Source organism: Blautia sp. An46 (assembly GCF_002161645.1).
GTDB classification, from domain to species: Bacteria; Bacillota; Clostridia; order Lachnospirales; family Lachnospiraceae; genus Blautia; species Blautia ornithocaccae.
The window spans coordinates 230,687-288,230 of sequence record NZ_NFIF01000002.1 but is presented as its reverse complement, the minus strand read 5'-3'; the positions used below and the strand labels follow the sequence as shown (position 1 = coordinate 288,230).

Annotated in this window: 57 protein-coding genes and 1 pseudogene (2 of these 58 cut by a window edge); 50 read left to right on the top strand and 8 right to left on the bottom strand. The window is 45.2% G+C overall.

The annotated features are described in order from the left end of the window. From B5G00_RS03280 to B5G00_RS03255, 6 genes are all read left to right on the top strand, one after another. Positions 1-78: the end of a hypothetical protein gene (locus B5G00_RS03280; RefSeq protein WP_087268412.1), read on the top strand. 453 nt of this gene lie to the left of the window's left edge; only the last 78 of its 531 coding nucleotides appear in the window; its start codon lies beyond the left edge, outside the window; the stop codon is at positions 76-78. Further along, entirely contained in the window at positions 78-839 is a 762-nt protein-coding gene (locus B5G00_RS03275) for a hypothetical protein (protein ID WP_087268409.1), read from the top strand. The genes B5G00_RS03280 and B5G00_RS03275 overlap by 1 nt, the downstream gene beginning before the upstream one ends. A 13-nt stretch (positions 840-852) precedes the next feature. Further along, a complete protein-coding gene (locus B5G00_RS03270; RefSeq protein WP_087268406.1) occupies positions 853-1,647 on the top strand; it encodes a sortase B protein-sorting domain-containing protein in 795 nt (264 codons plus the stop codon). Continuing rightward, a complete protein-coding gene (locus tag B5G00_RS03265) occupies positions 1,644-2,783 on the top strand; it encodes a MucBP domain-containing protein (RefSeq protein WP_087268403.1) in 1,140 nt (379 codons plus the stop codon). The genes B5G00_RS03270 and B5G00_RS03265 overlap by 4 nt, the downstream gene beginning before the upstream one ends. Before the next feature lie 66 nt (positions 2,784-2,849). Beyond that, positions 2,850-3,362, top strand: coding sequence for a signal peptidase I (locus tag B5G00_RS03260; protein WP_242971259.1), 513 nt, complete (start codon positions 2,850-2,852; stop codon positions 3,360-3,362). Positions 3,363-3,462: 100 nt separating this feature from the next. After that, positions 3,463-5,982, top strand: coding sequence for an ATP-binding protein (locus B5G00_RS03255; RefSeq protein ID WP_087268396.1), 2,520 nt, complete (start codon positions 3,463-3,465; stop codon positions 5,980-5,982). Here the strand turns inward: B5G00_RS03255 and B5G00_RS03250 are convergent, their stop codons facing one another. Next, positions 5,983-8,091, bottom strand: a complete 2,109-nt coding sequence (locus B5G00_RS03250; RefSeq protein WP_087268393.1) for a putative bifunctional diguanylate cyclase/phosphodiesterase — start codon at positions 8,089-8,091, stop codon at positions 5,983-5,985. It abuts the gene before it with no gap. 143 nt (positions 8,092-8,234) lie between these two features. Between B5G00_RS03250 and B5G00_RS03245 the strand changes: the two genes are divergently transcribed. The 17 genes from B5G00_RS03245 (at position 8,235) to B5G00_RS03165 (ending at position 24,282) form a co-directional block, all read left to right on the top strand. Next, entirely contained in the window at positions 8,235-10,487 is a 2,253-nt protein-coding gene (locus tag B5G00_RS03245) for a bifunctional diguanylate cyclase/phosphodiesterase (protein WP_087268390.1), read from the top strand. Between the two features lies 1 nt (position 10,488). Continuing rightward, on the top strand, positions 10,489-11,448 hold the full coding sequence (locus B5G00_RS03240; protein WP_162613475.1) for a GGDEF domain-containing protein: 960 nt from the start codon (positions 10,489-10,491) through the stop codon (positions 11,446-11,448). Then, on the top strand, positions 11,448-12,503 hold the full coding sequence (locus tag B5G00_RS03235; RefSeq protein WP_087268385.1) for an HD-GYP domain-containing protein: 1,056 nt from the start codon (positions 11,448-11,450) through the stop codon (positions 12,501-12,503). Before B5G00_RS03240 ends, B5G00_RS03235 begins: the two co-directional genes overlap by 1 nt. A gap of 5 nt (positions 12,504-12,508) precedes the next feature. After that, positions 12,509-12,868 carry an Hpt domain-containing protein gene (locus tag B5G00_RS03230; RefSeq protein WP_087268383.1) on the top strand — a complete coding sequence of 120 codons (360 nt, stop codon included), beginning with the start codon at positions 12,509-12,511 and terminating at the stop codon, positions 12,866-12,868. Positions 12,869-12,913: 45 nt separating this feature from the next. Continuing rightward, positions 12,914-14,563, top strand: coding sequence for a DUF362 domain-containing protein (locus B5G00_RS03225; RefSeq protein ID WP_242971258.1), 1,650 nt, complete (start codon positions 12,914-12,916; stop codon positions 14,561-14,563). A gap of 131 nt (positions 14,564-14,694) precedes the next feature. Next, complete coding sequence (locus tag B5G00_RS03220; protein ID WP_087268380.1) at positions 14,695-17,151, top strand: cation-translocating P-type ATPase; 2,457 nt, start codon at positions 14,695-14,697, stop codon at positions 17,149-17,151. 27 nt (positions 17,152-17,178) lie between these two features. Further along, positions 17,179-17,520: a cyclic nucleotide-binding domain-containing protein gene (locus tag B5G00_RS03215; protein WP_206423770.1), complete on the top strand. Its 342-nt coding sequence runs from the start codon at positions 17,179-17,181 to the stop codon at positions 17,518-17,520. A gap of 290 nt (positions 17,521-17,810) precedes the next feature. Beyond that, positions 17,811-18,698 (top strand): ribokinase, encoded by an 888-nt coding sequence (locus B5G00_RS03210; protein WP_087268377.1) that lies wholly within the window; start codon positions 17,811-17,813, stop codon positions 18,696-18,698. Positions 18,699-18,714: 16 nt separating this feature from the next. Then, positions 18,715-19,317: an ECF transporter S component gene (locus tag B5G00_RS03205; protein ID WP_087268374.1), complete on the top strand. Its 603-nt coding sequence runs from the start codon at positions 18,715-18,717 to the stop codon at positions 19,315-19,317. Continuing rightward, entirely contained in the window at positions 19,318-20,055 is a 738-nt protein-coding gene (locus B5G00_RS03200) for an energy-coupling factor transporter transmembrane component T (RefSeq protein WP_087268371.1), read from the top strand. It abuts the gene before it with no gap. Further along, a complete protein-coding gene (locus B5G00_RS03195; RefSeq protein ID WP_087268368.1) occupies positions 20,055-20,903 on the top strand; it encodes an energy-coupling factor ABC transporter ATP-binding protein in 849 nt (282 codons plus the stop codon). Before B5G00_RS03200 ends, B5G00_RS03195 begins: the two co-directional genes overlap by 1 nt. Then, complete coding sequence (locus B5G00_RS03190) at positions 20,903-21,697, top strand: energy-coupling factor ABC transporter ATP-binding protein (protein WP_087268366.1); 795 nt, start codon at positions 20,903-20,905, stop codon at positions 21,695-21,697. Before B5G00_RS03195 ends, B5G00_RS03190 begins: the two co-directional genes overlap by 1 nt. Next, positions 21,694-22,632 (top strand): nucleoside hydrolase, encoded by a 939-nt coding sequence (locus tag B5G00_RS03185; protein ID WP_087268364.1) that lies wholly within the window; start codon positions 21,694-21,696, stop codon positions 22,630-22,632. Before B5G00_RS03190 ends, B5G00_RS03185 begins: the two co-directional genes overlap by 4 nt. A 210-nt stretch (positions 22,633-22,842) precedes the next feature. Continuing rightward, positions 22,843-23,013 (top strand): hypothetical protein, encoded by a 171-nt coding sequence (locus B5G00_RS18855; RefSeq protein ID WP_162613474.1) that lies wholly within the window; start codon positions 22,843-22,845, stop codon positions 23,011-23,013. A gap of 81 nt (positions 23,014-23,094) precedes the next feature. Further along, entirely contained in the window at positions 23,095-23,763 is a 669-nt protein-coding gene (locus B5G00_RS03175; RefSeq protein WP_087268357.1) for a DUF1638 domain-containing protein, read from the top strand. 49 nt (positions 23,764-23,812) lie between these two features. After that, positions 23,813-24,028, top strand: a complete 216-nt coding sequence (locus B5G00_RS03170) for a hypothetical protein (protein WP_087268355.1) — start codon at positions 23,813-23,815, stop codon at positions 24,026-24,028. Positions 24,029-24,030: 2 nt separating this feature from the next. Continuing rightward, a complete protein-coding gene (locus B5G00_RS03165) occupies positions 24,031-24,282 on the top strand; it encodes a type II toxin-antitoxin system RelE family toxin (protein WP_087268352.1) in 252 nt (83 codons plus the stop codon). 28 nt (positions 24,283-24,310) lie between these two features. On the opposite strand, the gene B5G00_RS03160 is transcribed toward B5G00_RS03165, so the two are convergent. Beyond that, on the bottom strand, positions 24,311-25,195 hold the full coding sequence (locus B5G00_RS03160; protein ID WP_162613473.1) for a LysR family transcriptional regulator: 885 nt from the start codon (positions 25,193-25,195) through the stop codon (positions 24,311-24,313). A gap of 169 nt (positions 25,196-25,364) precedes the next feature. On the opposite strand from B5G00_RS03160, the gene B5G00_RS03155 reads away from it, so the two are divergent. The 10 genes from B5G00_RS03155 (at position 25,365) to iolE (ending at position 39,459) form a co-directional block, all read left to right on the top strand. Beyond that, positions 25,365-26,813: an alanine/glycine:cation symporter family protein gene (locus B5G00_RS03155; protein ID WP_087268346.1), complete on the top strand. Its 1,449-nt coding sequence runs from the start codon at positions 25,365-25,367 to the stop codon at positions 26,811-26,813. 143 nt (positions 26,814-26,956) lie between these two features. After that, complete coding sequence (locus tag B5G00_RS03150; protein WP_087268343.1) at positions 26,957-29,635, top strand: hypothetical protein; 2,679 nt, start codon at positions 26,957-26,959, stop codon at positions 29,633-29,635. Positions 29,636-29,738: 103 nt separating this feature from the next. Continuing rightward, positions 29,739-30,764 (top strand): LacI family DNA-binding transcriptional regulator, encoded by a 1,026-nt coding sequence (locus B5G00_RS03145; protein ID WP_087268338.1) that lies wholly within the window; start codon positions 29,739-29,741, stop codon positions 30,762-30,764. A 236-nt stretch (positions 30,765-31,000) separates the two neighbouring features. Next, a complete protein-coding gene (locus B5G00_RS03140) occupies positions 31,001-32,512 on the top strand; it encodes a CoA-acylating methylmalonate-semialdehyde dehydrogenase (protein ID WP_087268335.1) in 1,512 nt (503 codons plus the stop codon). A gap of 43 nt (positions 32,513-32,555) precedes the next feature. Then, positions 32,556-33,590, top strand: a complete 1,035-nt coding sequence (gene iolC / locus B5G00_RS03135; RefSeq protein WP_087268332.1) for a 5-dehydro-2-deoxygluconokinase — start codon at positions 32,556-32,558, stop codon at positions 33,588-33,590. Between the two features lie 25 nt (positions 33,591-33,615). Next, positions 33,616-35,547: a 3D-(3,5/4)-trihydroxycyclohexane-1,2-dione acylhydrolase (decyclizing) gene (gene iolD / locus B5G00_RS03130; RefSeq protein ID WP_087268329.1), complete on the top strand. Its 1,932-nt coding sequence runs from the start codon at positions 33,616-33,618 to the stop codon at positions 35,545-35,547. A gap of 13 nt (positions 35,548-35,560) precedes the next feature. Beyond that, complete coding sequence (locus tag B5G00_RS03125; RefSeq protein ID WP_087268325.1) at positions 35,561-36,346, top strand: 5-deoxy-glucuronate isomerase; 786 nt, start codon at positions 35,561-35,563, stop codon at positions 36,344-36,346. 18 nt (positions 36,347-36,364) lie between these two features. Then, the gene (locus tag B5G00_RS03120; protein WP_087268322.1) at positions 36,365-37,516 is read left to right on the top strand and encodes an iron-containing alcohol dehydrogenase; all 1,152 of its coding nucleotides are present in this window, start codon (positions 36,365-36,367) and stop codon (positions 37,514-37,516) included. Positions 37,517-37,530: 14 nt separating this feature from the next. Beyond that, positions 37,531-38,547, top strand: a complete 1,017-nt coding sequence (gene iolG, locus B5G00_RS03115; RefSeq protein ID WP_087268320.1) for an inositol 2-dehydrogenase — start codon at positions 37,531-37,533, stop codon at positions 38,545-38,547. Between the two features lie 12 nt (positions 38,548-38,559). Then, entirely contained in the window at positions 38,560-39,459 is a 900-nt protein-coding gene (iolE, locus tag B5G00_RS03110) for a myo-inosose-2 dehydratase (protein ID WP_087268317.1), read from the top strand. A 122-nt stretch (positions 39,460-39,581) separates the two neighbouring features. Here the strand turns inward: iolE and B5G00_RS19760 are convergent, their stop codons facing one another. Continuing rightward, positions 39,582-39,794, bottom strand: a complete 213-nt coding sequence (locus tag B5G00_RS19760; protein ID WP_242971268.1) for a helix-turn-helix domain-containing protein — start codon at positions 39,792-39,794, stop codon at positions 39,582-39,584. Here B5G00_RS19760 and B5G00_RS19755 point away from each other — a divergent pair. Then, positions 39,747-39,896, top strand: coding sequence for a GH32 C-terminal domain-containing protein (locus tag B5G00_RS19755; RefSeq protein ID WP_242971267.1), 150 nt, complete (start codon positions 39,747-39,749; stop codon positions 39,894-39,896). The genes B5G00_RS19760 and B5G00_RS19755 overlap by 48 nt on opposite strands. 85 nt (positions 39,897-39,981) lie before the next feature. Here B5G00_RS19755 and B5G00_RS03100 read toward each other — a convergent pair whose 3' ends face one another. From B5G00_RS03100 to B5G00_RS03090, 3 genes are read right to left on the bottom strand one after another with little or no spacing between them, the layout of a single operon-like run. Continuing rightward, positions 39,982-40,620, bottom strand: coding sequence for an ABC-2 transporter permease (locus B5G00_RS03100; RefSeq protein WP_087268314.1), 639 nt, complete (start codon positions 40,618-40,620; stop codon positions 39,982-39,984). Next, positions 40,601-41,479, bottom strand: a complete 879-nt coding sequence (locus B5G00_RS03095; RefSeq protein WP_087268311.1) for an ABC transporter ATP-binding protein — start codon at positions 41,477-41,479, stop codon at positions 40,601-40,603. The genes B5G00_RS03100 and B5G00_RS03095 overlap by 20 nt, the downstream gene beginning before the upstream one ends. A gap of 4 nt (positions 41,480-41,483) precedes the next feature. Continuing rightward, the gene (locus B5G00_RS03090) at positions 41,484-41,858 is read right to left on the bottom strand and encodes a GntR family transcriptional regulator (protein WP_087268308.1); all 375 of its coding nucleotides are present in this window, start codon (positions 41,856-41,858) and stop codon (positions 41,484-41,486) included. Between the two features lie 159 nt (positions 41,859-42,017). Here B5G00_RS03090 and B5G00_RS03085 point away from each other — a divergent pair, with 159 nt between their 5' ends. The 3 genes from B5G00_RS03085 (at position 42,018) to B5G00_RS03075 (ending at position 45,053) form a co-directional block, all read left to right on the top strand. Next, entirely contained in the window at positions 42,018-43,046 is a 1,029-nt protein-coding gene (locus B5G00_RS03085) for an NUDIX domain-containing protein (RefSeq protein ID WP_087268524.1), read from the top strand. After that, positions 43,037-44,065 (top strand): LacI family DNA-binding transcriptional regulator, encoded by a 1,029-nt coding sequence (locus B5G00_RS03080; protein ID WP_087268305.1) that lies wholly within the window; start codon positions 43,037-43,039, stop codon positions 44,063-44,065. The genes B5G00_RS03085 and B5G00_RS03080 overlap by 10 nt, the downstream gene beginning before the upstream one ends. A 154-nt stretch (positions 44,066-44,219) precedes the next feature. Beyond that, complete coding sequence (locus tag B5G00_RS03075) at positions 44,220-45,053, top strand: sugar phosphate isomerase/epimerase family protein (RefSeq protein WP_087268302.1); 834 nt, start codon at positions 44,220-44,222, stop codon at positions 45,051-45,053. A 2-nt stretch (positions 45,054-45,055) separates the two neighbouring features. Here the strand turns inward: B5G00_RS03075 and B5G00_RS03070 are convergent, their stop codons facing one another. Beyond that, a complete protein-coding gene (locus B5G00_RS03070) occupies positions 45,056-46,009 on the bottom strand; it encodes a J domain-containing protein (protein ID WP_087268300.1) in 954 nt (317 codons plus the stop codon). A gap of 181 nt (positions 46,010-46,190) precedes the next feature. Here B5G00_RS03070 and B5G00_RS03065 point away from each other — a divergent pair, with 181 nt between their 5' ends. From B5G00_RS03065 to B5G00_RS03015, 12 genes and pseudogenes are all read left to right on the top strand, one after another. Next, positions 46,191-47,714 carry a Y-family DNA polymerase gene (locus B5G00_RS03065; protein ID WP_087268297.1) on the top strand — a complete coding sequence of 508 codons (1,524 nt, stop codon included), beginning with the start codon at positions 46,191-46,193 and terminating at the stop codon, positions 47,712-47,714. Then, positions 47,711-48,136, top strand: coding sequence for a hypothetical protein (locus B5G00_RS03060; protein ID WP_087268294.1), 426 nt, complete (start codon positions 47,711-47,713; stop codon positions 48,134-48,136). The genes B5G00_RS03065 and B5G00_RS03060 overlap by 4 nt, the downstream gene beginning before the upstream one ends. Positions 48,137-48,313: 177 nt before the next feature. Next, positions 48,314-49,042 (top strand): annotated as a pseudogene (locus B5G00_RS19750) (ABC transporter ATP-binding protein); the annotation flags it as partial. 96 nt (positions 49,043-49,138) lie between these two features. Further along, complete coding sequence (locus B5G00_RS19215) at positions 49,139-49,666, top strand: DUF4405 domain-containing protein (RefSeq protein ID WP_275532358.1); 528 nt, start codon at positions 49,139-49,141, stop codon at positions 49,664-49,666. 28 nt (positions 49,667-49,694) lie between these two features. Continuing rightward, the gene (locus B5G00_RS03050; protein ID WP_087268290.1) at positions 49,695-50,615 is read left to right on the top strand and encodes a DUF362 domain-containing protein; all 921 of its coding nucleotides are present in this window, start codon (positions 49,695-49,697) and stop codon (positions 50,613-50,615) included. Further along, a complete protein-coding gene (locus B5G00_RS03045; protein ID WP_330396304.1) occupies positions 50,582-50,944 on the top strand; it encodes an NAD(P)H-dependent oxidoreductase in 363 nt (120 codons plus the stop codon). Before B5G00_RS03050 ends, B5G00_RS03045 begins: the two co-directional genes overlap by 34 nt. A gap of 125 nt (positions 50,945-51,069) precedes the next feature. Further along, positions 51,070-51,360, top strand: a complete 291-nt coding sequence (locus B5G00_RS03040; RefSeq protein ID WP_087268284.1) for a MerR family transcriptional regulator — start codon at positions 51,070-51,072, stop codon at positions 51,358-51,360. Positions 51,361-51,648: 288 nt separating this feature from the next. Then, a complete protein-coding gene (gene rsxC / locus B5G00_RS03035) occupies positions 51,649-53,610 on the top strand; it encodes an electron transport complex subunit RsxC (RefSeq protein WP_087268281.1) in 1,962 nt (653 codons plus the stop codon). 1 nt (position 53,611) lies between these two features. Next, positions 53,612-54,229, top strand: coding sequence for a methylenetetrahydrofolate reductase C-terminal domain-containing protein (locus tag B5G00_RS03030; RefSeq protein ID WP_087268278.1), 618 nt, complete (start codon positions 53,612-53,614; stop codon positions 54,227-54,229). Between the two features lie 41 nt (positions 54,230-54,270). Next, on the top strand, positions 54,271-55,149 hold the full coding sequence (locus tag B5G00_RS03025; protein ID WP_087268274.1) for a methylenetetrahydrofolate reductase: 879 nt from the start codon (positions 54,271-54,273) through the stop codon (positions 55,147-55,149). A gap of 354 nt (positions 55,150-55,503) precedes the next feature. After that, positions 55,504-55,926 (top strand): hypothetical protein, encoded by a 423-nt coding sequence (locus B5G00_RS03020; RefSeq protein WP_087268272.1) that lies wholly within the window; start codon positions 55,504-55,506, stop codon positions 55,924-55,926. A 13-nt stretch (positions 55,927-55,939) separates the two neighbouring features. After that, complete coding sequence (locus tag B5G00_RS03015; RefSeq protein ID WP_087268269.1) at positions 55,940-56,299, top strand: YccF domain-containing protein; 360 nt, start codon at positions 55,940-55,942, stop codon at positions 56,297-56,299. Between the two features lie 78 nt (positions 56,300-56,377). Here B5G00_RS03015 and B5G00_RS03010 read toward each other — a convergent pair whose 3' ends face one another. Beyond that, positions 56,378-57,313: a D-2-hydroxyacid dehydrogenase gene (locus tag B5G00_RS03010; protein WP_087268265.1), complete on the bottom strand. Its 936-nt coding sequence runs from the start codon at positions 57,311-57,313 to the stop codon at positions 56,378-56,380. 226 nt (positions 57,314-57,539) lie between these two features. Between B5G00_RS03010 and B5G00_RS03005 the strand changes: the two genes are divergently transcribed. After that, on the top strand, positions 57,540-57,544 hold the 5' end (the start) of the coding sequence (locus tag B5G00_RS03005) for a histidinol-phosphatase HisJ family protein (RefSeq protein ID WP_087268262.1). The gene runs 823 nt beyond the window's last position; only the first 5 of its 828 coding nucleotides appear in the window; it begins with the start codon at positions 57,540-57,542; its stop codon lies beyond the right edge, outside the window.

Genomic DNA, 57,544 nt, shown 5'->3' with positions numbered 1-57,544 from the left:
AATCCAACAGGAGACTGGGACCATATCCTGGACTCCGGGGAAAGTGTTTATGACGGAAACGAGGAGGTGGGTGCATAATGAAGAAGAAAATACCGGTTCTGCCCACAGTCCTTCTGTCAGCGGCGGCCCTGCTCCTGGCAGGCAGCACCATAGGGAGCACCCGGGCAGCCCTCACCTACTTCAGTGAAAACTATTCCGCTTCTGTAAATATCTCCCAGATCGGCGTCAGCATCGAGGAGAACGGAGAGACTGTCAGCAGCCGGGATTACGCAGGAAACGACCAGTGGAATGAGACCAGCACCAGCCTGTTTTCAAATCTTCTGGATACGGAGAATGGCGAGAAACTGGCCTTAGGCAAGAAATATGATGATTCCATTACAGTGACGAACAGTGGCTCTATCGATACCTTTGTACGAGTGATCGTTACCAAGAGCTGGCAGGACAGGGAAGGGAACAAGGATACCTCTTTAGATCCTGACTTTATCCAGTTAAACTTCCTTACGGAAAACGGCTGGCAGATCGATGAGAGCGCTTCCACCCCGGAACGTACGGTTCTCTATTATACAAACCTCCTGGCGCCGGGAGAGAGCACCCCGGAGCTTTTAGGACAGGACGCCCTTTCCATTGATAACGCTGTGGGAGCTAAGGTGACCCAGACCGAGACCAAGACAGACGAAGGCACGGTGATCACTACTGAGTATGCCTATGACGGATACAGCTTCCACGTAGAAGTGGAGGCAGACGCAGTCCAGACCCATAACGCAGCAGACGCCATCAAGAGCGCCTGGGGCGTAGACGTGAATGTTTCCGAAGACGGGAACAGCATCAGCTTACGATAGGAGGTACAAAAGGATGAGAAAGAAAATTTTGTGCCTTGTCATGGCCGGGGCAGTCATGGCCGGGACCATGACCGTAGGCACAGGGACCACAGTTTATGCAGAAGATTTTACCAGTCAGGGAGACTGGTCCGTGACTTTCGACGGGGAAGGGATGGAGAGCAGCTTCAGTTCCCAGGAGATGGCCGATGAGATCTACGGGATCCTTCCCGGGGACAGCATTGAATTAAAGGTAAATGTCCAGAATGACAGCCAGGAAGATACCGACTGGTATATGTCCAATGAAGTGATCAAAAGCCTGGAGGAAGGAAGCACCGCCCAGGGCGGCGCATACGGATATACTCTGCGGTATGTAAATGCTGCGGGAAAGGAGACCGTGCTTTTCGACAGCGATACCATTGGAGGAGACGAAGGGGAGGAAGCCCTCCAGGAAGTCACCGGATCATTGGAAGATTACTTCTACCTGGACCGGCTGGGCAGCGACCAGGGGGGAACGGTGTATCTTACCGTAGCCCTTGACGGAGAGACCCAGGGAAATGATTACCAGAATACCCTGGCACAGCTCCAGATGAACTTCGCCACAGAGATTGCAGAGCCGGATACGGTACAGGGGGAAGATAAAGTTATCAACCGGACCGTGAAGGAAGCAGACAAGACCGTCTACCGGACCCAGAGAGTAAAGACCGGAGATGAGAGCCAGACGCTTCTCTACAGTGCTATCGCTCTGGTCAGCGGGTTGGTATTATTAGGTCTGGGGATTGTGGCTTTGAAAAAGAAAAAGAACCGTGAGGAAGGAGAGTTGAGATCATGAGAAAGCTGAAAAAAATGCTGGCAGCTGTTGTTACCGCATCCATGGTCTCCAGCTTTTCCCTGCTGAACGTGGCAGCTGCGGAGAATTATACGTATACAGTGACTTTTTATGCAGGGAATCAGGGAAGCTTTGCCGATCTTAGCGGGTTGAGAGTTGCCGGAAAAGAAAATCCACAGATTTCTATAGAAGAAGACAGAGTTTTGATTACCGGACTTACCCAGGGAGACGAGGTTACTTTTGATGTGAACCAGGGAGGGATAAGTCTTCAGGAGGACAGTAAATATTATATCCAGGGTCTGCGGTTAAGCGGCCGGGACAATGACGAACAGATGGCAGCGTCTTCCTTTCGTGTAACTGAGGACCAGGATTATGTAGTGGCCTATGGGATCCGGGGAGATATGACCAGCTACACGGTCAACTATGTAGATGAAGAAGGAAACCAGCTGGCACCCAGCCGCACATACTACGGAAATGTAGGAGACAAGCCGGTGGTGGCTTACCTGTATATGGACGGCTACATGCCTCAGGCACTGACCCTTACCCAGACCCTCAGCGCCAACCAGGCAGACAATGTGTTCACCTTTGAATACAGTCCCAATCCGGTAGAGGTAGTCCCGGGAGAAACAGTTACAGTTACTACCGTAGAGCCGGGGACCACCAATGTGATCACCCAGCAGGTACCTGTGGCAGGAACAGGGGTTACAGGAACAACGGGAACCACTGGTACAGGAACGTCCGGAACCACTGGCACAGGTACCGGAACTGCAGGAACTACCGGTGATACAGGAACAGCCGGAACTGGAACCGCCGGAACTACAGATGACGGAAATACAGGGGTGATCGGCGGTGACAACCAGACCGGAACAGCCAATGCCGGAGAAGATACCCAGGCAGGTCAGGCCGGAGAAGAAGGCCAGACAGGAGATGGAACCGAGGAAATCCAGGATGAGGAGACCCCATTAGGTCAGATAGACCTGGATGAAGGAGAAGAGGAAGCAGGAGATGCCCAAGCAGAACCGGAAAGCCGTGACAGCAGCCAGGGAAGCGCCTTTCCCATAGCAGTAGGCGTAGCCGGAGTAGCTGCGGCAGCTATTGTAGTGGGCGGTATTATCCTGCTGAGAATGAGAAGAAAATAAAAAATAAAAAGATAGAAACTTGACATCATAAGAACAGACAGAAAAATGACAGAAAGGATTTCCGTCATGAACAGGAAAGAGAGAAAAAGCCCAGTGGCTGTGTTATGCAGTGCACTGGGCACTGTTTTATTAATTTTACTGGTGGCTCTGTGCCTGCCGCTTACCCTGCCCAGGGTCATGGGATATGACATTTATACAGTAGTCAGCGGCAGTATGGAGCCGTCTATCCCAACGGGAAGTCTTGTATACATTGAAGACGCCCAGCCGGAGGACATAGAAGAAGGAGATGTGATCGCCTTTTACGGAGCCAGAGATTCAGCAGCGGTGATCACCCACCGGGTAGTGGAGAATAATACCCTTATGGGACAGTTTACCACCAAGGGTGATGCTAATGAGAAAGCAGACGTAAATCCGGTAGATTATGAGGATTTTATTGGAAAAGCGGCCATGTCTATCCCATGGCTGGGAAAATCCGCTCAGCTGTTTACCAGTATCCAGGGAAAAGCTGCTGCCGGAGCCGTGATTATAGCAGCTATGCTCTTTCATTTGATCGGTAACCTCCTAGAAGGAAAAAAATAAAGAAAAATCAGGAATCCCTGCCATAGATATTGAGTTCTGAAAGAGAATAGAATATAGTTATAGATAAGACATAAAAGGCTTATCTATAGGAGAAGACAAAATGAATAAGAAGAGAAAAGACTGGAAAAAGTATGGATTCCTGCTGCTGATCATGCTGATCGTACTGGGGCTGTTTCCATTCAGTGTAAAGTTTATGAATGAGGCGCTTCTGAACAACGCTCAGCGAATGGGAGACGAGATTGCCAGAAGATTTGCAATTAATGAGGAAACTTATCTGAATCAGTATGAAACGGTTTTACGTACAGTAGAATACCAGATCCAGAATAGTGCTGATGGCGCAGATCTTTCAGACATGCTGGAAAAATACAAAGGCTATACAGAAGAGACCATGGAGCTTAACAATATAGAACTTTATGGATATATTGACGGCAAAATGGAGGCTGCTACTTACTGGGAGGGAGATGAAACCTTTGATCCGGGAACTGCTCAGTGGTATCAGGAGGCTTTGGCATCCAAAGGCGAGGTCATATACACAAGTGTTTATACCGATGTCCGCCTCCAAAGACAGGTAGTCACCATTGCAAAAGAGCTTGGAAATTCCCAGGATGTGATTGCTTTGGATGTCTATCTGGATGGAATTGCACTGCCTGAAAATGTAGTGGATCTGCCTCAGGGATGCAACTATTTTCTCTGCGATCAGGATGGGATGCTGATCGATAATTATCTAAGTTCTGGAAGCGGAGAAAATCTCCAGGAGAGATTTCTGCGTATTTTTCAGGAAATCCAGGAAGGAAAGCATGACAGATACGACTCCTACATCATAGGAACAGAAGGGGAAAAGAGAGGCGTCTATTACTATGCGCTGGATTCCGGATGGTACACGGTGATCACCATGCCTTATGATGAACTTCTCAGCGCTACAGATAATATATGGCTGGTATTCGGACCCATAGCAGCCGGATTTGTGATCCTGTCCGGAGTTTATCTGATCCTGGATCACCGGAGCAATAAGAAAGCAAGACTTTATAATGACGTGGTAGGGGTTCTGGGAAATTCCTATTATGCACTATATATGATCAATCTGAAAGAGGAAACATATTCCATGCTCAAAGGATCAGATTATGTCCGCTCAGAACTTCCCCCCAGAGGCGAATACAGAGATTTGCTGAAAGTTATGTCTGAGGTGATCCATGAAGACGTGTATGAGGAATATATCCAGACCTTTTCCATTGAAAACATGAGAGAACTGACCAAGAGGAGAGTGCGGGATTTCGGAGGAGATTTTAAAAGGCTTTTCAATAACGAATACCGCTGGGTTCATGTCCAGATGCTCTATGATGAGTCTCTGAAGCAAGGATCTGTGGTCCTTTGCTTTAGGGATGTAAACGATAAGAAGGAAGAGGATTTATCCAGACTGAAATTCCTGAAGCAGTCTCTGGAAAATGTGGATAAAATTGCAAAATCCAAGAATATGTTCTTTTCTCTTATGTCTCATGATATGCGTACGCCTTTAAACGGGATTATAGGACTGACGGAGATCATTTCAAGAAATATAGAAGACTCAGAAAAAGTCAGAGAGTCTGTGAAAAAGATAGAATCTCTTGGAAACCAGCTCCTGGGCCTGATCAATGATATCCTGGAGATGTCCAAGATGGAACAGGGAAAACTGGAGATTAAAAACAGTAACTTCCATTTGAAAAGGAATCTGGAGGAACTGGCTTCTATTTTTCAGATTCAGGCAGATAATTCGGGAAAACAATTTATCTGCTCCATTCAGATTGAACATGGAGAAGTGGAAGGAGACTGGGGCAGGATACAGCAGATTCTTAATAACCTGCTTTCCAATGCTTTTAAGTTTACTGGAGAAGATGGCCGGATTGAATTCCATGTGGAGGAGATTCGGGACAGCAGGAACAATTACAGAAAATATCATTTTACAGTAAGTGACAACGGATTTGGTATGAGTCAAGAGTTCCTTAAAAAAATTTTTGTGCCTTTTGAGAGAGAAACCAGGTTCGGCGCCGCCAATGTAGCTGGAACAGGACTGGGAATGCCCATTGTCTATGAATTGGTCCGGAAAATGGAGGGAAGTATTGAAGTGGCTAGCGAGCTGGGAAAAGGTTCTGTATTCCAAGTGATCCTTCCTCTGGAGCTTCATGAGGGAGAGGCTCTTCAGAAGGAAGAAATCTCTGCTCAGGCCGCCAGCAGCGCCGGGGAGGAAATGGATCTGGCAGGCATGCGCGTGCTGCTTACAGAGGATAATGAGATCAATATGGAAATCGCAGCAGAAATCCTGGCGGCCTGCGGCCTGAAGATTACCCAGGCATGGAACGGCAGGGAAGCATTGGAACTTTATCTGGAACATGAACCTTTCTATTTTGATTTTATCCTGATGGATATGCAGATGCCAGTAATGGACGGCTGCCAGGCGGCGGAACGTATCCGGAATTCCGGCAGAGCCGACGCCCGGAAGATCCCGATCATAGCGGTTACAGCCAATGCCTTTGCCGAGGACATTGCTTTGACCAGAAAGGCAGGTATGAACGCCCATATTTCCAAGCCTATTGACTTCAGTATTTTGAAAAAGGCCATGGCTGGCCTAAAAAGGAATGGAACATAACTACCGGGACATGCTGATCTGCCTGCGGAATTCCTCTGACTCCAGGGGAGGATTAAAATAAAATCCCTGCATCAGCGGCACGCCCATTTCCAGCATTTTCTGGTAGGTTTCTTCAGTTTCTACACCTTCGGCACAGATCTTTACACCAAGATTGCTGCCCAGGTCGTAGAGACATTTCAGGAAAAGCTGATTATAGGAATCTTTGCTTATTTGATGGATATATTCCCGGTCAATTTTAATCTGGGAGATCGTCAGTTTTTTCAGGTAGGTAAAACTGGAGTAGCCGGTGCCGAAATCATCCAAGGCTACTCCGGCTCCCATTTCCCTCAGATCCCGGCAGAACTGGTCGGCAATCTCAAAGTTGTTGATTAGAGAGGTCTCTGTCAGTTCAAAAACAAGCCATTTAGGCTCCAGGTCAGCGTCCTGGCAGCATTTACGGATATAGGAAATCAAATCCTTATCTGATACCTGCTGGGCGGAAATATTGATGTTCATATAGAGGTCGAAGCCCATCTTATGCCAGTTTTTACATTCTCTTATAGACTGCTTTACCACCCATCTTCCTACGTTAAGAATCAGACCGGAGTATTCCAGGGTCTCAATCAGCTCTTCCTGAGAGATACCTTCTAGATCAGGAGTCTGATACCGGAGAAGGGCTTCAGCCCCATGGTATTTTGCGGTCTTATTTTCCACTTCGATAACCGGCTGGAATACCAGGTGAAAATTTTTCATACCATCAGCAACATCCTGGCGGAGCACTCTTTCCAGAATATATTTTTTGTTCAGGCTGTCCAGATTTTCGCTGCGGAAGAAGACAGTCTGGTGAGAATTAGATTTAGAACGCATCAGCAGAGCCATGTTTGCATTTTGTATCAGTTCTTCGCTGGTTCTGCCGTTCTGGGGATACATAGCCACACCTATATTGGCTCGTATGAAGATCACATGGCCTTCCAAAGTCCGCTCCCGGCTTAAATACATTTGGAAAGGAATCAGTTTTTCCAGAATCTGTTCCTGGGTATTTTCTCTGATATGGACCAGGAACTCATCGCCTTCCAGACGATAAACGCCCAGATTGTCACTGATGTACAGGTTGATGATGCGGGTAAATTCTATTAAAATCTTGTTGGCAAAATCCCTGCCGAAAATCTCATTGAAAATTTTGAAGTTATGGATATCGATGCATAAAACGCTTCCGGTGGCAGAAGGATCCTCCAGATGTTTTTTCATATCCTTCTCAAAACAGTTCCGGTTTTTCAGACCTGTGAGTATGTCATAATAGAGAATATTTTTCAGCCTTTCTTCATAGGCTTTCTGTTCTGTGATATCTATCAGAGATCCGGCGATCATCAGCGGATTTCCGTTTTCATCGTGTATTCCTTTTCCCTGGCAGCGTATCCAGATGACGGTATCAAACTTGGTCTTTACCCGGTATTCTGCCCTGTGATATTTGCTTTTGCCGCTTAAAAAGGGGGCGAAAGAGTCCAGAAATACGCTGCGGTCTTCAGGAATGATAAAGCCCAGGAGCCGGTCCATGGCATTTGAAAAGGTATTGCTTTCAAGAGGCAGCACATCTACGGCTTTGGGAGAGAAGGTGCACACATTGTTGACCAGGTCAAGCTGATAGATATAATCGGTACTTCCCTCCAGAATCAGCTGATTGACAGTTTCTGCCTGCCGCAGCTGCCGGATGGTTTCTTCCAGCTGCAGATTATGCTCATGGGTAAGGTCAAAATTCAGATGGACGATGCCCAGGATAAAACCGGGAGTCTCCAGGGGCAGCATGACGATCAGGATGTTGGCGATGGTTCCATCTTTGATAATATCCAGATGACTGTCTGTCTTAGACTGCTTTCTTTTCTTCAGAAGTGCCAGATCATGGAGAAATACGCTGCGGCTGGCAGCGGTAAAATAATTCAGCAGTTCGTCCAGGGAGATATGTCCCTTGCGGCCATGGTCTGTGTCTGTGAAAACTTCCGCCATGCTCCTGCTCATCAGCAGGGTGTTTTTTTCATAATCCAGCAGAAAAGCTTCTGAAAACAGTTCGTCCGGAATATTGGAAATCTGGAGCTTTTCCGTCAGGTCTTTAATATTAAAGTATTCGTTGTTCATTTTTTTCCCTCGACAAAATTCGACATAATATTTCCTGTATTATATAACAGAACAGAAGATTTTTCTACCCTGTTCTGAGTCTCGGCCAGCTTGACACTCCCGCGATTTCTATTATATACTGAACACAAATAAGGAGTAATATAATGAGCGAATCGATAATCGAAAAACACCTGAAAAAACTGACGATATTTGTGGCTGTGCTCAGTCTTGCTATTTTGACGGCAGGAGGCATTGTCACCTTTTCTTTGAACCGTGTACAGCAGGATGCCATTGACAGCAGAATACAGAGAGAAGTAGAGAAGTACAGTGACGATCTGCATCAGAAACTGCAGGTAGACTTTCAGACCATATATACACTGTCAGCTTTTCTGGAATTTAATGAGGGTTTGGAAAAAGAGAGCTTTTCCAGAGGTCTGCTGGGAGCGAATAATCATAATGGATTTGTGCAGATGGGATATTTTGGACGCAATGGCACAGGAGTACGGGTAACCAGAGGCAAAAGCATAGAAATGGACAAGAAACTGGAAGAGGTTACTCCGGAAATGCAGGAGATCATTCGGAAGGCCTGGGAGGGCGAGGATGGATTTTCAGGTGTCATTTATGATGTGGAACTGGAGAAACAGGTGCTGGGATACGCGGTACCGGTATATCGGGGTGAAGAGATCATCGGGGCGCTTGTAGCTACGGGAGAGGCAGATTCTCTGAAAGAAATTTTGACCAATGATGTGTTGTTTGACGGTAACGGACATATCCAGCTTATCAATAGCCAGGGAGAGTATGTGCTTCCCTATGAGACAGAGGATATCTTTTCCGGAGATTATTTTTCCCAAAAAGAAGAAGAGCGGATAACTGACGTTCTGGATTCCCAGGAGAGCTGTTTTGCTTCTCTGGAGTACAAAGAACATAGGTACAGGCTTTATATAGAGCCGGTGGGAATAAAGGACTGGAGTCTTTTCGGTATAGAAGCGGTAAATGAATCTAATAAATTCCTGACACAGATGATTCTGATCACAAGAGTCACTTTTTCTGTAATACTGGCGGCTGTGATCGTGTTCATTTTTTATGGTTACAGGCTGATGAAAAAGAAAAACTGGGAATTGATCCAGTATGCTTATTATGATTCTCTGACGGGAGCGTTCAATTCGGAAAAATTCCAGCAGGAGCTGGCTAAGGTCATGAAAAAGCAGGAGACCTATGCCCTTGCAGGACTGAATATCCGCCAGTTTAAATTTATCAATGAAATTTTCGGAAGAAATCAGGCGGACAGTCTCCTCTGTCATGTAAAAGATGTATTGGAGGAAACCACGGGAGAAGGGGAGTATTTCTGCAGAAACTCTGCAGATATGTTCCTGGTACTGCTGAAGGGAGAAGAGCGTAAAGAAATCCAGAGAAGGATACAGGATATCATGGAAAAGATCGCGGCTTTTTCCGCAAATTTGAATCATGATTATGATATCCAGATGTACTGCGGTATTTCTCTTATTCCTCAAGGGATAAAAACGGACACTGCGACTATGCAGACGACCCATACTATGTTTGCTCTGGAAAAGGCCAGAAGCCTTCCCAGAAATAGTATTTGGTTTTATGATCTGAACCTGCACCAGGAAGAAATCCTTCAGAATTATGTGGAGTCTCATATGAACCAGGCCCTGGAAAACGGAGAATTTAAAATGTATCTCCAACCTAAGTTTGACCTGAGGACCGGCAGACTGTCCGGAGCAGAGGCACTGGTCAGATGGATACGCGGGGACGGAAAAGTGATCTATCCGGGACAGTTTATCCCTATATTTGAGAGCAATGGTTTTTGCACTGTGCTGGATATGTATATGACCGAACAGGTCTGCCGCCTTATCCGGAAATGGATCGACCAGGGAATACGGCCAATACCGGTGTCTGTAAATCATTCAAAGATTCTTTTCTATGAGACTGATTATGTGGGGAGGATGGAAAAGCTCATCGAAAAATACGAGACGCCGGCCAGATGGATCACTCTGGAAATTCTGGAAGGGCTTGCAATGGAAAATATAGATAAGCTTAATCAGGTTATCGCAAGTCTGAAAGAAATCGGATTCCGGATTTCCATGGATGATTTCGGCAGCGGCTATTCTTCTTTGAATACTCTTGGAAAACTGGATATTGACGAGCTGAAACTGGACAAAGGATTTATGGAAGGAATAGACGGGACAGACCAACAGAAGCAGAAAATTATCCTTGAACATATTATTATGATCAGCAGGAGCCTGGAGATTTCTACTGTGGCAGAAGGAATCGAGACAAAAGAAAATGAACAGATGATCCAGGAGCTGGGCTGTGATTTTGGCCAGGGATATTATTACTGCAGGCCGATTCCTGCAGAAGAATTTCATGAGAAATATATGCAAAAGGGGAAAAAATAATTTGGCAGAGAAAAGTTTTGTTTACGAGACGTTACTCCGCTTTTTGGAGGGATATTTTTTAAAACGTGACAGAGAGTCCATACTGGAAATGACTACGGAAGATGTTTACTGCATAGGGCTTCAGGGACAGGCTCCGGCATTTAACAGAGAGGATTTTGGAAAGCTGCTGGAGTCCCATATAGCAGTAGATTCTGCATCTGCTGCTTATAGAATAAACGCTTATCAGGAAAAGGCTATTGGAGAGGGAAATTGGATCTGCTACTGTGAACTGGAGACCTACATGGATATGGATGGAGAGAAGCTGAATCTTTCTTGGTGGGGAATTACTGTGGGAGTCCAGAAAGAGGGCGGAAGCTATAAACTCGGCCTTATCCATCTGTCGGAGATGAAGAACTGGGCAGAGAGGGGGGAAGCCCTGCGGAAACTGTATCCAGATACTTCAAGTCCATTTATTGAGTCACTGTACAGACATCTGGAGGAATCTTCCAGGGATTCGCTTACCGGGTTATATAACCGAAAGGCCGGGGAAGTTCTGATCAGCCAGGCCCTGGATAATGGAGGGGAATATATTTTCCTTTTGATGGACATTGACAATTTTAAAGCGGTCAATGATGTATATGGTCATCTGAAAGGAGATATGGTCTTAAAATATGTGGCAGATAAGATCCGCAGATCATTCAGAGATACAGATGTGGTCTTCCGGCTGGGAGGGGACGAGATCGTTACTTTTATCTATCCCTGTAAAAACCGCCAGGCAATTGAAGAGAAACTGAAAAAAATTATCGAGGACTATAACAAAAATATGCAGGAAAATTTTTCCCGTATTTCTTCCTCTCTGTCCTGGGGAGGAATTTTCAGCAGCAGGAAGAGAACATTTACGGAACTTTATCAGACAGCAGATAAGATCATGTATAAAGTAAAGCGCAGAGGAGGAAAAGGATATCTGATCCAGGAGGACTAATGGAGAAAAAAGACATTTTAATTGTAGACGACATGGAGATCAACCGAGCAATCCTAAGCCAGATATTTGCTGACAGAAATAAGACGTTGGAAGCGGAAAACGGGCTGGAAGCTATACAGATTCTTGAAAGACAGAGAAATAACATAGCAGCAGTGCTTCTGGATATTGTGATGCCAGTAATGGACGGGTTTCAGGTAATGGAGAAGATGGCTGAGATGGGGCTGATGGATAAGATCCCGGTATTTCTTATTACAGCAAATACCTCGGAAGAGAGTATGAGCTGGGGATACCAGCTGGGAGCCATGGACATTATAGAAAAACCTATTGTTCCTTATTTTGTAAGGCGAAGGGTAGAAAGTGTTATGGAACTCTTTTCTGCAAGAGAAAGACTCAGCCATGTGGTGGAACTTCAGGGACAGAAACTCCGCAGACAGGAGCAGGAGATTGCAAATCTGAACTATTCTATTATCGAGAGTCTTTCCACTGCAATTGAATTCAGGAGTGGAGAGTCTGGGGAGCATGTAAAGAGAATCCGCCATTTGACGGAACTTCTTCTTGATGAACTGAGAAAGACAGGGAAAGAGGAATACGATTTTTCGGACAGAGAGATTCAGGAGATATCTCAGGCATCTATCCTTCATGATGTAGGAAAGATTGCTATCAGCGACTTGATTTTGAACAAACCAGGGAGACTGACTTCCGAAGAATTTGAAACCATGAAGACTCATACGATCATGGGATGCCAGGTGCTGGAACAGATCCCGCAGCATAAAAACAACCGGCTGTACCAGTATGCCTACGATATCTGCCGTCATCATCATGAAAGGTGGGACGGAGGTGGATATCCTGACGGACTGAAAGGCAGCCAGATCACAGTATGGTCTCAGGTAGTGTCTGTTGCAGATGTTTTTGATGCACTGACAAATAAGAGAGTCTATAAGCCGGCAATCCCTGCTGCGGAGGCTCTGGAAATGATATTTAAAGGTGAATGCGGTGCTTTTAACCCGGAAGTGCTGGATTCCCTGGAGAGGGTTTTAAATCAGCAGAAAGTGTGAATAAAATGGAAAATAATATGAGACAGCGTCTTATGGACGCTGGGATCAATGTAGATACCGGCATCAGCCGGTTTATGGGAAATGAAGGACTTTTCCTGAAATTCCTGGGGAAATTTCTCCAGGATACAAATTTTGCCGGTCTGGCAGAGGCTGTAAAAAAGCAAGATGTGGAAGAAGCCTTTCGTTGTGCCCATACTTTGAAGGGGGTCTGTGGAAATCTTTCCATGGACGAACTGTATAAACTTGTGTCTGTGCAGACGGAATTTTTCCGGGAAGGAAATATTCAGGAAGGAGCAGACATGATGGAGAAAGTATCAGCTGTTTATGGCAGAGTAAAGGAAGCGATAGAAGAGACACTGCCCTGAGCTGCGGACAGCGGAATATAAGAAAGAAAAGGAGAACAGTGGGAGATGAGTGATCTTACGGTAGTGGTTCGCAGGATGGATGAGGGAATTTCTCTTAGAGAAGATTATGTATCTCTGCCAAAAGACTATGGAAAGAAAAGCTATTTTCAGCGTCCGGACATACAGGCAATCCGGAATATGGTGTTTGAAACCCTGGATGCCCTGGAAGAAAAAACAGGTTTTCGTCAAAAGATGGAAAAGAGCAGACGAGTGGTCATCAAGCCGAACCTGGTGTCTGTATATCATAAGAGCGGAATGTATGAGGATGATTATCCGGAGTCTACAGATCCGAGAGTGATGGATGCGGTAGTGGAATGGGTACAGAAATACCATAAGGACATCCTGATTGCAGAATCTTCCGGAAAGCCTATGCCTACAGCCACCAGTTTTCGGATAAGCGGCATGGACAGGATTGCCCGTTTCAGAAAGACAGGTCTGGTCACTTTGGAGACTTGTCCGGTGCGCAGATATCTTCTTCCTAAGGCAAAGGTTATGAAGGAGATCATGATTCCTTTTCCTTTTGTGGGAGTGGTAGAAGGAAAGGATTTTTATATCTCTGTGCCAAAGCTGAAAACCAATCTCTATACAAGAGTGACTCTTGGGTTTAAGAATGCTATGGGGGTGATACCCTATGCACTCAGAGAGCGGAACCATAGCTATCGGATTGACGAGAAGCTTGCAGATATGCTGTATATTTTGAAACCGGATTTGACACTGATCGATGGTTTGGTAGGGGGTGAGGGAAATACTCCGGCCCCGGTGGATCCAGTGGACTGCCGTCTGCTCATTGCAGGAAAGGACCCTGTGGCCACGGATAGGGTAGGATGCAGGATTATGGGCTTTGACCCAGATGAGATTCCCCTTTTCCAGGAGGTAGAAAAAAGAGGGTTTTCTCATGGTGAAGCTCAAGTGGATGGAGAGGTGCCAGTCTTTCATTTCCGGCCTGCGGATGCCAGCCTGTTGGGAGATACATTCCATAAGCATTTTCCTAATGTCCTTGTTCTGGCAGGTCATGACCTGCCTCAGGCGCCAAAGATTCAGGACCCATATAAAGTAACCCCTGAGATAGCCAGGAAACTGGAAGGAGCCTGCCGGGGCGGATGCCTGGCTGCGGTACGCTCAGGATTTGAATACATTGTTTACTCCACAAAGAAGAACAGGGAAAGGGCCATTGCTGTGCTCATTGGTTCTGGCGTTCCCATAGGAGAACAGAAGTGGTGGTTTGACCGAGAGGGAAAGCCTTATACGGAAGAGAAAGTGCGAGAACTGGATATGCCCATCCTTACCGTAGGAAATTGCGGGGAAGTGCTGAAAGATGTGGCTTCTTACAGAAGTCCCGGCTGCTGCAGCCCTTCTGCCTGTATGCTGGCAGCTACAGCAGCTATGAAAGTGCCTTTTCCGCTGCTGTCTGTAAAAAACCACTACTTTCTAACTTTTGGCCTGGATGCTGTAGGAATGGTCTTAAAAAGGACAGCTTTATGCCTTCAGGGAATCTGGATCGACTGTCCCAGCCGCCATGTAGATGAGATTTATCCTGTGCCGAAAGCGGCGGAAAAATATAAGAATAAAGACTTCATTCCCTGGCCCCTTCCAAAGATGAGCTGGAAGATGAGAAAGAAGATGGCAGGGGATCAGCTGAAGATTTTAAAACTTTAATAAAAAAAATATTAAAAGAAATGAAATTATTGTGTACACAATTGAGACCCTTCTTTTTTTGTGTTATCATTAAACTATGTTTTGCCTTGAAAGGCATAAGCGCAGAGAAAGAAAGGTGAAATACAGCGTACATGATAAGACGACAGAAGCCGGAGAAGAATCCGCCTGATGAGAAGAAGATTAAATTTCCCATAGAGCCTGTAAAGGCGGATTATTTATACGGACTCACAAGAGAGCAGGCAGAAGAACGGGCGGCAGCAGGCTGGAGCAACGAAGAGGTCGGCAGTGTCAGTTTAAGTACAAAAGATATTGTAAAGAAGAATGTATTTACCTATTTCAACCTGATATTTGCAGTTTTGGGAGTGCTGGTCTGTCTATCAGGTTCTTTCCGGGATTTGACCTTTTTGCCAGTAGTTATTCTGAACACAGTGATCGGTATTTTTCAGGAGATTCGGGCGAAGAATGTCTTGGAAAAGATGAACATGCTGAATGCGCCTAAGACCGATGTGGTCCGGGAGGGAAAGATCCGTTCCATAGATTCTGCTCTTCTGGTACGGGATGACATTGTAATCTTTAAGACCGGAAATCAGATATGTGCAGATGCTGTAGTATGTTCTGGAGAAGTTCGGGTAAATGAATCTCTTCTTACGGGAGAATCTGAGGAAATTCTAAAAAAAGAGGGAGATTCCCTGATGTCAGGAAGCTTTATTGTTTCCGGTAAATGCTATGCCCGGCTGGAGAAAGTGGGAGATGAATCCTATATTTCCAAACTGACTTTAAAGGCAAAGGCCATGAAAGACGAGGAACAGTCAGAAATGATCCGTTCCCTGGACAAACTGGTGAAAGGGGTGGGTATTGCCCTGATCCCTATTGGAATCATTCTTTTTATCCAGGGATTCTTTATCAGCCATGAAGGATTTCAGGGAAGTATTATTTCCATGGTAGCTGCAGTGATCGGTATGATACCGGAAGGTCTGTACCTGCTGACAACAGTGGCACTGGCTGTAAGCAGTATCCGTCTGGCTATGAATAAGGTGCTGCTTCATGATATGAAAAGTATTGAGACTCTTGCCCGAGTAAATGTTCTTTGTGTGGACAAGACCGGAACCATCACAGAGAATGCTATGAGCGTCCAGAATATTGTGCTTCTGGATGAAGAGCAGGATATGGACAATGTGAAGGGGCTTCTCTCAGACTTTGTTCAGGCTATGGGAGAGGACAACAGCACCATGGCAGCGCTGAAACAGTATTTTACGGAATACAGAGGGGAAAAACCTCTGAAGATCGTATCCTTTTCTTCTGCCAATAAATACAGCGGCGTTGTATTTGAATCTGGTAATTTTGTATTGGGCGCCCCGGAATTTGTTCTGGGAAATTCCTATGAGAATTACAGGGAAAAGATTGAAGAATATTCTTCAAAAGGATACAGAGCTCTGATTTTTGGAAAATATGAAGAAGAGCTGAATGGAAAGAAGCTGCAGGGGGAAGTGGAGCCCTGGGCTCTGATTCTTCTGATGAACCGGATCCGGGAGGAGGCGCCGGAGACTTTTGCATATTTCAACCGCCAGGGAGTGGAGGTCAAGGTAATTTCCGGAGACAACCCGCTGACGGTATCGGAAACTGCCAGACAGGCGGGCATAGCTGGAGCAGAACGATATGTGGATGCCCGGACTCTGAAGACAAAAGAAGAGCTGGAAGAGGCTGCTCTGAATTATACAGTATTTGGAAGAGTGCTTCCTGAGCAGAAGAGACAGCTGGTCCGTGCCCTTCAGAGAAAGGGGAAGACTGTGGCTATGACCGGGGACGGCGTAAACGACGTTCTGGCTTTAAAAGATGCGGACTGCAGCGTAGCCATGGCATCAGGAAGTGAAGCTGCTATGCAGGCTGCCCAGGTAGTTCTTCTGGAATCAGATTTTTCCAAGATGCCAGAAGTGGTGGCCGAAGGAAGAAGAGTGGTAAACAACATACAGCAGTCTGCCAGTCTGTTCCTGGTAAAGAATATTTTCTCTTTCCTGCTGTCGCTGGTTTCTATCATATTCGTGTTTACTTATCCTCTGGGACCTTCCCAGATTTCCCTGATCAGTATGTTTACTATTGGCATACCGGGATTTTTCCTGTCTCTCCAGCCAAACAAGAATGTGATCAAGGGGCGGTTTTTACAAAATGTGCTGCTAAAGGCTCTGCCTGCAGGACTGACCGATGTGTTGGTAGTAGCGGCCCTTGCTATTTTTAGCCGGACGTTCGGTGTGGGAGGCGAAGACCTGTCTACAGCGGCTACTATGCTTTTGGCAATCGTAGGCTTTATGATCCTGTTTAAGATATGCAAGCCTCTGAATTCCCTGCGTCTGGCAATCTGCATCGGATGCATTGTCGGATTTCTGGCAAGCTGTATTCTGTTCCCGGGACTTTTTGGCATTTCTTCTATGTCTACCAAATGTGTAATGCTTTTTGTGGTATTCTCTATTGCCACAGAGCCTATTCTCCGGTATCTGACAAAGTTTAATGAGTTTATCCAGAGACTGTACGGAGACAGGGAGCAGTATAAGAAGAAACTCAAGTCTGTAAAAGATGTATTGCAGAGAGAATAGTAATGGAGATTGTAAAGAGGTGGCGTAATGTCTTTGCAGAAATTATGGGAGAAGTACCGGCAGGAGACAGTGTTTAATTATTCAGTTCTTCCGAAAGAACTGAGAAAAAAAGGAGAATGCCTGGAATTGGATGCCAGATGTATGATTGTTTCCAGAGGAGAATTTCCCCATTGGATATATTTTATCCTGGAGGGTACAGTAACAGGAATCAGGGAGTATGCGGACGGCAATGAATACAGCTATTTCCAACTGGACAAACAGAACGGGAGCATAGGACTGCTGGAAATTCTGGCCAGGAAAGACAGATATATTGCCACGATTGTAAGCACTACAAAAGTGAAGCTGCTGCGTATAGAGGCAGAAGTGTAAGCGTAAGAACAGTAGGACGAAATCTGCAGAAACTCAAAGAGAGTGGAGAAATCGGCTCCAGTAAGAAAAAGATCATAGTATCCGATATCCAGTATCACCAGATGCTGGACAGTCTTTATCTATAATGTTGAAAAAACAGGGCGAAGCCAAGGGCTTTAGCCCTGTTTTTTGTGCGAAATATGCAAAAAAAGAGAAAAGGACAGGTGACCTTTGGAAAGCAGAGGATCCTTTGTATAATACAGTCAAAACTAATAAAAAAAATAAAGAGGAAGGAGAGAAATACATACAATATGACAAAAAGAAAAGTGCTGGTTTATGGATCATTAAACCTGGATTACGTTTATCAGGTAAAACATTTTCCCGGACCGGGAGAGACTGCAGCGGCAGAAACGCTCCATATATCCAGCGGAGGAAAGGGCCTGAATCAGGCCGTGGCCTTTGCAAAGGCAGGGGCAGAGACGTATCTGGCAGGGAAAATCGGGACAGACGGTCAGTCTCTCAGAGATGCCTGTGAAAAATACGGGATAGACACCAGATACTTGATGAAAGAGGACAGTCCGGGAGGCCATGCTGTTATACAGGTGGACGAAAAAGGACAGAATTCCATCCTGGTATTCGGCGGAACGAATAAGATGCATAGGGAAGAGGAGATGGATCAGGTACTGAAAGACTTTCAAGAGGGGGACTATCTGATCCTTCAAAATGAGATCAATGGCCTCTCCTATCTCATTGACGCAGCGTGGAAGAAGAACATGGAAATCGTGCTGAATCCCTCTCCCTATGAACCGTCCCTTATGGAGTGTGGACTGCAGAAACTATCCTGGATGATTTTGAATGAAGTAGAAGCCTGTCAGATTACAGGAGAAAATCAGCCTGAGAAAGTATTGGAATATTTTAAAGAAAAATATCCTGACCTTAAAGTGGTGTTGACTTTAGGGGAAGAAGGGGCCATGTGCACGACGGGGGAAACCTACTGCAAAGTGCCCTGCTATAAAACAGAGACGGTAGATACTACTGGGGCGGGAGACACTTTTACCGGATATTATTTTGCAGAGATCATCAGGGGAAGATCTCCAAAAGAGGCCTTAGATACAGCTTCTAAGGCGGCTGCAGTGACTGTATCCAGAAAAGGGGCTGCTGATGCCATTCCTTTTCTGAAAGAAATCCTGGACAAATAAAGAGAGGAAAAAAATTATGAAAAGAGGAATAAAATATGATTTTTCACTGTTGGCGCTTTTGCTGATTCCTGTGGGAGTTTCTCTCAGCGTAGTCGGGTATCAGCTGTCAACAATTTTGAAACTGCCGATCTTTGTAGACCAGATAGGGACTATGCTGGTTTCTATGATCGCAGGTCCCTGGGTAGGGCTGGTTACAGGCCTTCTGGGAAATGTAGTAAATGGAATGCTGAACCCGGTTTCCTTTGGATTTGCTTTTGTTTCCATGGTATTGGGCCTTTTCTGCGGATTCATGTCTAAATGGAAATGGTTCACGAATATTATCGGCATTGTAGTGGGATGTGCCATTATCAACGTAGCTACGGCCATGGCTTCCGGAGTGGTATCTACTTTTCTCTTCGGAGGAGTGACGGGGGCAGGTACCGATCTGGTTACAGCGGCCTTTCTGGCCACCGGACAGGCTCTTTGGACTGCGGTTATCTCCACAAATCTGATTTCCGGAACCTTTAACACGATCATAAACTTTGCAGTCAGCTATATCATTGTCAGAAGGATTCCGGACAGGTTCCTTGTAAAGCTGAACTACGGTATGCCTTATATTAAAAAGAAGGGGGTAAAATAAATGAACAGCAGCATCGGTAAATTATATCCTTCCACTAAATTTGAAGTAATGCTTCTGCTGGTGATTTTCAGCATTTTTACACCGGGTTATGTAATGCAGTATCTGATCTTCCCTCTTGTGGTCCTGATCAGTTTATGCGCCGGCACCGGAAAGCAGTTTCTTGGAACATTTTTTAAATCCATTTTTATCATTATTCTTTTTATTTTTGCTATTCAGGTATTCATTATAAGCAATGAAGATGCCCAGCCAATTTGGGGGTTCCTGCATTTTTCTCAGACAGGGCTTAATGACAGCCTGAGCATGACATCTAAAATTGTGGCGATCAGTTCTCTGGTCATCTGCTTTTTTCAGGTAACGAATATCAAGGATATTACTTATGCCTTGGAAAGATCTGGTGTACCTAAAAAAGTGACTTTTTTGATCTCTTCAACAATCCAGCTGATTCCTCAGATGTCTGCCCTTTCAAAGACGATTACAGATGCCCAGAAGTCCAGGGGCATAGAAACGGAAGGAAATATGCTGATCAGAGCAAAAGCTTTCGTGCCTATGCTGGGACCTTTGGTGCTTTCTTCTATACAGCAGACCGAGGAGAGAGTGCTGGCACTGGAATCCAGGGCATTTTCTACAAGAACGAAAAAAACTTCGATTTATGAAATGAAAAAGAAAACAGCAGATTACATTCTGGACATTTTGTGTATTGCAGGATTTATCGCTTATATCCTATGGAGGGTTATGTAATGGCAGTGATTTCATTAAAAAATGTGAGTTACCGGTATCCTCTGGAAGAAAACCAGGTCATAAAAAATGTATCCTTTGAGATTGAAAAGGGACAGGTATGGGGGCTTATAGGAGCCAATGAGTCAGGGAAAACAAGTATCTGCAATATTATCCGGGGCTTTATTCCTGAAATATACAGAGGAGAACTGGAAGGCGAAGTAGAAATAAAGGGGAAAAAGATCGAATCCTATGGTGACGGCGAACTGGCTTCTGTTGTGGGGTATTCTTTTCAGAATCCCTTTACACAGATATCGGGAGTAAAGGAAACCGTTTATGAAGAACTGGCCTACGGAATGGAGAACATAGGCGTTCCAAGGGATGAGATGATCGATAGAGTGGAGAAACTCATCCAAATCTTTCACCTGGAGAAGCTGAAAGATAAGAATCCTTTTCAGCTTTCAGGAGGACAGAAGCAAAGAGTGGCTCTGGCCTCAATGATCGCCCTGGATCCGGAGATCGTGATCTTAGATGAGCCTACCTCTCAGCTGGATCCTCAAAGTACAGAAGAGATTTTTGAAATTATACAGCTTTTGAAAGAGCAGGGCAAGACAATTATCCTGGTAGAACATAAGATTGATCTGATCGCAGAATACTGCGACCATATACTCTTGATAAGCGGCGGTGAGATCGGGATGATAGGAGAGACAGAAGAGGTCCTTACCGACCCTAAAGTCCTGACCTATGGAGGCCAGCTTCCTCAGGTAGTGCTGTATTTCCTGGAAAGAAGAAAGAAAACAGGAGAAAAAGGGAAGATTCCTCTCACTGTAGAACAGGCTTATAAGATATTGAAGAAGGGAGGCCGGAACTGATGGCATATCTGGAACTGAAGAATGTAAGCTATGTATATCCCAACGGATATACAGCGGTAGAAGACGTAAGCATGGCATTTAAGGAAGGGGAAGCGGCAGCGATCATTGGTCAGAACGGAGCTGGAAAAACTACAACTGTGAAGCTGATGAACGGCCTTCTGCGTCCGTCAAAGGGAGAAATCCTGGTGGAAGGAGAGTCAACAGAAAATAAGACCACTGCTTCCATTGCAAGAAAAGTAGGATATGTGTTTCAGAATCCTGATGACCAGATCTTCCAGGAATCCATTTACAAAGAAATCGCATATGGATTGGTAAAACAAAAAATGAGCCATGAAGAAGTAAAGAGAAGGGATCTGGAGGCTGCCAGACTGTGCGGCCTTGAGGAAGACTTGGAGGAACATCCTTATAACCTTCCCTATTCCAAAAGAAAATTTATCACAATCGCAGCTATCGTGGCTATGGATCCCAAGGTGGTGATCCTGGACGAACCTACTGCAGGACAGGACCGGGCCTCTATACAGCTTCTGGGAGATATCGTCCATAAGCTGGCAGAAAAGAATAAAATTGTTATTACCATTACTCATGATATGGAGTTTGTAGTGAAGTATTTTAAGAGAGTCATCGTTATGGCAGAGAAAAAGGTAAGAAGAGACGGAGGCCCCAGAGAAATTTTCTGGGACGAGGAACTGCTCAGATTCAGCAGCTTAAAACAGCCATACCTGTGTCAGCTTGCAAATCTTCTGGGATACAGGGATATCCTGACCATCGACGAATTGCTGGAGGTGGATCTATGAAATATCTTTTGATCGACTGTGATCCTGGACATGACGATGCCCTTGCCATCTTAACAGCCTGTGCCCATAAAGAAGAACTGAAAATTTTGGGAATTACTACCGTGGGAGGAAACCAGACCCTTGAGAAAGTGACGAAAAACGCAGGAAATATCCTGAATTTTATCCATGAGGAAATTCCTTTGGCCCCAGGACAGGAGGGGCCTTTGGTGAAAACCCTGTCACCGGCCCCTGAGGCTCATGGGGATAGTGGTATGGACGGTCCGTATTTTAAAAAGAAAGAATATCCTCTTGCCTCTGACAATGGAGTGACATTTCTGTATGAGAAGATCATGGAAAGCCCGGAAAAAGTGACGATTGCAGCTTTGGCTCCTCTTACGAATATTGCCCTGCTGCTGAAAACCTTTCCTCAGGTAAAGGAAAAGATTTCCTGTATCAGTATGATGGGAGGAGGAATCCACCACGGAAATCGTACAGCCCTGGCAGAGTTTAATATTTACGCAGACCCGGAAGCCGCACAGATCGTATTTGCCTCTGGACTGCCTGTTGTTATGGCAGGTCTGGATGTGACAGAAAAGGCTACTGTGTCTGTAGAACAGATAGAAAGTCTGAAGGAGAAAGGAAGAGTCAGCCGGCTTGCCTATGAATTGCTCAGTTTTTACCATGAAACAGGAAAACAATTTGGATTTACGGAAAGCCCCATTCATGATCTCTGTGCTGTTGCCTATCTTCTGGAACCGGACATGTTTTCCGGCACATATGAACATATCAATGTAATAACAGAAGAAGGCAGAGCCAGAGGACTGACCTATGCAGACAGGCGTCTGACCTGCGGGGAAAAGAAAAACGTGCTGGTCCTTGATCAGGTTGACCGGCAGAGATTTGCAGAACTGCTGTTTGCAGCTCTGGAACAGCTGGACCATAAAGAGGTCTGTTAAGGGGGAAGAAGATATAGAAAAAGAGAAACTGCAATAGCAAGTTCTCTTTTTTTATGCTAAAATACAAACAAAGCATTATATTTCTTGCATTTTTCTATAGACAAAACAGTAACCGAATGCATAGAAGAAGGGATTCTCGCAGATTTTCTGAGAAAGAATCGAGCAGAGGTGATAAAAGTGAGCTTGTACGAGTATGATCAGGAACAGCATATGAAATGGCTGAGAGAAGAAGGCTACGAACAAGGGCAAGAGGATAATTTGGTGACAAATATCAAAATGTTGATGAAAAATATGAACATATCAGTACAACAGGCCATGGAGGTGCTGGAAGTTCCAAAAGAAAAATATACAATGTACGAAGAAAAAGTCAGTGAAACCTAAAGAGAAAAAGTCAGTGAAATCTCGAAATCTCCAAAGGAATTGCTTCGCTTCAGTAGTATATGCAGAAAAGGGGAGGAAAACATGGAAAGAAAAATCATTTTATCGTGCCCCACATTGAAAAAAGAACTTGAAAAGGCGGTGGAGGAAGCAGGTTTTGCCGGTGAAGTCTGTTTTATCCCCCAGAGTCTCCACAGCAGTCCAAAAGAGCTGCGAAAGTATCTGCAGGACATGATCGACCGTATGGAAGGTATGGAAGAAATCTTCCTGTGCGTATCCGGCTGCGGAGGGGCCACTGCAGGCCTTCGGGCAGCAGGAGCTTCGCTGATCGTGCCGAAGACCAGAGACTGTGCGGATATTCTTCTGTCCGGAGATAGTTTGAAAGAGCTGAAAAGACCAAAAGACGGCTTTTTTCTCAGCTATGGGTGGATGGAATATATGAAAAATTCCCGTCTGGACCTGAACCGGATCCTGAAGGAAAAGGGCCCGGAGGCCACAAAAGAATATATGTGCTCCATGTTTCGGGGCTTTGAGAACTTTTATATCATTGACACCGGAATCTATCCACTGAAAGAAATAGAAGATTATATACAGCCTCTGGCAGACATGATCGGAGGAAAGGTCTCCAAAATTCGGGGAGGATATGGAATTCTGAAGAAATTGGCGGCAGGAAAGAAAGATGGGGATTTCCTGGTAGTTCAGAAAGGAGAAACTGTCAGAGAAGCTCTGAAAAGAGAGGCCAATATTTTTTGACCATAATGATGAACCTATGCTATAATGGTGCTATAAAAGGAGTGATCTTATGAGTAATAAAGAAAAAATCATAACTTTACTGGAAGATGTGCCGGAATACAAAATGGGATATATATTAGCGTATATACAGGGCATTACTGCTGATGATGAAGATGATGACTTATACTGCAGAAGAATGGCAGAGAGCTATTTAAATGATCCTGAAAGCGAGCAGGAAGAAACCTATACTCTTGAAGAATGTAAGAAAGAGTGGGGGCTTGATTAACTTTGTATAAAGTAGTTTTAAAAAAGAGAGCTAAAAAATTTATTGATCGATTACCTCAAACAGAGAGAAAGCGTTTAGTTTCAGCAATAGAATTACTTCCTAAAGGAGAAAACATTAAGCCCTTAAAAGGGTATAAGAACCTTTTTAGATTAAGAGTTGGAGATTATCGGGTTATTTATACCATTGATAACGGAGAGCTGATGATCATGGTCATCGATGCAGGGAGCAGAGGAGATATATATAAGAGATATTAGAAAAATTCTTTTGACATAGATCAAATAATCAGCTAAACTCCCTGCTCGCACAATATTTTAACACTGTTTCCATCTGAGGAGACACCCACTTATTCCGATGATACAAAAGCTGTTTCCATACCTGAATTTCCAGGCCGGACACTGGCAGGCAGACCAGGGTTCCGGCCTTTACTCTATCTTTTATGACGTAATCGGGGAGAAAGGAGATGCCGGCGCCCTGTTCTACCAGGGAGCAGATCAGTTCTGTGCTTCCGATTTCCAGAACAGGCTGAACTTCCAGGGACAGCTCCGCCAGTTTTTCTTCCAGCAGACGGCGGTAGCTCATGCCTTTTTCTGTCAGGATGAAAGGCTGACGGATCAGTTCCTGGACAGAAAGGGAGGAAGCAGAGGCAAGGCTGGTGCCGGCTCCGGCTACGAAATAAGTCTGTACTTTTTCTTCACGGACAATCCGGTATTCTGCATTGTAAATGTGATTATCCAGAGTCAGGATGGCATCTACCTCATTGTGGTTCATAAGCCGGAACATTTCCTCTGTTCCCGCTGCAATGATTTTCAGCGTAATGTCCGGATAAAGACTGCGAAAATGCTGAAAACCTCTGGACAGAAGAGAGGTACACAGAGAGTCAGCGGTAGCCAGACGGATATGTCCCGCTGCTGCTTTTGTTTTCATGCTGTCTTCCAGTTCTCTGGTCATGCGGTTGACCTGATGAGCATATTCCAGGACTTCCCGTCCCTTTTCTGTGAGATGTACGGTGTGATTGATCCGTTCAAAAAGCTGGGAGCCCAGTTCCTTTTCTAATTGTTTGATCTGAAAAGAGACCGTAGACTGGGAAAAGCCCAGTCTGTCTGCAGCTTTTGTAAAGCTGCGCAGTTCTGCTACATAGATAAATGTTGTCAAATTTTTGGTATCCATAAAGCTCCTCTCCCCGAAAATATTCTCTTTACCATCTGCTTCCATATGCTTCTGAATAGAATCGAATATTTCGATTTATACTATTATAACTATCAATTTTACAGATGATTATTTCTACTATATACTAAAAAGGCGTAATGTACAAGAGACAAAAGAAAGAGGATAGGATATGGAGACAGTTTTTCAAACAGTAAGTAATAAATTTTTGGACATCTTTTACGGGATATTCCATATTTTGTGGGGAGATTTTATTACAGTCCCTCTTCCGGGAGGAAGTTCTCTGGGAATTTCCCTGCTGGTGCTGATTTTGATTCCATCGGGAATCTATTTTACAGTCAGGACCAGATTTCTTCCTTTCCGTCTTTTTTCAGATATGATCCAGGTGGTTACAGAGAAAAAGGGAAATGGACAGAAGGACGGGATTTCCGGCGTACAGGCCCTGATCGTGTCTACGGCAACAAGAGTCGGTATGGGAAACCTGGTGGGCGTAGTGGCAGCCATCTCTGCCGGAGGGGCGGGGGCTGTGTTCTGGATGTGGCTCATTGCCCTTCTGGGGTCTTCCACAGCTTTTGCAGAAGCCACTCTGGCCCAGCTTTATAAGGAAAAAGATCCCCTTTACGGCGGTTATCGGGGAGGCCCTGCCTATTACATACATTACTTTTTCAGAAAGACCAGAGACAGGAGCAAGAAATCCATTATGGCCTGCCTTTTTGCCCTGTCTGGTCTTATCTGCTGGTGCGGCATCAGTCAGGTAATAGGAAATTCTGTTTCCTCTGCCTTTGAAAATGCATTTCAGATACCGCCCCTTTATACCACCATTTTTCTTGTGGCTCTGGCAGCGGTAATTGTGCTCAGAAAAAACGCTTCAGTCCGGGTACTGGACATCATGGTGCCAGTGATGGCAGTGTGCTATCTGCTGGTTACGGTTTTTATCATTGTCACAAATCTGGGGGCCCTTCCGGGAGTCTTCCAGCGGATCTTTGCAGAAGCTTTCGGTTTCCGCCAGGCAGTAGCAGGAGGAATCGGAGCCGTTATCATGAATGGAGCAAAGAGAGGACTTTTCTCCAATGAGGCAGGTTCAGGCTCTGCTCCCTGCGCAGCAGCTGCCGCAGATATCAGTCATCCTGCTAAAGAAGGGCTGCTTCAGGCTTTAGGCGTATTTATTGATACTCTGGTCATCTGCAGCTGTACCGCTATGATCATGCTGCTGACTCCTGAGAGCATGACTGCAGGACTGGAGGGCATGGACCTTCTCCAGACAGCTATGAACTATCATCTGGGAGGTCTGGGAGGCGCCTTTATTGCCATAATCCTCTGGCTTTTCAGCTTTTCAACCTTTATCGGCATCTTGTTTTATGCAAGGTCCAATATCGCTTATCTTTTTGGAGATAACTGGATTTCTCAGAATCTGTATAAGATCCTGGCGCTGGTCATGCTTTTTGTGGGAGGCCTGGCGGCCTATACTTTTGTCTGGGATCTGGGGGATTTCGGCGTGGGGCTTATGACCATTTTTAATATGACGGCTCTGATCCCCATGGCTCCTCAGGCTCTGAACGCTCTGAAGGATTACGAAAAGCAGAAAGAGAACAAAAAAAGTAAGAGGAGAGGAAAAGATTGACCATTGTATTTTCCTTTTAATTGTAGTAGCATTTTACTGTACTTTTCTTTTGGACGAGATCAAGGGGAAGGGATCTGAAGTGGGATGCCCACTTCGTTTTCCAAAAGCGAGACTTGAATAAGTAAGGAGAGGACGTAGAGGAAATGCTTCAGATTCAACACATTTGTAAGGAATACCGAACAGGAAAGCTGGTGCAGAAGGCTCTTGATGATGTAAGCCTGAATTTAAGAGATAATGAGTTTGTAGCAATCCTGGGACCCAGTGGTTCGGGAAAAACCTCCATGTCTTTGTTCACAGCTTTATCCCTGAGCTTTAACAACTTGCGTACCAAGAAGGCAAGGACACTTCTGACTTCTTTTGCCGGATCTATCGGTATTATTGGTATATCACTGATTCTGTCCCTTTCTACAGGGGTAAATAATTATATTCAGAATGTTGAAGAGGACACATTATCAGAATATCCTCTTCAGATACAGAGTACAGGAATGGACTTTACTTCCATGCTTTCTGCCGACAGTGGCGGAAGCGAAGATGAGGAAGAGGCTGGAGAGATAAATGTAATCCAGATGGTGACAGATATGTTCTCTACAATGGATTCCAATGATCTGGAATCTCTCAAGGAATATCTGGACAGCGGAGACAGCGGAATTGAAGAATATACCAATGCCATTGAGTACTCCTACGATGTTGTGCCTCAGATTTATCTTCAGAAAGATGAAGATGTCCGACAGGTCAATCCGGACACCTCCTTTGAGGCCCTGGGTATTGGATCCTCCAGCAGCTCCAGCAGCATGATGTCTTCTATGATGAGCACAGATGTGTTTTATGAAATGCCGGAAGATACAGACCTGTATATGGACCAGTATGATGTGAAGGCAGGCCGGTGGCCGGAGAGATACAATGAGTGTGTTTTGGTGCTTACCTCTGGAGGCGGCATCAGTGATTTTATGCTCTATACTATGGGACTGCGGGATTCTGTAGAACTGGATAAAATGATCCAGCAGTTTATTAATGAGGAAAATGTGGAAGTTCCCGAAGATATGGGAACCTATACCTACGAAGACATCCTGGGAATTACCTTTAAGCTGGTAAACAGTGCAGACTGCTATGAATATGATGAGCAGTATCAGATCTGGAGAGACAAGACAGATGATACAGAATATATGAAAAACCTGGTAGACCAGGGAGAAGACATCACCATCGTGGGCATTGTCCAGCCCAGTGAAGGTGCTAATGGAGCTCTTCTCAGCGCAGGTATTGCATATCCTTCAGATCTGACTGAGCATGTGGTACAGGAGGCAGAAAACAGTGAGATCGTTCAGAAACAGCTGGAAGATCATACAGTGAATGTCTTTACCAATGAAGCCTTTGGAGAAGAAAGCAGCCAGAGTGATTTTGATATGAATTCTCTGATCACAGTGGATGAAAGGGCTCTGCAGGAAGCGTTCCAGTTTGATGAAAGCGCTATGACAGAGGGACTTTCCGGAACTTTTGACTTCTCCGGAATGGAAGGCATCGATCCGGGAACTCTGGACCTTTCCGGTATGCTGGACTTGGGAAGCATCACCCTGGACCTGCCTGAGATGCCTGAGATGAACCTGGGAGATCTGATGAGCAGCCTGAATATCCAGGTGACAGCAGAAGATATGGAAACTATGATTTCCGGCCTGATGGAGGGCTATCAGGCTTACGCCCAGGAAAATCCCCAGGCGGATTACTCTCAGCTGGGAACCTATTTCCTGAATTACCTTCAGACAGAAGAAGCCAGGACCATTCTCTGTGACAGTGTCAAAGATATTATGGCACAGAACGGGACTATAACTGTGTCTGGGGATCAAATACAGGCTATGTTCCAGGAGATTCTTGCAGGTTATCAGGCCTATGCAGCTCAGAATGGATATACAGACCCAGAGATGTTTGATGACTATCTTCTGGAATACCTTCAGACAGAAGAAGCTCAGACAATCCTGGAAAGATGGGGAGGGGAAATCTTCCAGACCAACGGAGAAGTCTGGGTGACTCAGGACCAGTTGGAAGCACTGGCCGGAAATATAGCGGCAGGCTACCAGACCTATGCTTCTGCCAATGGACTTCCGGACCCTGCACAGATTGACGACTATTTTATGGAATATCTGAGTACGGAAGATGCCCAGCAAAGACTGACCCAGGGACTTTCCACTATGATTGACACAGGCAGCCTTCGGGATCAGATTTCCCAGTCTATGGAGGGATATATGCAGGAACTGATGGCCTCTTATTCCGGAACTTTAGGCCAGGCTTTGGAAAGCCAGATTTCTTCAGCAATGGAGCAGATGATGACTCAGATCAGCAGCGCTATGGAGACTGCTATGACCCAGGCTATTGCTCAGATCGGAGAGAATCTTCAGTCTGCTATGAACATTGATGCAGAGGCTTTTTCTAATGCTTTTACCGTGAATATGAGCGGAGATGAGATGGCGGAGCTTTTTATGTCTATGAATTCTACCCAGGATGCTACTTATGAGAACAATTTGAGAACCCTGGGATATGTGGATTTTGATACACCAAGCGGTATTGATATCTATCCCAAAGATTTTGAGAGCAAAGAATCTGTAGTAAACATCCTGGATGCCTATAACAGCCGCATGGAAGCAGAAGGAAAAGATGAGCAGGTGATCACTTACACCGATGTGGTTGGCAGCCTTATGTCTTCTGTGACAGATATTATTGACATTATTAGCTACGTACTTATCGCTTTTGTAGCCATATCCCTGGTAGTATCCTCTTGTCCCTTAGGGAGAGGCAGTTCCTCATACCAGGCCCCTCTTTTTTCTCCCCTGTAGCTGGAATACAGGAGATACAGATGAAAGCACGCTTTTTCTTGCGTGCTTTTGCTGTTTGTGGTAATATAACAGATAAGAAAAGAAGAAAAGGTGAAAAGAGATTATGGCAGTAACAATACAGCAGATTGCTGAGAAGGCAGGAGTTTCCAGAGGAACTGTGGACCGGGCCCTCCACAACAGAGGAAGGATTAATCCACAGGTAGCAGAACGGATCTGGGAACTTGCAGATGAGATGGGCTATGTGCCCAAAGAGAGAAAGAAAAGAGAAAACGGCAAAAAGAAAATAAAAATAGGTGTGGTGACTCAGCTTGCCAAAGCATCTTTTATGCTGGAGGTAAACAGGGGAATCCGGACGGCTGCTTTAGAACTGGCTGACCGGGGTATTGAACTGATTTTAAAAGAGGGTATTTACGTAGATGAAGAGGAACAATTAACGGCTGTCCGGGAATTGCTTGAGGAAGGAATACAGGGACTGGCGATTATGCCAGTGGATTGTGAAGGCGTCAGGGCAGAGCTGAATCGTCTGACAGATGAAGAACATATTCCGGTGGTGACTTTTAACTCAGATATTGTGGGGACCAGAAGGCGCTGTTTTGTGGGAATGGATAACCGGCAGAGCGGGAGAACTGCCGCAGGGCTCATGGGGCTTCTCACAGGCGGCAGGGGAAAGGTTTTGCTTATCACAGGATATTTCAGCAATGATGTAGATAACCAGAGGGTAGATGGCTTTATTGAGGAGGCAAAGAAAAGTTATCCAGATCTGGAGATTGCAGGTGTTCAGGGCAGTTTCGATGACACTGATGAGGTAGAGCGGATTGTGGAGAACGCTATGACAGGTATTGCCGGGATCAGAGGGATCCTGGTAGTCTCCGGAGGCCAGGCAGGAGTGGGAAGAGCCTTTGAAAAGCTGAATATCCAGGACCGGCCTTATGTGATCATTTATGACCAGACGCCTAAGAATGAACGGGCTTTAAAGAGCAATGTAGTGGATTTTCTTATTGACCAGAATGGATATGTGCAGGGCTATCGTCCGCCTCATATTCTGGCAGATCTTCTTCTAAAAGGAAGGGAGCCGGAAAGGGAATTCTGGTTCACAGATATAAATATAAAAACAAAATATAATTTGTAAGGACACAGAGACTGCTGTATTGAACAGAAAGGGAAAATATTCCCCGATATGTTTTATGAGGCAGTCTCTTTTTATGTATGCGTGCCAAGAAAAATGCGTGCAAAATATAAAATAACGCAAAATATAAAAATGTACGCAAAAAGCACTTGTGCATTTTGCCGTAAAGTGTTATTATGAGCATATAAAGAAACTGTACACTATCAGTAATGAGAACTGAAAGAAAAGGAGAAAGTAAAATGGGAGAAATCAAAAAACTGGGTTACTATGTAAACGGTTCTTTTAAGGAATCTAAGACGGAGAAGTACACAGATGCTTACGATCCAAGTACGGGAGAAGTGATCGCGAAGGTTCCCTGCTGTACCCCTGACGAAGTAGAGGAGGCTATCCAGGCAGCGAAAGCGGCATTCCCAGGCTGGTCTGGCACACCTGTAAAGAAAAGGGTCCAGATCCTTTACAAGGTACGGGAACTCCTTTATGCGCATATGGATGAGCTGACTATGTCTGTGGCAAAAGAGAACGGCAAGGCCTGGGCAGAAGCAGAGGGAGATGTGCTGAAAGCTATCGAAGGCACAGAGCAGGCGATTTCCGCACCTTCCCTTATGATGGGCGAGAGCCTGATGAACGCATCTAAAGGATATGACACAGTTTCCTACAGAGAGCCTCTGGGAGTTTTTGCAGGTATTATTCCTTTTAACTTCCCTGCTATGATCCCTATGGGATGGATGACTCCTATCTGCATCGCCTGCGGTAATACTATTGTACTGAAAGCAGCTACTTTTACACCTCAGACCTGCATGCGCATTGCAGAACTGTATAAAGAAGCCGGACTTCCTGACGGCGTAATCAATATTGTTACCTGCTCACGCCATGAGGCAGAGATTTTCCTGAGCCATCCAGATGTAAAGGGTATTACTTTTGTAGGCTCCACCTCTGTTGGAAAACATATTTATGCTACGGCAGCTTCCAATGGCAAGAGAGTACAGGCTCTCTGCGAAGCTAAGAACCATGCTCTGGTACTGGAAGATGCGCCTATTGAGAGAACAGCAGCAGGAATCATCAACGCTTCTTTTGGATGTGCAGGAGAAAGATGTATGGCCCTTCCTGTAGTGGTAGTACAGGAAAGTATTGCTGACCAGCTGGTAAATGCCATTGTAGAAAAAGCAAAGGCACTGAAAGTAGGACCGGCTTATGACAAGGCTTCTGGCATGGGTCCGGTAATCAATGCTAAGCATAAAGAATCTGTGGTTAACTGGATCAATAAAGGTATCGAAGAAGGTGCAGAACTGGTACTGGACGGAAGAGACATTGTGGTTGAAGGCTATGAGAACGGCTTCTACGTAGGACCAACAATCCTGGATCATGTAAAACCGGGAATGACTGTAGGGGACAGAGAAATTTTCGGACCAGTGCTCTGCATTAAGAGAGTAAAAGATTTCGAGGAAGGTCTGGCTGTAATGAATGCAAATCCATTTGCAAATGGATCTGTGATCTTTACACAGAATGGTCATTATGCAAGAGAATTTGTCAGCCGCACAGACGGAGGTATGGTAGGAGTAAATGTAGGTATTCCTGTACCTATCGGCATGTTCCCATTTAATGGACACAAACAGTCCTTCTTTGGAGACCTCCATACTCTGGGCAAAGACGGCTACCGTTTCTATACAGAGCGGAAAGTAGTTACCACCCGGTGGTTTGATGAAGAAGAAAAGAAAGTAAAAACCGTTTCTACATGGGACGGAACCATCTGATGGCCGGATACGCCTTAAGCACGGAGAAAAACGGAGGTAAGGTATGAAATATATAGAATTTGACCAGTCCAGGCCTATGGATCTGGTACTTCTGGGACGAGTGGCCATTGACTTCAACCCTGCGTACAATGACCAGGTAAAAGAAGAGTTTAAGCCTTTGAAAAAGGTACATATGTTTGAAAAATTCGTAGGAGGCTCCCCTGCAAACATTGCGGTGGGAGTCACCCGCCACGGACTGAAGGCAGGATTTATCGGAAAAGTTTCCGACGACCAGTTTGGAGATTTTGTTACCGAGTATTTCCAGGAACAGGGAATTGATACTTCTCATATTACAAGATGTAAAAATGGAGAAAAACTGGGCCTGACTTTTACGGAAATGCTGTCTCCAAAAGAGAGCAGCATCCTGATGTATCGGAACTGTATCGCAGATCTTCAACTTCATGTAGATGATATTGATGAAGATTATATCCGTCAGACCAAGGCCCTTCTGATTTCAGGAACCTCTCTGGCAGAAAGCCCTTCCAGAGAAGCGGCTATTAAGGCTGTTATGCTGGCAAAGAAGAACCAGACCAAGGTAATCTTTGACATTGACTACCGGGCATACAACTGGAAAAACAGCGACGAGATCTCTATTTACTATTCTATAGTGGCGAAAGAAGCAGATATTATCATGGGCTCCAGAGAAGAATTTGACCTGACAGAAAAACTGATAAGACCTGGAATGACCGATGAAGAAAGTGCTGCTTACTGGCAGAACTGTAATGCAAAGATCGTGGTGATCAAGCATGGTATGCAAGGCTCTACTGCCTATACCTGCGATGGAGAAAAGTTCAGCATTAAGCCATTCCCTGTAGAAGCCAGAAAAGGCTTCGGCGGAGGAGACGGATACGGCTCAGGATTTCTTTATGGCCTGTACCAGGGCTGGCCCATCATAGACTGTCTGGAATTTGGCTCTGCAGAGGCTTCTATGATGGTGAGAAGCAATAACTGCTCAGATTCCCTTCCCGGCCCCCAGGAGGTCCATGATTTTATAAAAGAGGAAAAAGAAAAATTTGGCGAGATGATCGCAAGAGTATAGAGACCAGAAAAGGAGAGTAGAGGTCATGGGGAAAACAACCAGAATGACGACGGCCCAGGCCATCGTGAAATTTTTAGATAATCAGTATGTGTCCATGGACGGCGTGGAGACAAAGTTTGTAGAAGGCTTCTTTACAATTTTCGGTCATGGTATTGCAGTAGGTCTGGGAGAAGCTCTTGATACAAATCCTGGACAGCTCCGTGTCTTCCAGGGAAGAAATGAGCAGGGCATGTGCCATGTGGCGACGGCCTTTGCAAAACAGAGCAGCCGGAAACGGATCATTCCCTGCGCTTCATCTATAGGCCCAGGTGCAGCAAATATGGTAACAGCCTGTGCTACTGCTACAGTAAACAATATCCCTCTGCTGGTATTTCCTGCGGACAGTTTTGCTTCCAGGCAGCCAGACCCAGTGCTTCAGCAGCTGGAGCAGAGCAGCAGTCTGGCAACAACTACCAATGATGCATTTAAGCCCGTATGTAAATACTGGGATAGAGTTACCAGGCCGGAAATGATCATGACAGCTCTGATAAATGCCATGCGTGTGCTGACAGATCCGGCGGAGACCGGTGCATGCTGCATCGCCCTGTGCCAGGATGTAGAGGGAGAATCCTTTGATTTTCCAGATTATTTCTTCAAAAAAAGAGTGCACAGGATTACCAGACCTGTGGCTGTAGAGGAAGAACTGGAGGACCTGGTTCAGGTCATTTCAGAGGCCAAAAAGCCTCTGGTCATTGTAGGCGGCGGCGTACGCTATTCAGAAGCTGGAGAGACCGTGGAGAACTTCTGTGAAGAATTCGGGATTCCTTTTGGCGAGACCCAGGGAGGAAAAAGCGCCTGCAGATCCAGCCATCCCTATTGTCTTGGCGGCATTGGAGTAACAGGAACTTATGCTTCTAATATTATTGCAAAGGATGCAGATGTAGTCATTGCTGTAGGCTCCAGACTGTCAGACTTCACTACCAGTTCCAAGCATTTGTTCCGGAACGAGAATGTGCAGTTCGTGACCATCAACAACAGCCGTTTCCATGCTTATAAGATGGATGCCGTTAAGGCAGTGGGAGATGCAAAGGTGACAGTTGAAGCCCTGGCCGGGAAACTGCGGGCCAAGGGTTATCATTCAGCCTATACAGATGAAATCAAAAAGGCAAAGGAAGCCTGGGATAAAGAAATGGAGCGTCTGGGAGCTATTGCCTATACAGGCGAGGATTTTGAACCTCTTATCAAAGCAAGAGATCCCAGAACTATACCGGAGTTTGTGAAGCTGACCAAAGGCGTGATCACACAGACTGCCGCCCTGGCTGCAATTAACAGGACGATTGATAAAGATGCCACAATTATTACAGCAGGAGGCTCTCTGCCAAGCTGTATGCAGAGAATGTGGAGAACAGATAAACGGGGCGGCTATCATGCAGAATATGGTTATTCCTGTATGGGATATGAAGTGGCTGCTACTCTGGGTGTAAAATTCGCAGAACCGGAAAATGAGGTCTACTGTGTAGTAGGAGATTCCAGTTTCCAGATGCTTCACAGCGAGATTATGACTATTATGCAGGAGAGACAGAAAGTCAATATTTTGATCTTCGATAACTGTGGCTTTGGATGTATCAACAATCTGGAGATGAATCACGGGATCGGCAGTCTTGCCACAGAGTTCCGCTATACAGACGGCAAGAAGCCTACAGGAGATCTGATCCCGGTAGACTACGCTAAAATCGGAGAGGGATACGGACTGAAGACCTATACCTGCCATACTATAGAAGAGCTGGTAAATGCCCTGGAAGACGCAAAGAAACAGGATAAGGCCTGCCTTTTTGACCTGAAGGTGCTTCCAAAGACCATGACTGACGGTTATGAGTCCTGGTGGGATGTGGGAATTGCCACTACCTCAGAAAAAGAAAGCGTGCGGAAAGCCTGTGAAGGCGTTCTGAAAGGAAGAGAAGAGGCCAGAGTATATTAAGGAGAGAAGCAAAATGGGAAAAGTATTTGGTTACCCGGAATTCGATGAAAAGGGAGAAAAAATCCTGACTACCTATGATAATGACTACAAAGATATGATGATGGACATCCGTGTTTATCGTATGAAAGCAGGTGAGACCAGGACATTTGGTTTTGAAGGAGAAGAGACAGCAGTGCTGCTTCTGGAAGGAAAAATAACCTTTTCCTGGGATGACCAGAAGGCTCAGGTGAGCCGGGAAAGTGTATTTACAGAAGGACCCTGGTGCGTTCATGTGTGTACCGGAGCAAAAGTTTCTGTTACCGCAGATACAGAGGCAGAGATTTTGGTGCAGAGGACAAAAAATGAGAAAGAATTTCCAGGAAAACTCTATAAGCCGGAGGATGCTCCCTGGGGTTATTCCTGTGTGGGAAAATTTGGGAATGTAGCAAAGAGAAGAGTTAATACCATCTTTGATCACGACATTGCTCCCTGGTCTAATATGGTCCTGGGAGAGGTGCTCAATGACAGAGGAAATTGGTCAGGATATCTGCCTCACAGACATCCCCAGCCAGAGACTTATTATTTTAAGTTTGACCGTCCGGAAGGCTTTGGCGCCAGCTTTGTAGGAGATCAGGTGTTTAAGAGTGTGGAAGGAAGTTTCTCTGCCATTCCGGGAGGAGAGCTTCATCCACAGGCAGTGGCTCCGGGATTCCAGATGTATACCTGCTGGATGATCCGCCACATTGACGGAAATCCCTGGCTGCAGACAGACCGCTGCGAAGACGAAAAATATACATGGCTCCATGAGGCGGAGTTTTAGACAGAGGGAGAGAAAAAAATGGCCAGAGAGTTTATTATGCCGGGACATATTATTTCAGGACCGGGAGCATTGGAACAGGCAGGAACATGGTTTGCCTCTTTTGGGAAAAAAGCATTTATCGTTACAGATCAGATGATGATCCAGCTGGGAAACTGTCAAAAACTGGAAGAAGTGTTAAAAGCTCATGGGGTAGATTACTACATCTTCAGTGAGATAACAGGAGAGCCTACAGACCTTATGGTAAAAAAAGGGCTGGCTGCATACAAGGAACAGAGCTGTGATTTCCTCATCGCTCTGGGCGGAGGAAGCGCTATTGACGCCATGAAAGCAGTGGCCTCCCTGGCAGAGTCTGGCGGAGAGATTTCCGACTACATGGGAAAAGAGATTCAGGTAAAAACTCCTCCTATGGCTGCCATTCCTACAACTGCAGGAACCGGGTCAGAGGCTACCCAGTTTACGATTATCACAGATACAGAGAAGGACATTAAAATGCTCCTGAAAGGGCGGGTGCTTATGCCGGATATGGCAGTGATCGATGCCAGATTTACCATGACTGCGCCGCCTAAAATTACGGCGGCCACAGGTCTGGATGCACTTTGCCATGGAATAGAAGCATATACTTCCAGGAAGGCTCAGCCTATGTCCGATACCTTTGCCCTTTCGGCAGTAAAACGTATTTTCAGATATCTGCCTAAGGCTTACAGAGACGGGAAAGACCAGGAGGCAAGAGAGCAAATGGCTCTGGCAGCCCTGGAAGCAGGGATTGCTTTTAATAATTCCTCTGTGACGGTTATCCACGGTATGAGCCGTCCTATCGGAGCCCTGTTCCATGTAGCTCATGGACTGTCTAATGCCATGCTCATGAAAGAATGTCTTACTTTTGCTCTTTCTGGGGCAAAGGAAAGATTCGGGGACCTTGGAAGAGTTGTGGGAGTCGCATCTGAAAATGATACAGATGCAGAGGCTGGCAGAAAATTTCTGGCCGGAGTAGAAGCCCTTGTAAAAGAACTGGATATCCCTGATCTGGAGGGCGCAGGGATCCAGCGGGAGAAATTTTTTGAATTGATCGACAAAATGGCTCATGACGCCATGGAAAGCGGAAGCCCTCAGAATACTATGAGAGATATAACCGAAGAAGAAGTAAAAGAAATTTATAAAAAACTTTGGTAAAAGGAGAAGGAAGAATGGTTAAGGTAGGTATTATCGGAGCAGGAAGAATTGGGAGAGTACATATTACCAGTATCACAACAAGAGTCCCTAACGCAAAGATCAAGACAGTGGCAGATCCTTTTCTGTCAGAAGAGACAGCAGACTGGGCAAAAAGCATGGGAGTAGAAAAAACTACAAAAGATTATAAGGAAATCATTGAGGACCCAGAGATTGACGCAGTGCTGATCTGCTCTTCCACAGATACGCATTCACCTATTTCTGTAGAAGCGATTAAGGCAGGAAAACATGTATTCTGTGAGAAGCCTATTGATCATGATGTAGAAAAGATCATGGAAGTAATTAAGGCCCTGGAGGGAACAAACCTGAAATATCAGGTAGGATTTAACCGGCGTTTTGACCATAATTTCCAGTCTCTTCAGGAAGCAGTAGCTCAGGGAAAAGTGGGAACTCCTCAGATTATTAAGATTACTTCCAGAGACCCTGAACCGCCCAGCATCGATTACGTAAAAGTATCCGGAGGCATGTTCCTGGATATGACAATCCATGATTTTGACATGGTTCGTTTCCTGGCAGGCTGTGATGCAGAAGAAGTTTATGTTCAGAGCGCAAATCTGGTAGATCCTGCTATTGGAGAGGCTGGAGATGTGGATACGGCAGTGATCACTCTGAAAATGGAAAATGGAGCCATTGCGGTGATCGACAACTGCAGAAAGGCTGTTTATGGTTATGACCAGAGAGCAGAAGTCTTCGGTTCCGAAGGAATGGCTGCAATTTCCAATGACAGCCAGTCTAACATGGTAGTCAGCAATGCTCAGGGAGTTACAGGGGAGAAACCAATGTTCTTCTTCCTGGAGAGATATATGGACGCCTATGGCAAAGAAATCGCTGCCTTTATTGATGCTATTGAAAACGATAAAGAGACGCCCCTTAATGTATATGACGGCTTAAAGCCTGTGCTTATGGGACTTGCAGCTAAAAAATCCAGCCAGGAACACCGTCCTGTTAAAATTTCTGAGATTATGGGAGAATAGGAGGACGGATCAATGCTGGATAAAAATAAAGTAAAATTGGGAATCGCTCCTATTGCATGGACCAATGACGACCTTCCAGATCTGGGAGGAGAAAATACTTTTGAACAGTGTGTCAGTGAGATGGCTCTGGCAGGATTTACTGGCTCAGAGGTGGGAAATAAATACCCCAAAGATACAGAAGCACTGAAAAAAGCTTTGGAACTTCGGAACCTGGAAATCTGTAACCAGTGGTTTTCCAGCTTTCTCCTTACAAAACCCTTTGAAGAAGTGGAGAAAGAATTTCGTGCACAGCTGGAATTTCTGAGAACTATGGGCGCCAAGATTATCGGTGCCTCTGAGCAGAGCTACAGCGTCCAGGGCCAGGAGGACACGCCGGTTTTCGGGAAGAAATATGTTATGAATGATCAGGAGTGGGAAACCCTCTGTGACGGTCTGAACAGACTGGGAAAAATCGCCAAAGAAGAATATGGCATCTCCCTTACTTTCCATCATCATATGGGTACAGTTGTCCAGAATCCAGATGAGGTAGAAAGGCTTATGAAAGGCACAGATCCGGAGTATGTAAGCCTTCTCTATGATACCGGCCACTTTGCGTACTGCGGTGCAGACCCTCTGGAAATGGTGAAAAAGTATGCAGACAGGATCAAACATGTGCATCTGAAAGATATCCGTCCGGAAGTGGTTCGGAGAGTGAAAGAAGAGGGACTCAGCTTCCTGGATGGGGTGCGGGCAGGAGCCTTTACTGTTCCAGGAGACGGTTCTATTGACTTTGTCCCTATCTTCAGAGTGCTGGAAGAGACTGGGTATGAAGGATACATGCTGGTAGAGGCGGAGCAGGACCCTGCCAAAGCAAATCCTCTGGAATACGCCATCAAGGCCAGAAAATATATTGCTGAAAATACAGGACTGTAAAACTTCATAGCTGCCGTATGAAACGTATGTCAGGAATATTTAACGATGAATATTCTAGAGCGTTGTTTCATACGGCGGCTTTTTTGTTCTATAGGAAAACACACTTTGTTCAAAGGAACAGTTCAGGTATTTTTTCCTTTTCTATATTGGGTAGGGGTCCTGCCTTTCTTTTGCCGGAACAGTCTGGAAAAATACAAGGCATTGTCATATCCTACAGATCTGGCAATATCACTGATGGGCAGTTCAGTTTCCTTCAGCAGACTGCAGGCCCTGCGGATACGGAAATCTTGCTGCTCCTGATCGACAGTTCTATTGTAGAAATTTTTGTAAACCAGGGAGAAATAGTGTTTACCACTAGGATTTATCTGGAAAAGAATGAAAGAGAAATCTCCTTTCAGCAGTGGGAAAATATTTCACTGGAAACAGTAAAAGAATAAAGAAGAATTAAAATTACCCCCAGGATACAGAGGACGCTGGTACCGTTGTATCCTGGGGGTTTTTGCTGCATTGACAGGCAGCAGGTTAGGCTAGATCTGTATGCTCATAGAAATAGACAGATAAGCAGGCGGATACTATAAGCATCAGGAAGCTGACAGATAAGAGCATGCCGTAAAAAAGGGACGGGGGCAAAGGCTGGATAAGTTTTTTGAACATATCAGCTTTGCCCAGAACAAAAGGAGCCAGAAAGGGGCAAGCCATAATGATGATCGTGGTAACAAACTTCGTCTTTTCAAATCCCAGGCGGTATTGGAGGGGAAGGTAAATGCCGTAGAAAACCGTGATAATAGAAAAGACCAGAACAGCCATTCCCCCATGAAATCTTCCCAGTCCGGGCAGGAGCAGAGATTCCAGCAGGTAGAGCAAAGTGCAGACAGTATAGATTACCAGGCAGAAGGCATACTTTCCAAGTACCATCAGCCGCCGTGGATAAGGCGATGAACAGAGGAGAAGGGATGCTTTGGGAGACTGATATTCTTTCAGAAAAACATACTGTAGAAGCAGAAATATGGAGTAGACTACAGAGATAAAATAAGTCAGAGGTCCTGCAAATTCCGGCAGCCGGGAGAGCAGAAAAATAGGCAATAGTAAACAGAGTGCAGCCATAAAAAGCACGTATTTTTTTACCAGTATAAAATCTTTTCTAACTAAATTCAGCAGCATTTTCTTTCCCCCTTTCTATATAACTCAGCATGATATCCTCCACTGTGGGACGTTCTACAAGGATGTTGGGAAGACGCTTCTGTATTTGGGATATATGGCTGGTCATGCCGGCGAAACCGAAATCCGTTTCATGAATACTAAGAAACAGACTACGGATATTTTCATTTAAATCCCCTTTACTGCCTTTAATAATACGATATCTGTCCATAAGCTGGTCTTTTTCTTCTTGGAATACAATACGCCCTTCATTTATCATAATCAGCATATCTGCGATTTTGTCTAAATCCGAGGTGATATGAGTAGAAAACAATACGCCTTTTCCGCCCTGTTCCATATAATCTCTCAAAACATTCAGAAGCTGGATGCGGGATAAAGGGTCCAGACCGCTGGTAGGTTCATCCATGATCAGCAGCTCTGCCTTATGAGAGAGTGCCAGAGCCAGGGCATACTTCACCTTCATTCCCCTGGAGAGATTTTTGATCTTTTCCTTTGGATTCAAGGAAAATCTTTCCAGATAAGATTGGTAATCCGGCTCACACCAGGAGGAATAAGCCGGTGCAAGGATTTTCTTCATCTCATCCAGAGACAAATCTTCATAGAAACCGCCGCTGTCCAGAACTACGCCGATGCGGTCTTTGATCTGCTTTTCATTTTTTCCCATATCCATGCCAAAAAAACGGACATTTCCAGTAACGCCTCTGGCCAGGCCAAGAATGGACCGAAGAGTGGTGGTCTTTCCGGCACCGTTTATTCCGATAAATCCGGTAATGCAGCCCTCAGGCAGGGAAAAGCTCACGTCTTTCAGAGAAAAACTATCATAGGATTTGTTTAATCCAGTTACATCTAAAACCGTATCCATTTCCTCACTCCTCCTCGTATAAAATCTCCATCATGGCATTTAATTCTTCTCTAGTGATGCCCAGAGAACGGGCAGTATCGATCATATCCTGCATTTTTTCCTCCACAAGCCGCCGTCGGGAGTCCCGGAGAAGTTCTGCGTTGCCGGCAGATACAAAGGTTCCAATTCCCACCTGACTTGTGACAAAGCCTTCTTTCTCCAACTCCTCATAAACCCTCCGTATAGTCAGAACACTGACCTTCAGATCATTTGCAAAAGAGCGGATAGAAGGAAGGGGATCTCCTTCCTTCAGTTCCTCCCGTAAAATGGCATCCTTGATCTGTTCTTTAATCTGCTGATAGAGGGGACTGTCGGAAGTGTTTGATATAAGTATGTTCAAAGAGAGCTGTACCTCCAGTCTGTAGTGTGATGTTTATATATACACACTATATACTATGAGCACATAAGTGTCAATAGATGTTAGGAAAAGAAAAATTGAAATTTTTTGAAAATCAGGTAAACTAAGAGATAGAATAAATAGCCAATGGGGTGTATGGAAATGACAGAAAAGCTGAGTATTCTCTGTGTTTTAAATCAGAGGGGAAAGTACCGGATCATAAAAGAAGCCGTGAAAGAAGGAGAAAGTCCGGAGGAATGTCTGCTAAGAACGGCTAAAATAAGAGAAAACAATCCATCTCTATCCTGGAGAGCCAGAGGAATCCTTACTTTGGTCAGAGAGGGAAAATTCACGGAATACGTGTTTTTATTCAGTGCTCACGGCTCTGATTCCATGGAAAAAGAAAAATCCGCGAATATTGTTTCCTGGGAAAACGCAGGCGAAGTCTTGAATAAGGTTGCAGGAGAGGAGGAAAAGATCTGTTTTCGGCTTCTGATGGATGACGGTCCTTTCTTTTCTTTGAAAGTGATCCTGGACAGGAGAAATATCCTTCAACTGGCTTCTTTGAACGGAAAATCTCTGGAGCTTTTCGATATTCTCAGGGAAGACGGAAGTGTATCGGGCATCGTTCGGGAACGTGGCGTGGCCCATCTGGATGGCAGTCTTCATCCCACTTCTCATATCTGGATCGTCCGAAGAAATCAGAAAAGCGGCTGGGACCTTCTGCTCCAGAAGAGAAGCCTGATGAAAGATTCGAATCCCGGGTGCTATGATATTTCTTCTGCAGGCCATGTAGCCGCAGGAGACGCCTATCTCCCTGCTGCTCTGAGGGAGCTTGAGGAAGAGCTGGGAATCCGGGCAGAGGAGAAAGACCTTCGTCTGGCAGGCATGCGGAAAGCATACTTTGAAGATGTATTTTATGGAAAGCCTTTCCGGGATTATGAGATAAGTGCAGTCTACATATATGACAGACCGGTAGATGAGGAAAACCTGATTCTTCAGGAATCTGAAGTAGAGGCGGTAAAGTGGATGGATTTTAAAGAGTGCTGCCGGGAAGTAAAGGAAGGCAGTATGAAGAACTGCATTTATATGGACGAGCTGGAGATTGTTGGAAAATATTTAGATATATGGGATATGGAGGGCGAGGGATATGATCCAAAAAGATGGAATGGAGGAAAAATATGCCGGTGACTTTAGAAGAAATAGCGAGAGCAGCAGGGGTTTCCAGAGGTACTGTAGACAGAGCTCTTCATGACAGAGGCAGGATTCGCCCGGAAGTTGCGGCTGAAATTAAAAAGCTTGCCCTGGAAATGGGGTATCAGCCCAGTAGAGCAGGTAAGGCTCTTGCTATGTCCGGAAAAAAGATAAAGATTGGTGTGATTCTTCAATATATGGAAACTCCCTTCATGATGCAGACTCTAAAAGGAGTCCAGGAGGGAAAACAAGAAGTGGAGAGTCTGGGCGGCATTGTACAAATATGCGAAATCGAAAAAGTAAGACCTGACAAGGTTATAAAACTTATGGAGGATATGCGCCGGCAGGGATTTCAGGGAATTGCCCTTACGCCATCAGAGAATCCTGAATTGAAAAAGGTAATCAGTAAATACTGCAAAGAGTATGGGATTCCTATAGTCATGATGAATGCAGATTTAGAAGACACGGGGAGACTATGCTTTGTAGGGCAGGATAATTATCAGAGTGGCCGGACTGCTGCAGGACTTATGGGAGAAATTACAGGAGGAAAAGGGCAGGTGGGAGTGATTACCGGAGAAGTTTCCAACCCTGGACTAAAGGCCAGGCGGAACGGCTTTACAGAGGAACTTCAGAAATGCTATCCTCATATACAGGTGGCAGCTGTCTGTTATTCTCATGATGAGGAAGAAGAAGCTGCCAGAGCAACAGAACAGCTTCTGGTCCAGTATCCGCAACTGACAGGAATCTATGTAACGGGTCATGGGGTCAGCGGCGTATGCAGAGTTTTAAAGAAAGCAGGAAAAGATGGAAAGATACGTATGATTGCCAATGATTTTCTGGAAGAGAATAAGAAATGGCTGAAAGAGGGAACCATAAATTTCCTTATAGGACAGGATGCCAGGACTCAGGGATATGAACCGGTAATGATTTTGTTCCGGCTGCTTTTTGATCAGATTAAACCGGAAAAGGAGCTTCTGCATACAGAGATCGCTATAAAGACAAGGTATAATATATAATAAAGCAGACGAGAGTTCTGTACGGATCAGGTTTGTAAAAATCAATAAACAGAGAGGATTAAATTTGGTAAAAAGCACAGATTGCGTTCACGTGCACACAATGATATTATATACGATATATAAAGGAAATATGAATGACCGGGAGGAAATGCATATGAAGATTGGGTTTAATGAAGCCACTGCCTTGGAATGTAAGGGACAATCACTGATGGCAGACTTGGAAATGTGCGAAAAGTATGGATTTGATTATATTGAAATCCGCTTTGACTGCCTGAAAGAATATTTAAAGGAGCATACACTGGAAGAGTTAGCAGAATGGTTTGGCAGCCACCGATTAAAGCCCTGGGCTTACAATACCCTTTTGTATTTTAATCAAAGGGATGAGGCAGGAAAACAGGAAGTAGATGAAGAAGTAGAGTTCATTCTGAAGGTTTCTAAGGCCATTGGACTGAAAATGCTGATTACAGTGCCGACTTGCGGGGTAAAGGATAAAACAGTATCTGAGATTCGTGAAGAAGCAGTAGAACGTCTTCGGTATCTTTCCCATAAGGTGGGAAAAGATATGAGGATTTCGCTGGAATTCTGTGGCGCTCCGGATTGCTCTATTAATCAGTTTGGCACAGCCTATGACATTGTGAAAGAAGTGGACAGAGATAATGTAGGGATTACTTTGGACACCTTCCATTTTCATGAGATGTGCTCTAGGCTGGAAGATCTGAAGGCCGCCGACGGAAAGAAAATCTTTGCCTATCATTTAAATGACTGTGAAGACCTGCCTCTGGGGTCCTGTGGAGACGATAAGAGACTGTGGCCGGGAGAAGGCGTAGTAGATCACGAGGGCATTGCTGAGGCATTAAAAGAAATCGGATTTGACGGCGTATGTACCATTGAAGAATTTCGCCCGGAGTATTATGCCATGTCCCATGAAGAGAATATAAAAAAAGCCGCCCAGGTGACAAAAGATTTTGTGAACCACTATTTCGGATAGAATCACTGCCTGTAAATTTCCAGCAGCTGCCGGATCTGAAGATTCAGACTTTCCGGCAGCTGTTTTTCTGCTTTTCCGGAAAACCTCAGCCACAAATGAAGGCGCTGATATCTGGAAGTTTTCCTCTTCCCTGATGTGACAGGTTTTTGAACTGCCTTTATTTTTACAAGAACTTTTCGCTGTTCAAAAAGAGGAATGACAATGTAATAGAACCGGTCATCAGGAAAAGACAGATATCCCAGTTCCTGTCCGGCACAGTTTTTCAGATACAGTCTGTGGCCTTTCAGTCTGGAGGGGAAAAGAGATTCTCCATTCTTAAGATTTGCAAAACTCCGGGTGATTTCCAGCATTGCAGGCAGGTAGTAGACTCCACCCTCTTCTTTTTTATGGGAGACTTTCTTTGACAGTTCTTTAAGGAGAGCAGTTCCATCCATAAACTGTTGAGCCAGAAGATAGGTAAGCTGGGGCTGGATTCTTTGGCGGAGAGAAGGAGGTTCCTCCCTTTGAAGGGATGCGTCGATTTCGTCCAGCACTTCCTGACTGCAGCGGTAAAGACTCAGGAGGAATAAAGAAAAATCTTCTTCTGCTGTCCACAGATATTTTCCCCGGGCAATGGTAAAATTCCCCAGAATATTTCCTTCACAATCCTCTGCATAGTGGAGGATATCCCGCTCCTTCCATGCATTGGAATTCGTGGGCGCGTTCCAGTGAAGAAGATTGTCCTGAAAACTCTTTTCTTTTTCTGAAAAAGAAATGCTTTCCAATTCTGTGAACCCTTTTTTTAAAACAGCATAGGCCAGGTTGATCTCCTGGACACTGTATTCATAGCCGACTTCAGAAGAGCCGGAAACATCCGGGTGAAACTGGAGCATAAGCTTTCGGTATTGCTTTTTAATCTGTTCCATATCTGCTTTTGGAGAAATATCCAGGATTCTGCAGGCTTCTGCCAGTGTCATGGTCTGTGGCCCTCCTTTCTCGGATTTCCTGTTTTTATGCTTGTTTTATGATAACACAGATAGAAAATGAACTCAAATTGTTTGAAAAAGTGAAAAAGAACACTTGTTCGATTTTGGCTTTTGTGTTATGATTATTAAAAGAACAGCGAAAGCTGAAAAGAAGAACATAGGAGGCCCTGATATGACTGAGAGAACCTATATTGCTATTGATCTGAAATCTTTCTATGCCTCTGTGGAATGTATAGAGCGGGAACTGGACCCCATGACGACCAATCTGGTAGTGGCGGACAGAACCAGGACAGAGAAAACCATCTGCCTTGCAGTGTCTCCTTCTCTTAAAGCCTATGGGATTCCGGGCAGAGCAAGACTTTTTGAAGTGATTCAGAAAGTCAGAGAGATCAATGGGATACGAAGGCAGTCAGCACCTGGGCAAAAATTCATCGGATCTTCCTGTCAAGAGCCAGAACTTCGAGAGAACCCGGCTCTTGAGACAGATTATATAACAGCCCCGCCTCAGATGGCTAAATACATGGAGATCAGCAGCAGGATTTATCAGATCTATCTGAAGTATATAGCGCCGGAAGACATTCATGTTTATTCCATTGATGAAGTTTTTATTGATGCTACATCCTACCTGAAGACCTATGGAATAACTGCCCGGGAACTGGCTATGAAGATGATCCTGGATGTGCTTGAGAATATCGGTATTACGGCAGCAGCAGGAATCGGCACCAACCTGTATCTTGCCAAAGCAGCTATGGATATTGTGGCAAAACACATTCCGGCAGATGAAAATGGTGTGCGTATTGCACAGTTAGATGAAATGTCCTACCGCAGACAGCTGTGGTCTCACAGGCCTCTTACGGATTTCTGGCGGGTGGGGAGAGGCTATGCCAGAAAGCTGGAAGCCCATGGGCTGTACACCATGGGAGACATTGCCCGCTGTTCTCTGGGAAAACCTGGGGACTATTATCAGGAGGAGCTTCTATATGAGCTTTTTGGCGTTAATGCAGAGCTGCTCATCGACCATGCCTGGGGCTGGGAACCCTGCACCATGGCAGATATCAAAGCCTATAGACCACAGAACAGCAGTGTGGGGTCCGGACAGGTGCTGCAGTGTCCCTATCCTTTTGACAAGGCAAGGCTGGTAGTCCGGGAAATGGCGGATATGCTGGCTCTGGACCTGGTAGATAAGGGGCTTGTTACCGACCAGCTTGTCCTGACAGTGGGGTATGATATCGACAATTTGAAAGACTCTGATCTGCGAAAGCAATATAAGGGAGAGGTTACTACAGATATGTATGGAAGACAAATTCCCAAGCACGCCCATGGTACCATAAATTTAAATGGGCATACTTCTTCTTCCCGGCAGATTCTCCATGGAGTTACAGAGCTTTTTGACAAGATTGTGGACCAAAAGTTACTGGTACGCCGCATCAATATGGCAGCGGAGCATGTAATACCGGAATATCAGGCAGAGAATAAAACACAGTTTCAGCAGATGGACCTTTTTACCGACTATGAGGCCCTTAGCAGAAAGCAGGAGAAAGAGGATGCGGAAAGAGAACGGGAACAGAAAATGCAGAAGGCTGTACTGGAGATCAAGAAAAAATTCGGAAAGAATGCTGTTTTAAGAGGTATGAGTCTGGAAAAAGGAGCAACAGCCAGAGACAGGAACTGTCAGATAGGAGGACACAGGGCATGAGCAGAGAGAGCCGGGAGAAAAATTATGAGGATATTATAAATCTTCCTCATCATATATCCAGGGCGCATCCGCCTATGCCGCTCTCCGGGAGAGCGGCTCAGTTTGCACCCTTTGCCGCATTGACCGGTTATGGGGAAGTAATAAAAGAGACAGCCCGACAGACGGAAAGAAAGCCAGAGCTGTCTGAAGATGAAAAACAGGCACTGAATTATAAGCTTCAGAGGGCAGTAAATGCTCCTGGGGAAAAGCCCATAGTTACCGTTATCTATTTTCTGCCGGATCAGAAGAAAACAGGAGGAGCATATTTCGAAGCTTTTGGAAGAATCAGAAAAGCAGACGGGGACAGTGGGATGCTTATTATGGAGGAGGGAAGAAAGATAGAACTGGACCAGATAGTGGACATTATTATCCACAGCATATAACAAAGGAAAAGGCGTTGTCAGACAGCCAAAAAAGCTGTCAGGCAGCGCTTTTTTTCTTTGCCCTGACAAGAGAAGTTTATAAAATTTTCATAAAAGAAACACAAAAGCTCCAATGAAAGAACACAGAGAAGGGCTAACATGGATACAGTACAAATTGCGCAGAAAGGAAAGAAACAGATGATCGAAGTAAAAAATCTGACCAAGTATTACGGAAATCATAAGGCTGTAGACCATATTTCTTTTTCTATCAAAGAAGGCACAGTCTGCGGTTTCCTGGGGCCCAATGGGGCGGGTAAATCCACTACCATGAATATTATGACGGGCTGTCTGTCTGCCACTTCCGGCAATGTTTCCATAGGGGAATATGACATTTTTGAACAACCTATAGAGGCCAAAAAGATGATCGGATATCTTCCGGAGCAGCCGCCTCTGTATCTGGAAGAGACTCCCAGAGAATATCTGAGATTTGTGGCTCAGGCGAAAAAAATCCCACGGGAATCTATAAGAGAAGAGATTGAAAATGTTATGAAGGAGACCCAGATTACAGAGGTTGCAGACCGACTGATCAAAAACCTTTCCAAAGGATACAGACAGTGAGTGGGAATTGCTCAGACCTTGTTGGGAAATCCGAAAGTGATCATTCTGGACTAGCCTTCAGTATGGCTGGATCCTATCCAGGTCATTGAAATCCGTGATCTGATCAAATCTCTGGGACAGAAGCATACGGTTATTTTAAGCAGTCACATTTTATCAGAAGTCCAGCATATGTGTGATGAGATACTGATTATTTCGAAGGGAAAACTTATTGCTTATGATACAGCGGAAAACCTGGAAAAAATGATGGCTCCAAAGGCATCCATTGAGGTTCTCACAGACGCATCTTTAGAAGAATGTCAGAAAGTACTGGGCCTTGTGCTTTTTATTGCCCATCATCTGCTGAATCTTGCCTGGTACAGGAATCTGTTCCGGGGGAAATATACTGTAATAAGAGTTCTGGTCAGTATGGTGAATCTGGCGCTGCTTGCAGTTATGATATGCCTGATGGCAAGTGGGATCATAATGTCCCGGCATGTGTTTGCGTTTCTTCCGATCACCGGAGGTATGGGAACGGCCAGACTGGTACATATGGTGGCCTGCTACTGGGGCTTTGTGCTGATGGCGCTGCACCTGGGATTCCACTGGGGCATGATGATGACAAGGACGAGAAATATTTCAGGAGTGACAAAACCATCAGGGATCCGCCGGGTGATCTTTCTGATTTCAGGTATCGTGATCGCAGGATACGGTCTCTATGTATTCGTGACAAGAGATCTGGTGACTTACATGTTTCTGAGGACACAGTTTGTTTTCCTGGATTACAGCGAGTCGCCGATATCTTTTTATATAGACTATCTGGCTATGATGGGGCTGTTTATCTGGATCGCCCACTATCTGTCCGTGGTTCTTAAGAAATACGGAAAGAAACTCCCTCAGACGAACGGAAAAATAGCCCCTGAAAAGGTCGGAAACAAAAAATTTAGAAACATGTGAAACTGCCGCTTCATAAAAAGGAGGACCTATGAGAAAAAAAGTTGTGAGTACACTGATTGCCGCCATTACTGCCATGAGCGTGTTTGTCGGTTGCAGCCAGGAAACAGAAAAACCGACAGAAGATACATCTGGAGAGATTTCCACACAGAAAGAAGATGATACAGAAGGGAATATGCAGGAAGAAGCGGGCGGCTCATCTGCTGATATTTCCGGGACAGACAATACATCGGGCTCTCCGGCTGTTTATATGACCACAGATATCAGTTCGGACGGGCTGATCGCAGTCTATGAAGCCCTTCAGGCGTCACCGGAAGGAAACATCGCAGTGAAGCTCTCCACCGGAGAGCCGGGAAGCAACTATCTCCGTACAGACCTGATCGGGGATCTGGTGCAGTCCTTTGATGATCCCACCATCGTGGAATGTAATACGGCATACGGCGGTTCACGTGCCAATACAGCCATGCACTATCAGGTGGCGGAAGACCATGGATATACTGAGATCGCAGATGTGGACATCATGGATGAGGACGGTTCCATGACTCTGCCCGTGACCGGAGGCACAAACCTGGAAGAGAATTATGTGGGAAGTCATTTTGCAGATTATGAGTATTATGTTGTGCTGCCTCATTTTAAAGGACATTCCATGGCGGGATACGGCGGCGCCATTAAGAATATTTCCATAGGTATTGCCTCTGCGGAAGGCAAGTCCCATATCCACAGCGGCGGTACTGGCGGAAGTATGTGGGGCGGAGATCAGGATGCCTTCCTGGAGTCCATGGCGGAAGCAGGAAAGTCCGTGGTGGATTATCTGGACGGCAATATCCTTTATATCAATGTCATGAACCGTCTATCTGTGGACTGTGACTGCGACGGGAATCCTGCTGAGCCGGATATGCATGACATCGGGATCCTTGCATCTTACGATCCGGTGGCTCTGGATCAGGCATAAGGAAGGCAGTTCTGGACGCTGATATGATTGTCTTTGCCACACCGCTTTATTACTACGGAATGTCGGCACAGCTTAAAATTGTGGTGGACCGGTTCTGTGCATATAACAGCAGCATTACCAGAAAGCATATGAAGTTGGCTCTTCTCACAGTGGCATGGAACAGCGACAACTGGACATTTGATGCGTTGGAGAGCCATTATCGTACATTGGTCAGATACCTGGATCTGCAGGAGCAGGGCATGGTGCTGGGAAGAGGCTGCGGAACACCGTCCATGACAAAACACAGTCAGTATCCGGAAATGGCGTATAAACTGGGAAACCGGCTGTAGTTACTGCTTAGTGATCAGAGTAACCAATTAATGGAACACTGTAATTAGCTGGGAAAAGAAAAGATTGAAAAAATCAAAAGGTGGAGAGATACTTCTGGAGAAATAGGCAGACAGGAGGAAGCAAAATGACAATTCAGGAAGTAAGACAGCGTTATCAAATACCAGAAAAAATACTGAAAGAATATGAGAACTGGGGATTTGGGGACACAGTGGAACCAATGCCGGAAGTAAGAGAGTATGATGATCAGGATATTGAATATCTGAGCTTGATCATGACGCTTTATGAGATTGGTTTTCAAAGCAGTGAAGTAGAAGAATATATGCGTCTGCTGCTGATGGGAACAGAAACAGAACAAAGACGCATAGAAATGCTGAACCGTCACAGAGCGGTTCATCTGCCTGTAGAAGTAGTATAAGAAAAAATTGTGCGTTTTTTACGACAAAAAGAAGGTTTGGACTAGAAAATTTAGCGAAAATATGTTATCTTAGAGACATATCCTTAGCAGGCTATTTTATTTCTGTGAGCGATGAACAGGAGATGTCTCAACTTATCCCCTGGGCAGCGCCCACAGACCAGAAACCCCGCAGCTTGCAGCGGGGTTTTTGACTGCTGATTATTATTTTCTTCAAAATACAGAGGAGAAAATAAAAAACAGATAAGGATAAAAATTCCGAATATAATATAAGGAAGGTGAGTAAGGCAATTGGAAAATTATACCAAGTACAAGTTAAAAAGTAATGATGAACTGGCATCTGTACTGGCCGATAAAGACAACCTGTTCATTATTGCCTGCAACAAGTGCTTCAAGGAATTTGAAACACTTGAGGAGCCAGAATGTGGTGAGTTTGAAAAAATTGCTGCCGAAAATGGAAAGACAGTGACCGGCAGTGCCAGAGTCGACTTTTTGTGCAACAAGATCCAGACAGAAAAGAAACTTCAGGATCTGATCCCGGAAGGCACAGAGAATGTTTTTGTGATTTCCTGTGGTCTGGGTATCCAGACAGTTGCAGATCTGGCAGGAAAACCTGTGTATGCGGCCAGCAATTCACTGAATTACACAGGCTATCATGGTATGGCTCTTACAGAGCGGAAATGTGATGCATGTGCCCAGTGTTACCTGAACATAACCGGCGGAGTCTGTCCGATTGTTGACTGCTCCAAGAGTTTAGTCAACGGACAGTGCGGCGGTGCGAAGAACGGGAAATGCGAAGTGGACAGCAATAAAGACTGTGCATGGGAAAAAATATATAGAAGACTGGAAAAACAGGGACGCCTTGAAGAATTTTTGAATCAGCCTATCCAGCTGAGAGATTATTCAAAGATTAACTTCAAATTTGTCAATGATTATGTAAAAGCCACTCGTGCAGACCGTCTGGAAGGTTATTACGGCGGCGTTCATCCTTCAGAGAGGAAGGAATTTACAGAACATCTGGCTCTTAAGAGATTCCCGGATCCGGAAGAAGTAGTGATTCCTCTGTCCATGCATGCAGGGGCTCCGGCTAATCCTGTAGTACAGGTGGGAGATACTGTTAAAGTAGGACAGAAGATCGGTGAGGCAGCGGCATTTATCAGCAGTCCGGTACATTCCAGTGTCAGCGGAACCGTAGTTGCCATCGAAAATCATGGACATGCCACAAGGGGAGAATGCCTCTCTGTAGTTATACGTTCAGACGGAAAAAATACTCTTCACGAATCTGTTCAGCCTCGTAAAGGTCTGGAAGAGCTGACTCCCGATGAGATCGTGGAGATCGTAAAAGAGGCCGGGATCGTTGGTATGGGCGGTGCAGGCTTCCCAACTTCCGTGAAGTTAAAACCTGCAAAACCGGTAGATACCATTCTTTTGAACGGCTGTGAGTGCGAGCCTCTTCTTACAGCAGACCACAGAGTGCTTCTGGAGTTTGCAGACGATGTGATCTATGGTCTCCAGGCAATCCTTAAAGCCGTAGGCGCAGAAAAAGGCGTGATCGTCATTGAAGACAATAAGCCGGACGCTATCCAGCTTATGAATGAGAAAACAGCGGGCTTAGATAATATTGAAGTTGTAACAGCTAAGACAAAATATCCTCAGGGCGCTGAGAAAATGCTGATCAAGCGTGTAACAGGAAGAAAAGTTCCAAGCGGCGGCCTGCCTGCAGATGTAGGCTGTGTTGTCAGCAACATCAGTACCACAAAGGCCATTGCAGACGCAATCTTGAAGGGTATGCCTTTAGTAGAGCGTGTAGTTACTGTGACAGGTGAGAGAATTAAAAACCCTGGCAACTACATTGTAAAGATTGGTACCAATACAAAAGATCTTATTGACTACTGCGGCGGCGTGACAGGAGACGACGTTACCATTAAGGCCGGCGGTCCTATGATGGGATTTGTCCTTTCTGATGTGAACGTTCCGATCATGAAAGGTTCCAATGGAATCATTGCCGTGGATACAGATCATACCGTTGAGCAGCCTTGTATCAAGTGCGGACGTTGTATGGATGTATGTCCTATGGAACTTTCTCCTCTGTATTTTGCAAAATTTGCAGATGAGCAGAACTGGCAGGGCATGAAGGATAAAAATGTTATGGATTGTATTGAGTGCAGGTGCTGTGAGTATATCTGCTCTTCCAAGATTCCTTTAGTCACCAAGATCAAAGCCGGAAAAAATGCAGTAAGGGGGATGAAGTGATATGTTGATTACCGAATTAAAAGCCAGAGAGACAATTGATGGTCTGGTAGAAGGAAAAAAGGTTTTTATCATTAACTGCCATGGCTGCAAGGAAGTTCATTTTCCGGAAAAAGAAGCAGGGGAGCTTCAGAAAGAGTTAGCCGCTGAGGGAAAGGTGACTGGAATTCTCACTACGGATTACATATGCAATCAGGAAAATATGGAGCTCCGTCTCCAGAAACATATGAGTGAGATCCAAGCTGCCGATGTAGTGCTCGTATTTTCCTGCGGCGTAGGAGTACAGACTGTTGCCGCTTATCTGGAAGAGAAAAAGGTATGCGCAGCCTGCGATACCTGCCCGCTGCCAGGATTCCAGGGCGTAACCCCATTGGAATACAAGTGCGATCAGTGCGGAGAGTGCTATCTGAATCTGACTGGAGGAATCTGCCCCATCACTGCATGTTCAAAGAGTCTGGTCAACGGCCAGTGCGGCGGTGCGAAAAACGGCAGATGTGAAGTGGACAGCGACATGGAATGCGGCTGGGAGCGTATTTACAGACGGCTTGAGCAGATCGGACGTCTGGATGTTTTAAAATGCCCAACCCAGGTGCGGAACTTTGCAACAGATGAAGAAGTTTAAAACAGGAATGTAAAAATTTTAAGGATTAGGAGTAATGTATCATGAAAATTACGGAGTTATTTGAGCGTGGTGAATTTGTTGTATCTGCGGAAGTTGGACCGCCAAAAGGATTTCATGTAGAGCATCTGCTGGAAGAAGCAAAAACATATTTAAGCGGCATTACCGCAGTAAATGTAACTGATAATCAGTCCTCTGTTATGCGTCTGGGATCCCTGGCTATGTGCAAAGCCCTGAAAGACGAAGGTCTGACACCTATCTATCAGCTGACCTGCCGTGACAGGAACCGTATTGCCCTTCAGTCTGACCTTTTAAGCGCAGCAATGTTTGGAATCGAGAACCTTCTTCTTCTCACAGGAGACCATACAAAACTGGGCGATCATCCACAGGCAAAACCAGTTTTTGATCTGGATTCTGTTTCTCTGATCCATGCAGTGAAAAAACTGGAAGAAGGCGTGGACCTGGGAGGAAACGAACTCATCGGTGAGGCACCGAAATTTGCAAAAGGCGCAGTTGTATCTCCATGCAGTGATTCTGTTGACGCACAGCTGGCAAAAATGGAAAGAAAAGTAATGGCAGGAGCTGATTACTTCCAGACACAGGCAGTTTTTGAGCCGGAGAAATTCATTAAATTCATGGAAAAGGCAAAACAGTTTGGAAAACCTGTACAGGTGGGAATCATCATTCCAAAATCAGCAGGAATGGCTAAATTCATGAACAATAATGTTGCCGGTATCCATGTTCCAGATGAGATGATCGAAGAGCTGAAAAAAGATAAAGAGAAGACAAAAGCCGGAATCACCGGTGTAGAAATCGCAGCCCGCATTATCAAAGAATGTAAGCCTTACTGCCAGGGCGTACATATCATGGCTCTGGGATGGGAATCTAAAGTACCGGAACTTCTTAAGGCAGCAGGAATTTAAAACCAGAAAATCTGCTGTAAGAACAGCAGCAGGATGAGAGAATATAATTACAAGATGATGGCGCCGGATTCATATCTTATGCATTTCATGAATCCGGTGTCATTTTTAAGTTTTTCTTGACAACAGGAAGTTAATGTGCTAAATTTTATACAAGCAATGGAAAGGGAGTAGCTGAACATCCCAAAAGGATGGTTTTGTAATCGTCAATCGGTGCCGAGAGGCACCCGTAGCAAATGAGATAGCAAGACTTTTATTGTGACAGACGTCATGATAAGAGTCTTTTTCTTTTATCATAAAAACCAAATACTCCTGACGTCTGTTACAGAAGCTTGCAGATGAGAAGGAGCGAGAAAAATGACAGAAAGATTATTGAAACAAGAATTACAGCAGGCGGAAGCTGCAGGAGAGAAGGCTTTGGAAAGTCTTTATATCCTAAGAGATACGCTGAACAGCGCAAAGAACTGGGGCCTTCTGGATCTTTTCGGAGGGGGTGCTTTTACTGGATTTATCAAGCACTCGAAAATGGAAATTGCCTCAGGGCTTATTACCCGGGCAAAAAAGGATCTGGAAATTTTTCAAAGAGAACTGAAAGATGTTCCTGTATCCCTGGATCTGAGAATGGAGATTGGAAGTTTCCTTTCCTTTGCGGACTTTTTCTTTGATGATCCAGTCTCAGACTATCTTGTCTATTCCAGGATCCAGAATACCCGGGAAGATGTGGAGGACGGAATCCAGCTGGTAGAAGAACTTTTAGAAAAACTCAGGAAGCAATGGTAGAGGAGGAATAAAAATGGGTTGTCTTGGAAATTTATTATGGTTTGTATTTGGCGGCGCATTAAGCGGCCTGAGCTGGTGCCTGGCAGGGTGTCTTTGGTGCATCACCATTGTGGGGATACCTATAGGGATTCAGTGTTTTAAGTTTGCAGGACTCAGCTTCTTTCCTTTTGGAAAAGAAGTACAGTACGGAGGCGGAGCAGGGTCTTTTCTGCTGAACATTCTGTGGCTGATCCTTTCCGGCCTGCCTCTGGCCCTGGAGCATTGTGTTCTGGGCGCGCTTTTGTGTATCACTATTATCGGTATTCCCTTTGGCCTTCAGCATTTCAAGCTGGCCAAGCTGGCGCTGATGCCTTTCGGTGCTGAAGTGTATTAAAAGAATCCCGTCTTTTCATTACAGAATTTTGTATGAAAAGGCGGGATTCTTTGCAGTCCTGGAGCAGGAATCTGTTCCCTATAAGTTAAAGAAATCCTTGATCTGCCCAGCGATGATCTTCATCAGTCTCTGTCTGGCTTCCACTGCAGCCCAGGCTATGTGAGGGGTGATCAGCAGCCGATTTTTATCTTTTACGGACAGGAAAGGACTGTCAGGTGCCATAGGTTCACTGGACAGTACATCCAGGCCTGCAGCTTTGATCTTACCTTCATTCAGAGCCTGAGCCAGATCAGCCTCCCGGATAATGGGCCCCCTTCCCAGATTCAGGAGGATAGCTGAAGTTTTCATTTTTTCAAAGGCTTCCCGGTCCATGAGACCTTCCGTATATTGATTCAGAGGGGCATGGATGGAGAGAATATCCGATTCTTTCAGCAGTGTATTAAAATCTACTTGATGATACCCCTCCTGGGCAGGAGCTCCGGAAGCAGAATAGTAGATTACCCTGGCGCCGAACATACTGGCAATATCCGCCACTCTCCGGCCTATAGCCCCAAGTCCCAGGATTCCCCAGGTCATCCCGTTAAGTTCATGGAAAGTCTGGCCGAAATGGGTAAAAATACGGTCATTCACATAATGGCCTTCTTTCACATAGTCATCATAGTAACGAAGTCCTTCCAGAAGATAGAACAGCAGAGCAAAGGTGTGCTGGGCCACAGATTCTGTGGAGTATCCGGCTACGTTTCGCCATTGGATTCCCCTAAGAGCCAGGTAATCTTTATCCAGATTGTTGGTGCCTGTGGCAGTGACGCAGACCAGTTTCAGGTTTTGGGCAGCGGAGATGGTGCTTTCATTGACCATAACCTTATTAACTACAAGTACGTCTGCATCCTGAACACGCTGGGGAACTTCTTCGGAAGAGCTGAAAGGATATCTTACCACTTCTCCAAGCTCCTGAAAGGGGGAATAGTCAATATCTTCTCCCAGGGTATTCGCGTCTAAAAATACGATCTTCATATCAACAGCGTTCTCCTTTTTCTTTACAGTTTATACTTACTGTATTCCATTATAGCAAAATTTTGGCGGCATAACAAATAGAGGAAACTGTATATTTACAGGATATTTATATATCCGGCCAGAAAGCTGATAGAAAAGCAGGAAAGGTCAGGTTAAAATTTGTATATAAAATCATGCCGGAAACAGCAGTCAGGTGTTGCTGTATTCCAGACAGGGAGGTTTATAAATGTT

Bases quoted from the DNA above. Each gene is read 5' to 3' on its own strand.
- B5G00_RS03060 (WP_087268294.1), top strand. From the start codon at position 47,711: ATGAGCAGAGAGAGCCGGGAGAAAAATTATGAGGATATTATAAATCTT.
- B5G00_RS03160 (WP_162613473.1), bottom strand. From the start codon at position 25,195: ATGGATACCAAAAATTTGACAACATTTATCTATGTAGCAGAACTGCGC.
- B5G00_RS03170 (WP_087268355.1), top strand. From the start codon at position 23,813: ATGAGTAATAAAGAAAAAATCATAACTTTACTGGAAGATGTGCCGGAA.
- B5G00_RS03210 (WP_087268377.1), top strand. From the start codon at position 17,811: ATGACAAAAAGAAAAGTGCTGGTTTATGGATCATTAAACCTGGATTAC.
- B5G00_RS03220 (WP_087268380.1), top strand. From the start codon at position 14,695: ATGATAAGACGACAGAAGCCGGAGAAGAATCCGCCTGATGAGAAGAAG.
- B5G00_RS03120 (WP_087268322.1), top strand. From the start codon at position 36,365: ATGGCCAGAGAGTTTATTATGCCGGGACATATTATTTCAGGACCGGGA.
- B5G00_RS19215 (WP_275532358.1), top strand. From the start codon at position 49,139: ATGGTGAATCTGGCGCTGCTTGCAGTTATGATATGCCTGATGGCAAGT.
- B5G00_RS03015 (WP_087268269.1), top strand. From the start codon at position 55,940: ATGGGTTGTCTTGGAAATTTATTATGGTTTGTATTTGGCGGCGCATTA.
- B5G00_RS03050 (WP_087268290.1), top strand. From the start codon at position 49,695: ATGAGAAAAAAAGTTGTGAGTACACTGATTGCCGCCATTACTGCCATG.
- B5G00_RS03040 (WP_087268284.1), top strand. From the start codon at position 51,070: ATGACAATTCAGGAAGTAAGACAGCGTTATCAAATACCAGAAAAAATA.
- B5G00_RS03025 (WP_087268274.1), top strand. From the start codon at position 54,271: ATGAAAATTACGGAGTTATTTGAGCGTGGTGAATTTGTTGTATCTGCG.
- B5G00_RS03215 (WP_206423770.1), top strand. From the start codon at position 17,179: ATGTCTTTGCAGAAATTATGGGAGAAGTACCGGCAGGAGACAGTGTTT.
- B5G00_RS03255 (WP_087268396.1), top strand. From the start codon at position 3,463: ATGAATAAGAAGAGAAAAGACTGGAAAAAGTATGGATTCCTGCTGCTG.
- B5G00_RS03265 (WP_087268403.1), top strand. From the start codon at position 1,644: ATGAGAAAGCTGAAAAAAATGCTGGCAGCTGTTGTTACCGCATCCATG.
- B5G00_RS03030 (WP_087268278.1), top strand. From the start codon at position 53,612: ATGTTGATTACCGAATTAAAAGCCAGAGAGACAATTGATGGTCTGGTA.
- iolC (WP_087268332.1), top strand. From the start codon at position 32,556: ATGAAATATATAGAATTTGACCAGTCCAGGCCTATGGATCTGGTACTT.
- B5G00_RS03190 (WP_087268366.1), top strand. From the start codon at position 20,903: ATGGCATATCTGGAACTGAAGAATGTAAGCTATGTATATCCCAACGGA.
- B5G00_RS03100 (WP_087268314.1), bottom strand. From the start codon at position 40,620: ATGCTGCTGAATTTAGTTAGAAAAGATTTTATACTGGTAAAAAAATAC.
- B5G00_RS03125 (WP_087268325.1), top strand. From the start codon at position 35,561: ATGGGAAAAGTATTTGGTTACCCGGAATTCGATGAAAAGGGAGAAAAA.
- B5G00_RS03010 (WP_087268265.1), bottom strand. From the start codon at position 57,313: ATGAAGATCGTATTTTTAGACGCGAATACCCTGGGAGAAGATATTGAC.
- B5G00_RS03275 (WP_087268409.1), top strand. From the start codon at position 78: ATGAAGAAGAAAATACCGGTTCTGCCCACAGTCCTTCTGTCAGCGGCG.
- B5G00_RS03185 (WP_087268364.1), top strand. From the start codon at position 21,694: ATGAAATATCTTTTGATCGACTGTGATCCTGGACATGACGATGCCCTT.
- B5G00_RS03230 (WP_087268383.1), top strand. From the start codon at position 12,509: ATGGAAAATAATATGAGACAGCGTCTTATGGACGCTGGGATCAATGTA.
- B5G00_RS03145 (WP_087268338.1), top strand. From the start codon at position 29,739: ATGGCAGTAACAATACAGCAGATTGCTGAGAAGGCAGGAGTTTCCAGA.
- B5G00_RS03175 (WP_087268357.1), top strand. From the start codon at position 23,095: ATGGAAAGAAAAATCATTTTATCGTGCCCCACATTGAAAAAAGAACTT.
- B5G00_RS03065 (WP_087268297.1), top strand. From the start codon at position 46,191: ATGACTGAGAGAACCTATATTGCTATTGATCTGAAATCTTTCTATGCC.
- B5G00_RS03085 (WP_087268524.1), top strand. From the start codon at position 42,018: ATGACAGAAAAGCTGAGTATTCTCTGTGTTTTAAATCAGAGGGGAAAG.
- B5G00_RS03245 (WP_087268390.1), top strand. From the start codon at position 8,235: ATGAGCGAATCGATAATCGAAAAACACCTGAAAAAACTGACGATATTT.
- B5G00_RS03195 (WP_087268368.1), top strand. From the start codon at position 20,055: ATGGCAGTGATTTCATTAAAAAATGTGAGTTACCGGTATCCTCTGGAA.
- B5G00_RS03020 (WP_087268272.1), top strand. From the start codon at position 55,504: ATGACAGAAAGATTATTGAAACAAGAATTACAGCAGGCGGAAGCTGCA.
- iolG (WP_087268320.1), top strand. From the start codon at position 37,531: ATGGTTAAGGTAGGTATTATCGGAGCAGGAAGAATTGGGAGAGTACAT.
- B5G00_RS03070 (WP_087268300.1), bottom strand. From the start codon at position 46,009: ATGACACTGGCAGAAGCCTGCAGAATCCTGGATATTTCTCCAAAAGCA.
- B5G00_RS18855 (WP_162613474.1), top strand. From the start codon at position 22,843: ATGAAATGGCTGAGAGAAGAAGGCTACGAACAAGGGCAAGAGGATAAT.
- B5G00_RS03155 (WP_087268346.1), top strand. From the start codon at position 25,365: ATGGAGACAGTTTTTCAAACAGTAAGTAATAAATTTTTGGACATCTTT.
- B5G00_RS03235 (WP_087268385.1), top strand. From the start codon at position 11,448: ATGGAGAAAAAAGACATTTTAATTGTAGACGACATGGAGATCAACCGA.
- B5G00_RS03205 (WP_087268374.1), top strand. From the start codon at position 18,715: ATGAAAAGAGGAATAAAATATGATTTTTCACTGTTGGCGCTTTTGCTG.
- B5G00_RS03200 (WP_087268371.1), top strand. From the start codon at position 19,318: ATGAACAGCAGCATCGGTAAATTATATCCTTCCACTAAATTTGAAGTA.
- B5G00_RS03150 (WP_087268343.1), top strand. From the start codon at position 26,957: ATGCTTCAGATTCAACACATTTGTAAGGAATACCGAACAGGAAAGCTG.
- B5G00_RS03140 (WP_087268335.1), top strand. From the start codon at position 31,001: ATGGGAGAAATCAAAAAACTGGGTTACTATGTAAACGGTTCTTTTAAG.
- B5G00_RS03250 (WP_087268393.1), bottom strand. From the start codon at position 8,091: ATGAACAACGAATACTTTAATATTAAAGACCTGACGGAAAAGCTCCAG.
- B5G00_RS03080 (WP_087268305.1), top strand. From the start codon at position 43,037: ATGCCGGTGACTTTAGAAGAAATAGCGAGAGCAGCAGGGGTTTCCAGA.
- B5G00_RS03260 (WP_242971259.1), top strand. From the start codon at position 2,850: ATGAACAGGAAAGAGAGAAAAAGCCCAGTGGCTGTGTTATGCAGTGCA.
- B5G00_RS03075 (WP_087268302.1), top strand. From the start codon at position 44,220: ATGAAGATTGGGTTTAATGAAGCCACTGCCTTGGAATGTAAGGGACAA.
- B5G00_RS03225 (WP_242971258.1), top strand. From the start codon at position 12,914: ATGAGTGATCTTACGGTAGTGGTTCGCAGGATGGATGAGGGAATTTCT.
- iolE (WP_087268317.1), top strand. From the start codon at position 38,560: ATGCTGGATAAAAATAAAGTAAAATTGGGAATCGCTCCTATTGCATGG.
- B5G00_RS03270 (WP_087268406.1), top strand. From the start codon at position 853: ATGAGAAAGAAAATTTTGTGCCTTGTCATGGCCGGGGCAGTCATGGCC.
- iolD (WP_087268329.1), top strand. From the start codon at position 33,616: ATGGGGAAAACAACCAGAATGACGACGGCCCAGGCCATCGTGAAATTT.
- B5G00_RS03095 (WP_087268311.1), bottom strand. From the start codon at position 41,479: ATGGATACGGTTTTAGATGTAACTGGATTAAACAAATCCTATGATAGT.